The 54,770-nt window shown below is 71.6% G+C and carries 56 protein-coding genes (1 of these 56 running past the window's edge); 22 read left to right on the top strand and 34 right to left on the bottom strand.

Annotation, left to right across the window (positions count from 1 at the left end):
* Nucleotides 1-278: 278 nt before the first annotated feature.
* On the bottom strand, nt 279-872 hold the full coding sequence (locus Apa02nite_RS38705; RefSeq protein ID WP_203829476.1) for a TetR/AcrR family transcriptional regulator: 594 nt from the start codon (nt 870-872) through the stop codon (nt 279-281).
* Nucleotides 873-952: 80 nt separating this feature from the next.
* On the opposite strand from Apa02nite_RS38705, the gene Apa02nite_RS38710 reads away from it, so the two are divergent.
* Nucleotides 953-1,678 carry an SDR family oxidoreductase gene (locus Apa02nite_RS38710; protein ID WP_203829477.1) on the top strand — a complete coding sequence of 242 codons (726 nt, stop codon included), beginning with the start codon at nt 953-955 and terminating at the stop codon, nt 1,676-1,678.
* Nucleotides 1,679-1,686: 8 nt separating this feature from the next.
* Here Apa02nite_RS38710 and Apa02nite_RS38715 read toward each other — a convergent pair whose 3' ends face one another.
* Entirely contained in the window at nt 1,687-2,307 is a 621-nt protein-coding gene (locus Apa02nite_RS38715) for a hypothetical protein (protein WP_203829478.1), read from the bottom strand.
* Nucleotides 2,308-2,502: 195 nt separating this feature from the next.
* Nucleotides 2,503-2,898, bottom strand: a complete 396-nt coding sequence (locus tag Apa02nite_RS38720; protein ID WP_203829479.1) for a hypothetical protein — start codon at nt 2,896-2,898, stop codon at nt 2,503-2,505.
* Nucleotides 2,899-2,972: 74 nt separating this feature from the next.
* Here Apa02nite_RS38720 and Apa02nite_RS38725 point away from each other — a divergent pair, with 74 nt between their 5' ends.
* Nucleotides 2,973-3,713 carry a hypothetical protein gene (locus Apa02nite_RS38725; RefSeq protein ID WP_203829480.1) on the top strand — a complete coding sequence of 247 codons (741 nt, stop codon included), beginning with the start codon at nt 2,973-2,975 and terminating at the stop codon, nt 3,711-3,713.
* Here Apa02nite_RS38725 and Apa02nite_RS38730 read toward each other — a convergent pair.
* Nucleotides 3,615-4,397 (bottom strand): DUF2071 domain-containing protein, encoded by a 783-nt coding sequence (locus tag Apa02nite_RS38730; RefSeq protein WP_203829481.1) that lies wholly within the window; start codon nt 4,395-4,397, stop codon nt 3,615-3,617. The genes Apa02nite_RS38725 and Apa02nite_RS38730 overlap by 99 nt on opposite strands.
* Before the next feature lie 120 nt (nt 4,398-4,517).
* Between Apa02nite_RS38730 and Apa02nite_RS38735 the strand changes: the two genes are divergently transcribed.
* Together Apa02nite_RS38735 and Apa02nite_RS38740 are read left to right on the top strand one after the other, a co-directional pair.
* Nucleotides 4,518-4,844 carry a TraR/DksA family transcriptional regulator gene (locus tag Apa02nite_RS38735; protein WP_203829482.1) on the top strand — a complete coding sequence of 109 codons (327 nt, stop codon included), beginning with the start codon at nt 4,518-4,520 and terminating at the stop codon, nt 4,842-4,844.
* On the top strand, nt 4,841-5,521 hold the full coding sequence (locus tag Apa02nite_RS38740; RefSeq protein ID WP_203829483.1) for a hypothetical protein: 681 nt from the start codon (nt 4,841-4,843) through the stop codon (nt 5,519-5,521). The genes Apa02nite_RS38735 and Apa02nite_RS38740 overlap by 4 nt, the downstream gene beginning before the upstream one ends.
* Before the next feature lie 4 nt (nt 5,522-5,525).
* On the opposite strand, the gene Apa02nite_RS38745 is transcribed toward Apa02nite_RS38740, so the two are convergent.
* The gene (locus Apa02nite_RS38745; RefSeq protein WP_203829484.1) at nt 5,526-6,452 is read right to left on the bottom strand and encodes an NAD-dependent epimerase/dehydratase family protein; all 927 of its coding nucleotides are present in this window, start codon (nt 6,450-6,452) and stop codon (nt 5,526-5,528) included.
* A 118-nt stretch (nt 6,453-6,570) separates the two neighbouring features.
* Here Apa02nite_RS38745 and Apa02nite_RS38750 point away from each other — a divergent pair, with 118 nt between their 5' ends.
* Nucleotides 6,571-7,470 (top strand): LysR family transcriptional regulator, encoded by a 900-nt coding sequence (locus tag Apa02nite_RS38750; protein WP_203829485.1) that lies wholly within the window; start codon nt 6,571-6,573, stop codon nt 7,468-7,470.
* A 277-nt stretch (nt 7,471-7,747) separates the two neighbouring features.
* Complete coding sequence (locus tag Apa02nite_RS38755; protein ID WP_203829486.1) at nt 7,748-8,137, top strand: hypothetical protein; 390 nt, start codon at nt 7,748-7,750, stop codon at nt 8,135-8,137.
* Nucleotides 8,138-8,213: 76 nt separating this feature from the next.
* On the opposite strand, the gene Apa02nite_RS38760 is transcribed toward Apa02nite_RS38755, so the two are convergent.
* The 3 genes from Apa02nite_RS38760 to Apa02nite_RS38770 all read right to left on the bottom strand — a co-directional run bounded on the left by Apa02nite_RS38760 (nt 8,214) and on the right by Apa02nite_RS38770 (nt 14,240).
* A complete protein-coding gene (locus tag Apa02nite_RS38760; RefSeq protein ID WP_239164839.1) occupies nt 8,214-9,575 on the bottom strand; it encodes a calcium-binding protein in 1,362 nt (453 codons plus the stop codon).
* Between the two features lie 54 nt (nt 9,576-9,629).
* Entirely contained in the window at nt 9,630-11,264 is a 1,635-nt protein-coding gene (locus tag Apa02nite_RS38765; protein WP_203829487.1) for an ankyrin repeat domain-containing protein, read from the bottom strand.
* A gap of 174 nt (nt 11,265-11,438) precedes the next feature.
* Nucleotides 11,439-14,240 carry an AfsR/SARP family transcriptional regulator gene (locus Apa02nite_RS38770; protein ID WP_203829488.1) on the bottom strand — a complete coding sequence of 934 codons (2,802 nt, stop codon included), beginning with the start codon at nt 14,238-14,240 and terminating at the stop codon, nt 11,439-11,441.
* Nucleotides 14,241-14,363: 123 nt separating this feature from the next.
* Here Apa02nite_RS38770 and Apa02nite_RS38775 point away from each other — a divergent pair, with 123 nt between their 5' ends.
* Nucleotides 14,364-15,890: an AfsR/SARP family transcriptional regulator gene (locus tag Apa02nite_RS38775; RefSeq protein ID WP_203829489.1), complete on the top strand. Its 1,527-nt coding sequence runs from the start codon at nt 14,364-14,366 to the stop codon at nt 15,888-15,890.
* Here Apa02nite_RS38775 and Apa02nite_RS38780 read toward each other — a convergent pair whose 3' ends face one another.
* Nucleotides 15,891-16,376, bottom strand: a complete 486-nt coding sequence (locus Apa02nite_RS38780; protein WP_067691124.1) for a hypothetical protein — start codon at nt 16,374-16,376, stop codon at nt 15,891-15,893. It lies immediately after the preceding gene.
* A gap of 204 nt (nt 16,377-16,580) precedes the next feature.
* Here Apa02nite_RS38780 and Apa02nite_RS38785 point away from each other — a divergent pair, with 204 nt between their 5' ends.
* A complete protein-coding gene (locus tag Apa02nite_RS38785) occupies nt 16,581-17,387 on the top strand; it encodes an SAM-dependent methyltransferase (protein ID WP_203829490.1) in 807 nt (268 codons plus the stop codon).
* Nucleotides 17,388-17,393: 6 nt separating this feature from the next.
* Here Apa02nite_RS38785 and Apa02nite_RS38790 read toward each other — a convergent pair whose 3' ends face one another.
* Nucleotides 17,394-17,552 carry a hypothetical protein gene (locus Apa02nite_RS38790; RefSeq protein ID WP_203829491.1) on the bottom strand — a complete coding sequence of 53 codons (159 nt, stop codon included), beginning with the start codon at nt 17,550-17,552 and terminating at the stop codon, nt 17,394-17,396.
* Nucleotides 17,553-17,603: 51 nt separating this feature from the next.
* Between Apa02nite_RS38790 and Apa02nite_RS38795 the strand changes: the two genes are divergently transcribed.
* Complete coding sequence (locus tag Apa02nite_RS38795; protein ID WP_203829492.1) at nt 17,604-19,733, top strand: serine/threonine protein kinase; 2,130 nt, start codon at nt 17,604-17,606, stop codon at nt 19,731-19,733.
* A 131-nt stretch (nt 19,734-19,864) separates the two neighbouring features.
* A complete protein-coding gene (locus tag Apa02nite_RS38800; protein WP_203829493.1) occupies nt 19,865-20,293 on the top strand; it encodes a hypothetical protein in 429 nt (142 codons plus the stop codon).
* Between the two features lie 55 nt (nt 20,294-20,348).
* Here Apa02nite_RS38800 and Apa02nite_RS51445 read toward each other — a convergent pair whose 3' ends face one another.
* A complete protein-coding gene (locus Apa02nite_RS51445) occupies nt 20,349-21,416 on the bottom strand; it encodes a MurR/RpiR family transcriptional regulator (protein WP_239164840.1) in 1,068 nt (355 codons plus the stop codon).
* Between the two features lie 102 nt (nt 21,417-21,518).
* On the opposite strand from Apa02nite_RS51445, the gene Apa02nite_RS38815 reads away from it, so the two are divergent.
* Both Apa02nite_RS38815 and Apa02nite_RS38820 read left to right on the top strand, forming a co-directional pair.
* Nucleotides 21,519-22,535: an ornithine cyclodeaminase family protein gene (locus tag Apa02nite_RS38815; protein WP_203829494.1), complete on the top strand. Its 1,017-nt coding sequence runs from the start codon at nt 21,519-21,521 to the stop codon at nt 22,533-22,535.
* Nucleotides 22,536-22,582: 47 nt separating this feature from the next.
* The gene (locus Apa02nite_RS38820; RefSeq protein ID WP_239164841.1) at nt 22,583-23,986 is read left to right on the top strand and encodes an aromatic amino acid lyase; all 1,404 of its coding nucleotides are present in this window, start codon (nt 22,583-22,585) and stop codon (nt 23,984-23,986) included.
* 113 nt (nt 23,987-24,099) lie between these two features.
* Here Apa02nite_RS38820 and Apa02nite_RS38825 read toward each other — a convergent pair whose 3' ends face one another.
* A complete protein-coding gene (locus tag Apa02nite_RS38825; RefSeq protein ID WP_203829496.1) occupies nt 24,100-25,107 on the bottom strand; it encodes a LacI family DNA-binding transcriptional regulator in 1,008 nt (335 codons plus the stop codon).
* A 132-nt stretch (nt 25,108-25,239) separates the two neighbouring features.
* Between Apa02nite_RS38825 and Apa02nite_RS38830 the strand changes: the two genes are divergently transcribed.
* Both Apa02nite_RS38830 and Apa02nite_RS38835 read left to right on the top strand, forming a co-directional pair.
* Nucleotides 25,240-26,136, top strand: coding sequence for an amidohydrolase family protein (locus Apa02nite_RS38830; RefSeq protein WP_203829497.1), 897 nt, complete (start codon nt 25,240-25,242; stop codon nt 26,134-26,136).
* Nucleotides 26,133-26,645 (top strand): cysteine dioxygenase, encoded by a 513-nt coding sequence (locus Apa02nite_RS38835; RefSeq protein ID WP_203829498.1) that lies wholly within the window; start codon nt 26,133-26,135, stop codon nt 26,643-26,645. The genes Apa02nite_RS38830 and Apa02nite_RS38835 overlap by 4 nt, the downstream gene beginning before the upstream one ends.
* A gap of 191 nt (nt 26,646-26,836) precedes the next feature.
* Here the strand turns inward: Apa02nite_RS38835 and Apa02nite_RS38840 are convergent, their stop codons facing one another.
* A complete protein-coding gene (locus tag Apa02nite_RS38840) occupies nt 26,837-27,145 on the bottom strand; it encodes a hypothetical protein (RefSeq protein ID WP_203829499.1) in 309 nt (102 codons plus the stop codon).
* Nucleotides 27,146-27,188: 43 nt separating this feature from the next.
* Between Apa02nite_RS38840 and Apa02nite_RS38845 the strand changes: the two genes are divergently transcribed.
* Complete coding sequence (locus Apa02nite_RS38845; RefSeq protein ID WP_203829500.1) at nt 27,189-27,791, top strand: DUF998 domain-containing protein; 603 nt, start codon at nt 27,189-27,191, stop codon at nt 27,789-27,791.
* Here the strand turns inward: Apa02nite_RS38845 and Apa02nite_RS38850 are convergent.
* From Apa02nite_RS38850 to Apa02nite_RS38875, 6 genes are all read right to left on the bottom strand, one after another.
* Entirely contained in the window at nt 27,763-28,863 is a 1,101-nt protein-coding gene (locus Apa02nite_RS38850; RefSeq protein WP_203829501.1) for an ABC transporter ATP-binding protein, read from the bottom strand. The genes Apa02nite_RS38845 and Apa02nite_RS38850 overlap by 29 nt on opposite strands.
* The gene (locus Apa02nite_RS38855; RefSeq protein WP_203829502.1) at nt 28,860-29,843 is read right to left on the bottom strand and encodes an ABC transporter ATP-binding protein; all 984 of its coding nucleotides are present in this window, start codon (nt 29,841-29,843) and stop codon (nt 28,860-28,862) included. Before Apa02nite_RS38855 ends, Apa02nite_RS38850 begins: the two co-directional genes overlap by 4 nt.
* Before the next feature lie 6 nt (nt 29,844-29,849).
* Entirely contained in the window at nt 29,850-30,809 is a 960-nt protein-coding gene (locus Apa02nite_RS38860; RefSeq protein WP_198170814.1) for an ABC transporter permease, read from the bottom strand.
* Nucleotides 30,806-31,813, bottom strand: a complete 1,008-nt coding sequence (locus Apa02nite_RS38865; protein WP_203829503.1) for an ABC transporter permease — start codon at nt 31,811-31,813, stop codon at nt 30,806-30,808. Before Apa02nite_RS38865 ends, Apa02nite_RS38860 begins: the two co-directional genes overlap by 4 nt.
* A 68-nt stretch (nt 31,814-31,881) precedes the next feature.
* The gene (locus Apa02nite_RS38870; protein ID WP_203829504.1) at nt 31,882-33,558 is read right to left on the bottom strand and encodes an ABC transporter substrate-binding protein; all 1,677 of its coding nucleotides are present in this window, start codon (nt 33,556-33,558) and stop codon (nt 31,882-31,884) included.
* Nucleotides 33,559-33,735: 177 nt separating this feature from the next.
* Nucleotides 33,736-35,169 (bottom strand): aromatic amino acid lyase, encoded by a 1,434-nt coding sequence (locus Apa02nite_RS38875; protein ID WP_067691162.1) that lies wholly within the window; start codon nt 35,167-35,169, stop codon nt 33,736-33,738.
* Nucleotides 35,170-35,293: 124 nt separating this feature from the next.
* Here Apa02nite_RS38875 and Apa02nite_RS38880 point away from each other — a divergent pair, with 124 nt between their 5' ends.
* The 4 genes from Apa02nite_RS38880 to Apa02nite_RS38895 are packed head-to-tail and all read left to right on the top strand — an operon-like array spanning nt 35,294 to nt 38,622.
* On the top strand, nt 35,294-36,340 hold the full coding sequence (locus Apa02nite_RS38880) for an ABC transporter ATP-binding protein (RefSeq protein ID WP_203829505.1): 1,047 nt from the start codon (nt 35,294-35,296) through the stop codon (nt 36,338-36,340).
* Nucleotides 36,337-36,993 (top strand): ABC transporter permease, encoded by a 657-nt coding sequence (locus Apa02nite_RS38885; RefSeq protein ID WP_067691168.1) that lies wholly within the window; start codon nt 36,337-36,339, stop codon nt 36,991-36,993. The genes Apa02nite_RS38880 and Apa02nite_RS38885 overlap by 4 nt, the downstream gene beginning before the upstream one ends.
* Complete coding sequence (locus Apa02nite_RS38890; RefSeq protein WP_203829506.1) at nt 36,990-37,676, top strand: ABC transporter permease; 687 nt, start codon at nt 36,990-36,992, stop codon at nt 37,674-37,676. Before Apa02nite_RS38885 ends, Apa02nite_RS38890 begins: the two co-directional genes overlap by 4 nt.
* A gap of 19 nt (nt 37,677-37,695) precedes the next feature.
* Entirely contained in the window at nt 37,696-38,622 is a 927-nt protein-coding gene (locus tag Apa02nite_RS38895) for an ABC transporter substrate-binding protein (protein WP_067691172.1), read from the top strand.
* A gap of 72 nt (nt 38,623-38,694) precedes the next feature.
* Here Apa02nite_RS38895 and Apa02nite_RS38900 read toward each other — a convergent pair whose 3' ends face one another.
* From Apa02nite_RS38900 to Apa02nite_RS38920, 5 genes are all read right to left on the bottom strand, one after another.
* Nucleotides 38,695-39,045: a hypothetical protein gene (locus Apa02nite_RS38900; RefSeq protein ID WP_203829507.1), complete on the bottom strand. Its 351-nt coding sequence runs from the start codon at nt 39,043-39,045 to the stop codon at nt 38,695-38,697.
* A 118-nt stretch (nt 39,046-39,163) separates the two neighbouring features.
* Nucleotides 39,164-39,628 (bottom strand): MepB family protein, encoded by a 465-nt coding sequence (locus Apa02nite_RS38905; RefSeq protein WP_239164842.1) that lies wholly within the window; start codon nt 39,626-39,628, stop codon nt 39,164-39,166.
* Between the two features lie 32 nt (nt 39,629-39,660).
* Nucleotides 39,661-40,074, bottom strand: a complete 414-nt coding sequence (locus tag Apa02nite_RS38910) for a GNAT family N-acetyltransferase (protein ID WP_203829509.1) — start codon at nt 40,072-40,074, stop codon at nt 39,661-39,663.
* A 10-nt stretch (nt 40,075-40,084) separates the two neighbouring features.
* The gene (locus Apa02nite_RS38915) at nt 40,085-40,486 is read right to left on the bottom strand and encodes a hypothetical protein (RefSeq protein WP_203829510.1); all 402 of its coding nucleotides are present in this window, start codon (nt 40,484-40,486) and stop codon (nt 40,085-40,087) included.
* Between the two features lie 128 nt (nt 40,487-40,614).
* On the bottom strand, nt 40,615-41,361 hold the full coding sequence (locus Apa02nite_RS38920; RefSeq protein ID WP_203829511.1) for an SDR family NAD(P)-dependent oxidoreductase: 747 nt from the start codon (nt 41,359-41,361) through the stop codon (nt 40,615-40,617).
* Nucleotides 41,362-41,488: 127 nt separating this feature from the next.
* On the opposite strand from Apa02nite_RS38920, the gene Apa02nite_RS38925 reads away from it, so the two are divergent.
* Both Apa02nite_RS38925 and Apa02nite_RS38930 read left to right on the top strand, forming a co-directional pair.
* A complete protein-coding gene (locus Apa02nite_RS38925) occupies nt 41,489-42,109 on the top strand; it encodes a TetR/AcrR family transcriptional regulator (RefSeq protein ID WP_203829512.1) in 621 nt (206 codons plus the stop codon).
* A gap of 320 nt (nt 42,110-42,429) precedes the next feature.
* Entirely contained in the window at nt 42,430-43,425 is a 996-nt protein-coding gene (locus Apa02nite_RS38930) for a lipoprotein (RefSeq protein WP_203829513.1), read from the top strand.
* Nucleotides 43,426-43,440: 15 nt separating this feature from the next.
* On the opposite strand, the gene Apa02nite_RS38935 is transcribed toward Apa02nite_RS38930, so the two are convergent.
* From Apa02nite_RS38935 to Apa02nite_RS38975, 9 genes are all read right to left on the bottom strand, one after another.
* Complete coding sequence (locus tag Apa02nite_RS38935; protein ID WP_203829514.1) at nt 43,441-44,145, bottom strand: ABC transporter ATP-binding protein; 705 nt, start codon at nt 44,143-44,145, stop codon at nt 43,441-43,443.
* Entirely contained in the window at nt 44,138-44,872 is a 735-nt protein-coding gene (locus tag Apa02nite_RS38940; protein WP_239164843.1) for an ABC transporter ATP-binding protein, read from the bottom strand. The genes Apa02nite_RS38935 and Apa02nite_RS38940 overlap by 8 nt, the downstream gene beginning before the upstream one ends.
* Nucleotides 44,869-45,858 carry a branched-chain amino acid ABC transporter permease gene (locus Apa02nite_RS38945; protein WP_203829515.1) on the bottom strand — a complete coding sequence of 330 codons (990 nt, stop codon included), beginning with the start codon at nt 45,856-45,858 and terminating at the stop codon, nt 44,869-44,871. Before Apa02nite_RS38945 ends, Apa02nite_RS38940 begins: the two co-directional genes overlap by 4 nt.
* Nucleotides 45,855-46,730 carry a branched-chain amino acid ABC transporter permease gene (locus tag Apa02nite_RS38950; RefSeq protein WP_203829516.1) on the bottom strand — a complete coding sequence of 292 codons (876 nt, stop codon included), beginning with the start codon at nt 46,728-46,730 and terminating at the stop codon, nt 45,855-45,857. The genes Apa02nite_RS38945 and Apa02nite_RS38950 overlap by 4 nt, the downstream gene beginning before the upstream one ends.
* Nucleotides 46,731-46,737: 7 nt before the next feature.
* Entirely contained in the window at nt 46,738-48,006 is a 1,269-nt protein-coding gene (locus Apa02nite_RS38955) for an amino acid ABC transporter substrate-binding protein (protein WP_203829517.1), read from the bottom strand.
* A gap of 165 nt (nt 48,007-48,171) precedes the next feature.
* Nucleotides 48,172-49,392, bottom strand: a complete 1,221-nt coding sequence (locus tag Apa02nite_RS38960; protein WP_203829518.1) for a hypothetical protein — start codon at nt 49,390-49,392, stop codon at nt 48,172-48,174.
* A gap of 77 nt (nt 49,393-49,469) precedes the next feature.
* On the bottom strand, nt 49,470-51,965 hold the full coding sequence (locus tag Apa02nite_RS38965) for an ATP-binding protein (protein WP_203829519.1): 2,496 nt from the start codon (nt 51,963-51,965) through the stop codon (nt 49,470-49,472).
* 60 nt (nt 51,966-52,025) lie between these two features.
* Nucleotides 52,026-52,988, bottom strand: a complete 963-nt coding sequence (locus Apa02nite_RS52070) for a calcium-binding protein (protein ID WP_203829520.1) — start codon at nt 52,986-52,988, stop codon at nt 52,026-52,028.
* An 85-nt stretch (nt 52,989-53,073) separates the two neighbouring features.
* Nucleotides 53,074-53,592 carry a hypothetical protein gene (locus tag Apa02nite_RS38975; protein WP_203829521.1) on the bottom strand — a complete coding sequence of 173 codons (519 nt, stop codon included), beginning with the start codon at nt 53,590-53,592 and terminating at the stop codon, nt 53,074-53,076.
* A gap of 802 nt (nt 53,593-54,394) precedes the next feature.
* On the opposite strand from Apa02nite_RS38975, the gene Apa02nite_RS38980 reads away from it, so the two are divergent.
* On the top strand, nt 54,395-54,565 hold the full coding sequence (locus tag Apa02nite_RS38980; RefSeq protein ID WP_203829522.1) for a hypothetical protein: 171 nt from the start codon (nt 54,395-54,397) through the stop codon (nt 54,563-54,565).
* Nucleotides 54,566-54,569: 4 nt separating this feature from the next.
* Here Apa02nite_RS38980 and Apa02nite_RS38985 read toward each other — a convergent pair whose 3' ends face one another.
* Nucleotides 54,570-54,770, bottom strand: the end of a protein-coding gene (locus Apa02nite_RS38985) for an alpha/beta fold hydrolase (RefSeq protein WP_203829523.1). 675 nt of this gene lie beyond the right edge of the window; only the last 201 of its 876 coding nucleotides appear in the window; its start codon lies beyond the right edge, outside the window; it ends in the stop codon at nt 54,570-54,572.

Genomic DNA, 54,770 nt, shown 5'->3' on the forward strand with positions numbered 1-54,770 from the left:
CTAACTCCCCAGCAGGCGGCGCAAGATGACATGGCCGGGATCGAGCGGCCGCCGGAATGGTAGGCAGGCCCGCCGCGCGCCGCACAGGCACTTAACGCAAAACAAAGAAAAACTGCCCATTCGTACGCAGTTTCACAACACTATCCAGAAAGTGTTATCGGTGGTCCCGGCGCGCGTCGGCCGATGGCGCGGCCGGGCCGGAAAGCGGCGCGGACCTCGCGCGAGACCACCACGGGACGCGGCTTGTAGCCTACGGGCGTGCGCTCGTTATTCGTACCCTAAATGGTTTTTGTTGATCGGTCCGAAACGATGCCGGCCGTGCCCGTCGCGACCCGGCGGCGGGCGGCCGGTTCGTCGTCGTGGAAACGGTCGACGGCCCAGGAGAGCGCGAGAATCAACTCGTAGGCCTCATTGGCGGTGACCGTGTCGATCTGCGCCTTTTCCAGGAAGAGGCCGGTGCGGGTCAGCAGTGGGTCGCTCGTCGTTTTCATCGGGGAGTCATCGTCCGCGAATGCGGTGGCCAGGCAATAGGGCAGATCGTGCCAGATGCGCAATTGCCAGGTCAGCCGGAACAGCCATTCGGCGAGCGCGTCCCGGGGCGGAAGGGTGCGGGCCAGCTCGTCGGCACCGGCCAGCGCCTCGGTGATGCTGGTCTGCATGACGGCGGCGAGCAGGTCGTCGCGGGTGGGGAAGTTGCGGTAGAGGGTGGCGTTGCCCACGCCGGCCCGCAGCGCGATGGCGTCGAGCGAGGCGAGCACACCCTCGGTCTCGAACGTCTCCCGCGCCGCCAGCAGGATCGCGTCCCGGTTGCGCTGGGCGTCGGCGCGCAGTGGCCGGGTCGCCGGCCCGGCCGGCTTCCGGACAGCAGCCATGATCACTCCTCCTTGACTAACTGGGGACTGTCCCCACATAGTCAATCCGGGGATAGTCCCCACTTGTTGGAGGAGTCTAGATGACCACGTCTCTCGACGGCCGCACGGTGCTCGTGACCGGAGCGAACGGCGGCCTCGGCCAGTACTTCACCCGGGAGGCGATCGAGCGCGGCGCCGCCAAGGTCTACGCCGCGGCCCGTGCCCCGCAGCAGTGGGACGACCCGCGGATCCAGCCGCTGACCCTCGACCTCGACGACCCGGAGAGCATCGTCCGTGCTGCTCAGACCGCGCCGGACGTCGACCTGCTGATCAACAACGCGGCCGTCGCGCCGGCCGGTGACTCGATCTCCGGGCCCGAGGAGGAGCTACGCCGGATCTTCGAGACCAACTTCTTCGGTACGGTCCGGGTCGCGAAGGCGTTCACTCCCGTGCTCGCGGCCAACGGCGGCGGCACCCTGCTGAACATCCTGTCCTCGGCCGCGTGGATCAACGTGCCGACCGGCTACGCGGCGTCCAAGGCGGCCATGTGGTCGGCGACGAACGCGCTGCGCGTCGAACTGCGCGGCCAGGGCACCCAGGTCATCGGGCTGCTGGTCGGCATGATCGACACCCCGATGTCGGCGCGCTGGGACATCCCGAAGGTCAGCCCGCAGAGCGTGGTGGCCCAGGCGTACGACGCGGTGGTGGACGGCTCGATCGAAGTGCTGGCCGACGAGCCGACCCGGTATCTGAAGTCCCGGCTGAGCACCAAGGCCGAGGAGCTCTATCCGTGGCTGGACGAGCAGATCGCCTCGTTCGTGCCCTGAACTGCGGCTCACATCAGGGCGCTGCCGGCGCGCTGGATGCCGAAGTTGCGGGCTACCAGGTCGGTCACCAGCGACGACATGGTCTGGGTGTCGCCGCCGGTGGCGGTCCACAGCATGGCGGCGGCCGCGCCGTCGATGCGTACCGTCACGGTGGGCAGGATGCGCGCCTCGGCCACGATCGGGGGGCCGAGGTCGATGGTGACCGGCGCGGGCCGGGGCACGGTGGCCGGCGCGGCCTTGGCCTCGGGCGCGGGATCGTGGCAGATCAGGCAGCCGCCGGTGGTGCCGGTGAGGACGTACTTGGTCACGGCCACCCGGTTCACCGGTTTCCAGGAGCGCTGCCCGCACCAGGAACAGGCGACACCCGGCAGGTAGGCCTCGGCGGCGGCGTGCGCGTCGGCCGCCTCCCGCGGGTCCTCGGTGTGCTCGCCCGCGCGCTGCGGCGCGCCCGGGCTCCGGGCCAGCGCGAGCCACCGGGGCTGGGCGCCGCCGGGTGCGCACGCCCAGTAGCGCTGTGCCCGGGCGAAACCGTCGCCGTTGGCCCGGGGATGACGCCGTAGCGCCAGGTGGAGCAGCCCCCGCCCGTCGGGGCCGATCGTCAGCGTGAAGCGGTCTACCTGTTCGGTCACGGCTCGATCATCGGCATGGCCCCGGCGGCCACGAGAAAATGTTTCGGCCTGAACCCCGGCTGCTACCCGGCGCCGGGCGTGGGCTGGTGCTCAGGGGTGTCTCGCGGCCCGCGAGACACCCCTGAGCACCAGCCGGGGAAGTGCGGCGCGCTGCGGCCCGGACCGGCTGCGGCGTCGCGCGAGTCCGGCCGGCGGTTACTCCCCGACCAGGTGTGCGAGCAGCGCGAGGATCGCTCCGGTGACTCCCCAGACCAGGGTGACCTGGCCGAGCACGACCGCGGTGGTGCGGGCACCGGTGGGGACCGTGCCCGGTTGCTGAAGGACCCGGACCGCGGCGAACGGTGACACGGCCATCAGGAACGCGAGGGCCGCCGCAGGCACCGCATAGAGCATGTCCTGGTCGGCGCACGAGTCGCTGAAGCAGGCCAGCGAGATCACGGCGGCGAAGAGGAAGTAGATCACCGGCAGGGCCGCGACGACGATCGCCACCCAGAGCGCGATCTTCGCGTTCCGTGAGGCGGGGAGCCAGGCCGAGCGCCGCGGCGGGAAGGCCGCCGGGCCGGTGGGGGTGTTCGTCGATGCGGTGGACATGTGGATGATCATGTCAGGTCACCGCCGTCGATATCGGTGTCGGTTCCCCGGGCCGGTCGGGCATGATCCCGATCATGGTCACCTACCGGTTGCTGCGACAGACGAGCCGCTCCTGCCGATTCGCGAAGGTCACCGTCGAGGTCGCGCCGGCGAGCGAGACCGAGGTGGACGTGACCGCCACCGTCGACGAGGACCGGCGGCGGGAGGCCGTGCTGGGTGCCCGATGGGCCCTGCGCGACGCCGCCCCGGCGAAGGTGACCGTGACCGACGTGGTCACCACCGAGATCGACACCGGGACCGGGGACGTCTACGAGGCCACCGCCCGTGCGGTGTGGGAGGCGCTGAGCGCCGTGCCGTACGTCGGGTTCAGTGATCCGCTGATGGTGACCGCGTGGCTGGGCGACATGGTCGGCCAGCGTCTGCTCGACGTGACCGGGGCACGGTACCGGGGAGAGGGCCCGCCGCACGCCTGGCTGCACTTCGAGCACGCCGTCGCGGTCGGGCTGCACGGCCGTGGCGACACGTTGCTGCTGGCGAAGGAGTATCCGTACCCGGCGTACGACGAGACCCGGGCCGGACCGGCGTCACGGCCGGACGTGCTGGCCGGATTCGTCGGCGGGCGGCTCGTCGACGGCGCGATCATTCTCGGCCACGAGGGCGAGGCGGTCTGCGCCGGGCTGGTGCTGCGCTTCGACCGGGGTGACCTGGTGATCGGCTCACTCGGCGACGAGTGGGTGCTCGCCGTGGACACCGCGCCGGAGGCCCTCAGCCCGCACTGGACCACGCAGCCGTTCGTGCGCGGGCCCGGCGGGTAGCACGGCCATCGGGGGCAGCGGGTGCCAGCTGGCGGCGACGTCGCGCATCAGCAGCCCGCAGTCCGGGAGCGCGGAGCCGGGCGGGAACCGGACCGGGTCGTCGAAGAACGTGGAGCGCACCGAGGTCAGCTCGACCGGGGTGACCCGCCAGTCCGGGGTGCGCAGCTCCAGGCCGTCGAGCCGGTGCGGGTCCGGCGTGCTGGAGAAGCCGGCCGCTCCGCGCCGGAAGAACTCCGACGCCTGGTCCAGGTCGTCGAAGAGGCGACTGCCGGTCAGGGCTGCTGTCGTACGAACGTGGACCTCCGCGTCGCGGAAAGCGATCCGCAAGGCGTCGGGATTTTCCTGTACGTCGAAGCGGCTCAGCCGGTGATGCCCCGGGAAGACGCGGCCGCCGGCCCAGGCGTTGAGCCGGGAACCGGTGTCGCGGCGCGGGATGTAGACGCCGTGGGCGACCCCGCCGGGGGTGTCCCACTCGACGGCGATCCGGTGCGCGCCGTTCTCGCTGCGCAGGCCGACCGGCGCGGGCAGGCCGGGCGGGCGCACACCGGCCAGCCGGATCAGGCAGATGCCGGCCACCGCCCACCCGTTGACGACCTGCGGGCGCAACGGCGCGGGCAGCAGCCGCGCGGTGGTCTCCGGGTCGGTGCGGTAGTTCACGAGCAGGCGGCGCTCGATGACGCTCACCAACCGAGGGGCTCTCATCAGGGGTGCCTTCCCTTCCGGGCCGGGTTTGAGCGGTCGCTCAAGTCGGAGCCTACGCCGGTTTGAGCGACCGCTCAACCCGGTTCTCGCTAGGCTGCGGGGATGGTCCGGGATGAGCTGATGCGGTTGCGGGAGCGCGCGGAGGCCGAGGCGGTGACGCTGGCCCGGGATCTGGAGGCGCTGTTCGCGGCGTCGCGGGACTCGAACGCCGACGACGAGCACGATCCGGAGGGCGCGACGATCGGCTTCGAGCGGGCCCAGCTGACCGCGCTGCTGGCCGCCTCGCGGGAGCGGGTCGCCGAGGTGGACGACGCGCTGGGCCGGGTGGACGCGGGGACCTACGGCGTCTGCGAGCGATGCGGGCGGGCGATCGCGGGGGAGCGGCTTGCCGCGCGGCCGTTCGCCCGCCACTGTATGGCGTGCGCTTGATCTTTTTTGGACAGTGGACCCGGGTCGCGGCGGTGGTGCTCGGGGCGCTGCTGCTCGGGATCGTGGGCGCGACCGCGGGGTCGTGGGTGGCCGGGCGGGAGTTCGGGGCGCTGCCGGACGACGTCGAGGCGGTGCGCCTGGCGCAGGAGATCCTGCCGGGGACGGCGGTTGCCGAGGAGATCGACCGGCACGACTTCCTGTACGGCGCGCACCGCGGCGACGAGGAGTACGGGCCGGGGTATGTGCAGATCTCGTACCAAAAAGGGGTTGATTGCGACCTGGACCGGCTCGCCTGGCAGAACGCGGCGAAGCACGGCTGGGAGGAGGCCGGTGAGATAACCGGCCGGCAGTGCTCGAGCTGGAACTTCCGGCGCGGCGACCTGGTGATGGCCTATGCGCACCAGGGGTCCGGCACCGAGGTGACGTTCTACCGGTCCACGACGAGGTCCACGATCGGTGCGTTGATCGGTGCGCTGGGCGGGATCCTGGCCGGTGTCGCGGTGTTCCGGCCGCTGAGCCGTCGGCCGGTGGTCCTGCTCGCGGCTCTGATCCCGCCGGCGCTGGTTCTGGTCCCGGTGACGGGGCTCGTGGTGGTGGCCGCGGTGTCCGGCGTCGAGGGGCCGACACCCCAGTTGTGGAGTGTCTGGCCCGCTCTCGCGCGGCTTTTCTTCTCCTGAGACGCTACTGAGGGTCGTAGCCGCCGCCGGCGATGTCGTCCAGCAGCGACGGGCGGGACGGCTTCCAGCCGAGAACGGTGCGGGCCTTCTCGCCGGTGGCCTGCTGGTCGAGCAGCAGTGCCGCGCCGAAGCCGCCGAGCCGGTCGACAAGCGCGTCCGGGGCCTCCGGCACCACGCGGCCCTGCAGGCCGAGGCGGTGGCTGGCGGCCTCGCCGAGCTCGCGGACGGTCGGGTTGTCGCCGCTGACACCGAGGAAGACCTCGCCGGTCGCGCCGTGCGTGAGGGTCGCGAGATAGAGCTCGGCGAGGTCGTCGACGTGCACGCTGGTCCAGTGCTGGGTGCCCGGGCCGACCAGGCGCAGCGCGGCGGGCTCGCCGGCCTGCCCGGCGCCGGCCTGCTCTCCGCCGGCCTGCTCTCCGCCGGCCTGCTCGGCGCCGACGACATAGGTGATGATGCCCTTGCCGTGACCGTAGACGAGGCCGGGCTCGACCAGCAGCGAACGGATGCCCGGCGCGGACAGCACGCGGGTGTCCAGCGCCTCGCGCCAGGCGACCAGGTCCGGAGCGTTCCGGGGCGTCCGCTCGGTGATCTCCGCGCCGGAGCCGTGCACCCACACACCACCCGTGCGGACGAACGTGCCGCCGGGGCGGAGCCCGTCGAGGACGGCGTCGGCGAACGCGGTCTCGACGGTGGAACTGCTCTGGTCGCCGGGGGACGCGGTCGCGATGACCGCGTCGGTCCCGGCCGCGAGGCGACGGACGAGATCGCGGTCGTCGATGCTGCCGATCACCGGTACGGCGCCGAGACCGCGGACCCGCTCGGCCTTGGCGTCGTCGCGGACCAGGGCCGTCACGGTGTGACCGGCCGAGATCAGGGCGGGCAGCAGGGCCGAGCCGATGTAGCCGGTCGCGCCGGTCAGGAAGACGTTCATGAACGCTGTGCTCCTCGTAACGGGGACTTTGTGCACGTCAAGATCTACCCGTCCGTGGTGTTCGTGAGAAACGAATAGTCTCGATTCACCTGATCGCCCACGGCGATAAGCTGAGCCGATGGAACAGCGCCAGCTCGAATTCTTCGTCGCGGTGGCCGAGGAGCTGAACTTCACCCGGGCCGCCCGCCGGACGCACGCCGTGCAGTCGACCGTCTCGTCGAGCATCCGAGCCCTGGAACGTGACCTCGGCACACCGCTGTTCGCGCGGAGCACCACCCGGGTCGAGCTCACCGAGGCCGGCCGGGCGCTGCTGCCCGAGGCCCGGCGCTCCCTCGACTCGCTCGATCAGGCCCGCGCCGCGGTCGACGGGCTCCGCGCCGGGATCACCGGCAGCCTGCGGATCGGGACGCTGTCCGGGCTGACCGCTGTCGACATGCGCCGGCTGGTCCGCGACTTCCGGCAGCGGCACCCCGGCGTGCAGCTGAACATGCGGGTGGACGCCGCGGGGAGCGACGGGCTGCTGGCCGGGCTGCGGGCGCGGACACTCGACGTCGCGTTCGTGGGTGTGCAGTCGACGACGATTCCCGGCCTGCACCTGGACCCGATCGCGACGTTCCAGCCGCGGCTGATCGTGCCCGCCGACCACCCCCTGGCCGGCCGGTCCCGGGTGACGCGCGCCGAGCTGGCCGACGAGCCGTTCATCGATCTGCCGGTCGGGTTCTGCAACCGGGCCCGTACCGACGCCGACTTCCGCGACGCGGATCTGACCCGCACGGTGGCGGTCGAGGTGAGCGACGTGACGACGATTCCGAGCTATGTGGAGTCCGGGATCGGGGTGGCGCTGGTGCCGCCGCTGGCGACCGAGGCGGCGGCCGGCGTCGTACCGATCGAACTGGATCCTCCGGCCCGCCCGTGGACCTTGGCCGTGGCGCGGCTCAGCACCCCGGAACCGACGCGAGCGGTCAGCGCCTTGCTGGCCCTGATCGACGGCGTCGTGGTCCGGCACGGCTGCTACTGAGGTCGGCGCCGGCGAAATTCCTCGTCGGGTTCGCTGAGCACATTCGCCAGCGCTCTCGACGCCGGTGCCGGAAGGGCATCCAACGCTTCCTGCAGCAGTGCGCGGGGATGGCGACCGCAGCAATCGCACGGCAGGAACGTCCGGCCCCGTGATCGATGGTCTTCGACGGGGTCATAAAATGTGGCGGCCCGTATTGATTATCGTCGTCACGCCTGGCTCGACAGCGTAGCCCTCGGGGTTGCGGCCTCGGCACGGGACGTTTGCCGAGGGAGTGCCCTTGTCCGAGAGCTCGTGCCGTGTCTGCCATCGGGCGCCGGCCGCCGACGTCAGTTTCCATGGCCACGAAGGGCTGCTGGTGCTGATGCGCTTCAGTCGCACCGATGGGCCTTTCTGCCGGGAATGCGGCCTGGCGGCATTCCGCGACATCAGCGCGCACACGCTCATGCGGGGTTGGTGGGGTTTCGCGTCGCTGTTCATCACCGCCGGGGTGCTGGTGCTGAACGCGGTGCGCTGGGCGCGGATCCGGGTGCTGCCGGAATCGGAGCGGCCCGCCAACGATCGGACGCTGAAGCCCGGCAAACCGTTGCTGGACCGGCCGGCGGCCTACGGGCTGCTGGTGCCGGCATTGCTCGCCATCTACGTGTGGTTCAGTACCGTCCATTCCTGACCGCGCCGGTTCGGCCGAGCTGCTCCGGAGAAGGTGACAGTGCGCTGCCCTTCTCCGGAGCGCCCGGCCTGACCGTTCAGGACTCGCAGTTGACCGCGGTGTCGGGGTCGGAGTTGGGGACGCAGGTGTCGTGGTCGGCGCCGCCGTCGAGAGTGTCGATCTTGCCGTCCTTGGTGCCGTCGAGGTGGTCGTCGCCGGCGTCGCCGTAGAGGTGGTCGGTGCCGCCGCCGCCGATCAGCGTGTCGAGGCCGCCACCACCACGGATGATGTCGTCGCCCTCGGAGCCGTCGAGCCGGTTGGCGCCGTCGTTGCCGGTGAGCGTGTCGGCGGCCTGGCCACCGTGGATGTTCTCGATGTCGGTACCGATGGTGTCCTTCTCGCCGGCCTGGCCGTCGTCGGCGACGGCGCCGTCCAGGTCGACGGTGACCGGCACGAACCGCCAGTTGTAGTCGACGGTGTCGCTGCCGGCGCCACCGAGCAGCAGGTCGTCGCCGGTGCCGGACTCGAGCACGTCGTCGCCGGCGCCGCCTTCGAGGCGGTTGGTGCCGGTGTAGTCCTCCAGCACGTCGTTGCCGCCGTTGCCGATGATCACGTCGTTGCCGGCCAGCCCGGACAGCCGGTCGGGGCCGTTGGTGCCGTAGAGGTGGTCGTTGCCGAGGCCGCCGACGAGGTACTCGGCGTTGAGGATGGTGTCGCCCTCGCCCTTGCGGCCGTCGTCGCCCTTCACCCCGTCGGAGTCGGCGGTGAGCGCCTTCTTCCGGCTGGAGTAGGAAATCATGTCGGTCCCGGCGCCGCCGGAGAGCAGGTCCGCGTCCGGGCCGGACGTGTCGGCACCCTGCGCCAGGGTGTCGTCGCCGGCACCGCCGTACTCCCGGTCGTTGCCCTTGTCGCCCTGCAGGTTGTCCTTGCCGTCGCCGCCGGAGAGCGCGTCGTTGCCGTCCCCGCCGGCCAGGAAGTCGGTGCCGGCCAGGCCGTAGAGGTGGTCCGCGCCCGAACCGCCCAGCAGGAGGTCGTCGCCGGGACCGCCGATCAGCGTGTCCGCACCGGAACCGCCGGTGGCGAAGAGCGTCAGGCCGGTCCGGTTGGTGACCTTGTCGTTGCCGGAGCCGAGATACGTCACGACCTGGCCGATCTCGAGCGAGGTGGTGCAGCGGACCTTGGTCTTGTCGCCCTTGACCGCCTTGCAGCCCTTGCCGGGTTTCACCCTGACCCGGTCGTCGATCGTCACGGTACGCCCGGAGCGGGTGACCACCACGGCGTTCTTCTTGCCCGAGCCGGCCTTGAACACGACGCTGATCGGGTCGCCCCGCTCACCGCTGGTGTCCAGGTAGACCGTGCCGGTGGCGGCGGCCTGGGCGGGCGCGGCGAACACGCCGACCGCGGTGGTGGTGGAGAGCAGAGCCACGCCGACTCTGGTCAGCCAGATGGATCTGGACAATGTGGACCCCCGTCGTTCAGGCAATGTTCATCAATGTCGTCGGATCGTAGATCATCAGCGGCGCGCTGTGGTCCACGTGCGAAACGGGCGCCGCGCCTCGATCCTCCGTAAACCGTGATCGGTGGCGACGATCAGGCCGCCGGTGACCGGGCAGGCGGCCACCGAAAGGGCATCGCCGCCGACCGGCACCACCGCGAGCGTCGCGCCGTCGTTCGTCCTGAGCAGCACGACCACCCCGTCGAAGCCGAGCGCGATCATCGCGCCGTCCGCGGTGAAGCACGGCCGGGTGAACCAGCCCACCTGCGGCGTGGCCACCCCGGTGATCTCGGCGTCGACCGAGCGCTGCCAGATTACGAAGCCGTCGGTATCGGTCAGCAGCACGTCGCCGCGCCAGCCCGGCGGACGGCGCGGGTGGTCGATACCCGAGGTCTCCCAGATCGCCAGGTAGCGGCTGTCCGGGGCGAACACGGCCGCCGGGATGGTGTCGCGGGCCGCCCGTTCGATCTCGGTGACCGGCTCGAGGCCGCCGCCGGCGGTGACCCGGTCGATGCGGACGTGGGCGCCACCCTGGAACGAGCAGGTGGTGGCGAGGAACGCGCCGTCGGGAGAGAAGTCCACGCAGTCGGTCCGCTCACCGGCCTCGACGTCGGCGGTGACCGTCCGGGTGTCCAGGTCGAGCAGGACCACCCGTTCCGGGTCCAGGGCGGCGGCCAGCCACCGGCCGTCCGGGGAGAAGACCAGCGCGGAGACGTTCGCCAGCTCGCCGAGCAGTTCGGGGTCGGCGAGGTCGTCGCCGCGGAGCTCGACGGGGGCGTCGACCGGCGCGACCGCGATCAGAGGACGGAGCGGATGGACGGCGAGGTCGTGGATCGCGACGTGTTCGGTCGGCACGATCACCTCGGGCCGCGGCACCCCGTCGAGCCGCCAGCGGACCAGGGTTGCGTGCCCGGCCACGCTGACGGCGGCCCGGCCGGTCCGCACAGCGCTCTGCGCGCTACCGATAACGATCACCGGGTCGGTGGGCTCGAGCAGCGATCCGCCCGCGGCGGCCAGCCGGACCCGAACCTCCTCAGGACCGCGGCTTCGCGCGAGGTGGTGCGGGCTACTGCCGCTTTTGTCGCGTACGATCGGATTTGCGCCCTCGGCGAGCAACAGCGCGACCAGAGCGTCGTCGCCTCCCCAGACCGCATGGTGCAGCGGAGTCTCGCCGCGGCCGCTCCGGGCTTCGAGTTCCGCCCCGGCGTCCAGCAGCAGCCTGGCCTTGGCCGCACCGGCTTTGTGCAGGGGTGTGTCCCCTTGGAAATCCCGGGCGGTGAAGGACGCGCCAGCGCGCAGCAGCACGGTGACGACCTCGGGGTCCCGGGCCCGGTGCAGCGGCGTCTGCCCGAATGCGTTCAGTTGATCGAGGCTGGCGCCGGACAGTGCCCGGATCAGCAACTCGGCGATCTCTCCGGTCGCTGCCTCGTGCAACGGCGTGAACCCATTGGTCCGGCAGGCCAGCGCATCCGCTCTCGCGCCGAGCAGCATCCGGACCGCGCCGGCCGATCCGGCGCCGGCCGCCGCATGCAGAGGTGTCTCGCCCATCCACCCGCGGGCGCCCACCGCGGCCGCATCCTCGTCGAGCAACTGTCGCAGGGTGAGCAGGTCACCCTCCCGCGCCGCCTCGATCACCGCAACCTTCTGCACCACACCACCCACCTCGTCGAGCCCCGGATCCCGCCGTGATCGCCAATCCTGCCCCGGGAATGCAGGGAGGCCCGCCGCGCGGACCGCTGATCACCGCCCCCGTGGCGGTGATCATGGACCGGCGCCGGGCCGCCGTGGATGATGAGGATGACCTTAGGAAGGTCAGCTACAGCCGATCTACAAATCGGCGGTCAGCGCTTGTAGCTTCTCCCGGGCGCGCGCGGCGTCCGCGTGGCCGAGGGCTTCCAACAGTTCCAGAGCGCGCTCGGCAGCGGCGATCGCCTCGCCGGTTTGCTCGTGCGGGTCGAGGGCGTCGGCGAGGTGCAGCAGGGTGTCCGCCTCGAAGTAGTGGTCGCCGTGCTCGGCGAACAGTTCGACGGCCCGCCGGTAGCAGTCCGCGGCCTGTCTCCGGTCGTCCCGCCGCAGGTGGGCGTAGGCCAGGCTGTCCCAGGCGGCCGCGGCACTGCGGGTGTCGCCGAGCTCACGGGCCAGCTCGACCGCACGGGTGCAGTGGATCAGGGTCTGGTCGTAGTGGCCGAGCTGGGCGTGGTACCAGCCGACCGAGTTCAGCGCGTTGGCCTGGCCGTAGCGCTGGCCACCGGCCTGGAACGCCGCGTAGGCCGCCTCGGCGTGCGCGAGGGCCAGCTCGTACGAACCGGTCCGGGCGTGCAGCTGGCCCAGCGTCATGGCGGTGTGCCCCTGCGCGACGTGATCACCCAGTTCCCGGTTCATCTCCAGGGCGCGGGTGAGGTGGTCGCGGGCCTCGTCGTACCGGGCCTCGCGGCTGGCGGCCAGGCCGATGAGCCGGTGCGCGCGGGCCTGCCGGGCCAGGTCGTCGAGGCGCTCGGCGGCGGCCAGCGCGACCCGCTGGGTGGCGGCCATGTCGTGGTAGCGGCTGCGCAGGTCGAAGAACCGGGCCAGGGCCCAGGCGAACTCGGTCACCTGCCGGTCGAGTCCGGCGGCGGCCGCTGCCCGGAACACGCCGAGCAGCACCGCCTGCTCCTGGGCGAACCAGGCTTTCGCGGCGGTGGAGTCCGTGAGCGCTTCCGGTCGTACCCCGGAATCGGGTTCTCCGGGATCGGAGCGATCACCGTGCGGGACGAGCAGGTGCGCCGCGGCGCAGACGGTGTGCAGGTAGTGGTCGGTGGTGCGGACGACCGCTGCCTGCCGGTCCGGCTCGGCGTCGTCGCGCCCGGCCATCTCGACGGCATACGCCCGCACCAGGTCGTGCATCGTGTACCGGCCGGGTTCGGTCTCGGTGACGAACGCGGCCCGGCACAGCTCCTGCAGGTCGCGGCCGGCCTCGGCGAGGGTGCCGCCGGCCAGGCTGGCGGCGGCCGGCACCGTGATGTCCGGCCCGGGGTGGATCCCGAGCAGCCGGATCAGCCGTTGCGCGCCGGCGTCGAGGATCCGGTACGACGACGAGAAGACCGCGCGCACGTCGCTGGCCGCGTCGCCGACGGTCAGCGCGTCCAACTCGCTGTCGCGCAGCTCGGCGGCCAGGTCGGCCAGGGCCAGTCGGGGGTCCGCGGCGGCCCGGGCGCCGGCGACCGACAGCGCGAGGGGCAGCCCCGCGCACCGCTTGACGATCTCGTCGGCGGCTTCCGGTTCGGCCGCCACCCGGTCGGCGCCGACCCGGCCGGCCAGCATCTCGCGCGCCTCGGCCGGGCTGAGCACGTCGAGGGCGAGCACGTCCGCGCCGTCGATCGCGACGAGCCCGGTCAGCTGGTTGCGGCTGGTGATCACGGCGAGGCTGCCCGGGGTGGCGGGCAGCAGCGGGCGCACCTGTTCCGCGTCGTGGGCGTTGTCGAGCAGGATCAGCATCCGCTTGCCGGTCAGCAGACTGCGGTAGAGGCCGGCCTGCGCGTCCAGCCGGAACGGGATGCGCTGCGGCGCGACACCCAGCCCGTCGAGCAGCACCCGCAGCGCGTCGCTGGGTGTCACCGGCGGGGCGACCGGGTCGAAGCCGCGCAGGTTGACGTAGAGCTGACCGTCCGGGAACCGGGTGCGGACCCGGTGTGCCCAGTGCACCGCCAGGGTGGTCTTGCCGACCCCGGGCAGTCCGGCGATCGCCGAGATGACCACCGGGGCGGCCCGGCCGGGGAGCAGGGCGTCCAGGTGGCGCAGGCTCTGCGCGCGGCCGGTGAAGTGCGGGTGGTCGGCCGGCAGCTGTGCCGGGGTCATCGCCGGCGCGGCCACCGGGACGGCGGTCAGGCTCAGCGACGGGTCCGCGGTGAGGATCGCCTTGTGCAGGCGCTGCAACTCCTCGCCCGGTTCCAGGCCGAGCTGGCCGGCCATCGTCTGCCGCAGGTCCCGGTAGGTGGCGAGGGCATCACCGCGGCGCCCGCACCGGTGCAGGGCCAGCATCAGCCGTCCGCGCAGCCCCTCGTCGTGCGGGTGCTCGCCGGCCAGCGCGACGAGTTCGTCGACGACCGCCGCGTGTCGCCCCAGCCGCAGGTCGGCCTCGATCCGATCGGTACGGGCCGCCAGCCGCCGCTGCCGGAGCCGATCGCGCTGCTCGTCCAGCGCCGGCGCCGTGACGTCCTCGAACGGCTGGCCCCGGAACAGTGCCAGCGCCTCGCCCAGCAGTCCGGCGGCCTGCTCGGCGTCACCGGCGGACAGGGCTTCGCGGCCGCGGTCGGCGAGCTCGGTGAAGCGCTGCAGGTCGAGTTCGCCGGCGTCCACTCGCAGCAGATAGCCGGGTGGCCGGTGCAGCAGGCGGTCGTCGCCGGCGTGCGCGTCCGACAGGGCCCGGCGCAGCTGGGAGACCCGTACGTGCAGGGCGGACTGGGCGGTGCGGGGTTGCCGGTCGTCCCACAGCACCTCGGCGAGCCGTTTCGCGCTCACCACCCGGTTGGCGTGCAGCAGCAGCATGGCCAGCAGCGCGGTGCGTTGCTGGCCGCCCAGCGGGACCGGCTCACCGTCGACGGTCACCCCGACCGTGCCGAGCACGTGAAATGCGGTTGTCAGACCACTCACTCCCCAAGCCTTGTCAAGATCACATCAACCAGCTCTGAGCTGCGGAGACGTCACCGAGGTAAGCCTGCGGTAAGCGTCCGGCCAGACCCTTTCCCCAGCGAGTTGATCGTAGGGAGGATAGTCGTGACGTTGGTCCTGCGGGTGCTCGGTCCACTGGAGATCCAGAACGGGACGCGGGCGATGCGGCTGGGCGGCACCAAGCCGCGTGTGCTGCTGGCCTACCTGCTGGTGCACGCGAACCGTACGGTGCCGATCGGCGAGTTGGTCGAGGAGCTGTGGGGCGCCACCCCGCCGGCGTCGGCGGTGGCCAATGTCCGTACCTATGTCGGCGGTCTGCGTCGCACCCTGCGGTTCTGGCCGTCCTCGGTGGACGTGGTGGCCCGGCCCGGCGCCTACCGGCTCGCGCTGACCGGTGACGGTCACCGGCTGGACCTGGACGAGTTCCGGCACGAGGTGCGGCTCGGCCGCGCCAAGATGAACAACGGTTCGCCCCTCGCGGCGGCCGACCACTTCGACCGGGCGCTGGCGATGTGGCGCGGTCCGGCGCTGGAGGACCTGCGCGCCGGCGCGGTGCTCAACACGTTCGCCTCGCACCTGGAGGAGGACCGGGCGCAGGTCGCCGCGGAACTCGTCGAATGCCGGCTGATGCTGGGCCAGCCGGCCGAGGTGATCCCGGGGCTGCGCGGGAGCATCCGGGCCGAGCCGTTGCGCGAGCAGGCGTACGCGCAGCTGATGCGCGCCCTGTACCTCAACGGCGACGCGTCGGCGGCGCTCGAGGTGTTCCGGGCCGCCCGCGCGGCGCTGACCGCCGACCTCGGCATCGAACCCGGCCCGCAACTGACCGACCTGCACCGCGCGATCCTGACCGGGCGGCCCGCCGGCCCCACCCCGTGGCTGCGGGGCGCGCCGTGCCTGCTGCCGCCGGCCGCCGCCGGCTTCGTGGGCCGGCAGGCCGAGCTGGCCCAGGGGATCCGGGTGCTCACCGCCGACCTTCAGGGCGCGCTGCCGCTGCTGGCCGTCTCCGGGCCCGCGGGCACCGGCAAGACCGCTGTGGCGACGACGCTGGCCCATCGGGTACGCGGTGACTACCCGGGCGGTCAGCTCTACGCGGACCTGCACGACGAGTGCGGGGCGCCGGTGGATCCCTCCGTCGTGATCCGTCGTTTCCTCGGCGCGCTCGGGGTGCCGGCGACGTGCGTACCCGAGGATCCGGCCGAGCGGACCGGGATGCTCCGCAGCGAGTTGGCCGGCCGCCGGGTCCTGGTGCTGCTGGACAACGCGGCCGGCGAGGCCCAGATCCGCGCCCTGCTGCCGAGCACCGCCGACTGCGCCGCGATCGTCACCAGCCGCCGGTGGTTGCCGGGCCTGGACGGCGCGCACCGGATCGAGCTGGGCGGCCTCACCGAGCCCGAGGCGATCACCATGTTCACCACCGTGCGCGGCCGGCCGGCGGCCGAGGAGGAGACCGCCGCAGTGCGCGAGGTCGTCCGCCGGAGCGGCCTGCTGCCCGCCTCGGTACGGGCAGCGGCCACCCTGGCCGCCGGCCGTCCGTTGACCGAGCTGCTCGACTCTGCGCCGCCGGGTGCCGGCTCCGTCGTACCCACGGATCTTGATCTTGAATTTCTCGCGGTGTGCCGCGGTCGTGAGTGATCAGCGAACCGCCCCGGAGCGGACCGTCGAGGTCCTGGAGACCTGGGCCCGGCCGCGTCGTGCGAAGCCCTGCGACGCCGGACCGGTGCCCGGGAGGCGGCCCGCGGTCTCGCCGCCGGTCGAGCCCGGATTGGTGCGGTTCACCGTGCGGCGCAGGCCCGGATGACGGGTCTCCCACGCCTCGCGGACCCGGACAGGCAGGTGCAGATCGCGCCAGACCCGGCGCAGCATCGCCGGGTTGATCAGATCCTCGACCTCGCCGCAACCGGCCGCCTCGCAGAGCACCTGCTCGTAGGCGTGACGCAGCTGGGCGGGGTCCTGCAGGTCGTAGCGGCGGCGGCTGGCGTGCCCGCAGCTCATGTGGTGGGGCACCTCGAGGACGCCGAGGCTGTGGCCGTGCAGGTCGTCGATCCGGTCGGGGACGGCTGGGGCTCGGTGTGCGGCGCTGCGATTCCGGCGGCCGTCACGGGTGGCGACGTAGGACATGCCCTCAGGTTAGGGCGACCGGGACCACCGGTTCCGGTTGTCGCGGCCATCGGTGACGGGGGTCTGCCGGAGTGCCTGGTGGGGGACAGGATGCGCCTGGTGGCGACGGCCCGGATTCAGCAAGATCGACGGACTGGTCCAGAGTGGACCAGATCGGACGACGGCGTATCCTCGTCGGAAACCGCCGCGACGGGAGACACCACGATGACCGAGAGTGACGCTGCCGCCAAACTGGACACCAGCGTGCCGCACTCGGCGCGGGTGTGGAACTACTGGCTGGGCGGCAAGGACAACTTCCCGGTGGACCGGGCGGTCGGCGACGACTTCGCGAAGCTCTACCCGGACATCACCGTGGTGGCGCGGCACTCGCGGGCGTTCCTGCGGCGAGCCGTCACGTTCCTGGTGACCGAGGCCGGCATCCGGCAGTTCCTGGACGTCGGCACCGGCATGCCGACCGCGGAGAACACCCACCAGGTGGCGCAGGCCGCGGCCCCGGACGCGAAGATCGTCTACGTCGACAACGACCCGTTGGTCCTGGCGCACGCCCGGGCGCTGCTGACCAGTACGCCGGAGGGGCGCACCGACTACCTCGACGCCGACCTGCACGCGCCGGAGCGGATCCTCACGGCGGCCGGCGCGACGCTCGACCTGAGTCGGCCGGTCGGCCTGATCCTGATGAACATCCTCGGTCACGTGCCCGACGCCGACCAGGCGATCCTGATCGTCCGGGAGCTGCTGGCCGGCCTGCCCTCGGGCAGCTACCTGATCACCGCCGACGGCACCAACGTGCTCGACGGGCCGGCGTTCGAGGAGGCGATCGCGGTGTGGAACGCGAACGCGCCGCTCAGCTACCACCTGCGGCACCCCGACGAGATCGCCCGTTTCCTCGACGGCCTCGAGATCCTCGAGCCCGGCCTGGTCCCGTGCTCACGCTGGCGGCCGTCGCCGGACGCGGCCGGCGAGGACCTGCGCGAGGTCGACGAGTTCGGCGCGGTCGCCCGCAAGCCCTGACCCGGCTCATCCGTCGACGACGTCGACGAACCCCATCTCGAACGGGAACAGCCGCACCTGATGCCGGCGCCCGCCGTGCTGTTCCGCGTCGGCCAGCCAGTCGAGCACAGCGGTCGCGAGCTGCCGCGGCAGGCCGGCGAGGGCGGCGTCGTCACGGGTGTTCATGCCGCGCGTACTGTATGCCCGGTCCTGTTCATGATCGTAGATGGGTAGCCGATGAAGACCCCGCTGCGCCCCGGCGATCCGACCTCCCTGGGCGGCTACGAGCTGCTGGCCCGGCTCGGTGAGGGCGGCATGGGCTCGGTGTTCCTCGGCCGGCGCGCCGACGGGCCACTGGTCGCCATCAAGGTCATCAAGTCGGAGTACGCCCACGAGGAAGAGTTCCGCGGGCGGTTCCGCAGCGAGGTCAAGCGCGCCCGGCAGGTGCCGCCGTTCTGCACCGCCGCGGTGCTCGACGCCGACCCGGAGCACCGCACGCCGTACCTGGTCGTCGAGTACGTCGACGGGCCGAGCCTGGACGAGGTGGTGCAGAGCGGTGGCCCGCTGCTGGACAGCCGGCTGCACAGCGTCGCGGTCGGGGTGGCCACCGCGCTCACCGCCATCCACGGCGCGGGCGTTATCCACCGGGATCTCAAGCCGCGCAACGTGCTGCTCGCCCTGGGCTCGCCGAAGGTGATCGACTTCGGTATCGCCCGAGCGCTCGAGGTGACCAGCCAGCACACCCGGCCCGACCAGATGGTGGGAACGGTGTCCTACATGGCACCGGAGCGCTTCGACGGCGATCACCGCGACATCACGCCGGCCGCGGACGTGTTCGCGTGGGGCGCGGTCATCGCGTACGCCGGAACCGGCCGCACCCCGTTCCGCGCGGACTCGCCGGTCGCGACCGCGGCCCGCATCCTGACCCAGCCGCCGGACCTGACCGGGCTGACCGGCCCGCTCGCCGACCTGGTCGCGCTCACCCTCGCCAAGAACCCCGAGGACCGGCCGACCGCGCACGAACTGCTCAACCTGCTGCTGGCCCAGCACACCGGCGAGCACTCGTTCGGCCGGTCGCCGACGCTCGACCCGGGGCTGCGCGAGGCCGCCGAGGCCGCTCAGCTCTCCGGCCGTCACGCCTCCGGCAGCAGCAAGCGTCTGGGCGCGGTCATCCCGCCGGCTCCGGGCCGACGAAGCAGATTTCGTACGGTCATAGCAGTCACCGCCGCGGCCACCGTGCTGGCGGCAGCGGCCGGCGTCTACGGCCGTAGCCGGGAGGACGCCGCCGCGGACCCGTCACCGGGACCGGACACCGCCGTCGCGCTCGTCACGCAGCCCGCCATGCCGGTGCCGGACGCCGTCCGCGGCCCGTGGGTGGCCGACGTGCTCGACCGCCCCGGCCAGTGGAAGAACTACGACGACCCGTCCGGCTACGGCACCTGCAGGTTCGACAAGGGCCTGGTCATGGCGACGACCAGCTTCGCGCTGGAGTGCCCGGGCACCACCGAGTCGTTCGCCGGCGACCAGTCGATCAGCGCCGACGTCACCCTGGACTCGGCGCTGTCCTGCGTGACCGTCTCGTTCCGGGCGGTGGCCGACAGCGCGTACTGGCTGGACCTCTGCCCGACGACCGTGCGGATCCGGCACCAGGGCGTGAACAACACCGAGACGCTGAGCGAGACCCCGTCCACCCTGTTCGCCCCGAAACAGCGCCGTACCGTCGGGCTGATCCTGCTCGGCACGCAGGCGATCGTGGCCGTCGACGGCGCGCGGATCCTCGACGCCACGATGGCCGATCCGAGCCTGCTGGCCGGCAAGGTCGGTTTCGGCCTCACTCCGGTCACCCGGAGCGACTCCGACGACGTGGCGATCGGGGCGCTCGTCGCCCGTACCGAGATAAGGCCGATCGAATCCACGACCGCCACGACCGCCACGACCGCCGCGCCCGCCGCGGCGTCGCCGACGTTCACCGACGTGCGGAAGGGCAGCACGACGTCGATCGTGAAGGTGCGCGGGTACTACCCGAAGTACCACTCGGTGGTGGTCGAGCCGGTCCTGTTCATGAGCGGCGACGAATACTGCAAGACGTTCGCGCTGAGGCCGTCGGCCGACGCCCCGTGCGAGCGGGAGTGGGTGACCGAGGACAGCCGGATGGTGGTCACCCTGCCGGTCGCGGCCGCCCCGAAGCTCACCTCGGTCCTCGACGACACGGAACGCTGCGCCGGCGACCCGGTGACCGTCGGCACGTGCGCCATCAGCAGCAAGAATTTCACCGCACGTGTGGTCCAGGGGGAGGGTTTCTTCATGGTACGCGTGACCACTCAGAACGGCGTCGTCACCGCGATGGCCGAGGTCTATGTCTCCTGATGCGCCGTCCTGTTTATCCGGCCGCCATTCGGGAGTCAAGAAATGTTCAGCAACCCGACATTGATCTTGGCTTTACATCGAGAGCCGTCTAACTTTACGCGAGATTCACCCAGTCAGTTACGGGGAGTAGCGTGAAAAAGATCAGGACAGTTCTCGCGACGTTGTTTGTCACCGCCGTCGCCGTGATAGCGGTTCCGTCGCCGGCTGCGGCAGCGCCCAGTTCGGAGTTGGACTACGCGGAAGCCTCCGGGGCGCCGTCGGACACCTCGCACTGTGTCACCCAGTACTGGGCGAAGACCTGCTATGTCGCCGCCGGTGACAAGTGGTACATCCTCGACCGGATGGATGACGGCGGGCGCCCCTTCATCCGGTGGGAGAACTACAAGGACGGAGCGCTCTACCGCACCGGTATCTGCAGCAACCGCCTTGGCTTCAACCATTGGGCTGTCTGCAACAAGGACTACTATGAGTCGTCCATTCTCTGGGTGCGTCAGAACGTCTGGAAGATCAGCACCAATAATGAGATGTACGACTGGTCGGACTGGTTCAAGGTTCAGTAGGTTCTCGGGGACGCCGCCGCCGGGGCCAAACCGCTCGTCGCCCGGTGGCAGCGGGTCAGGTGTCGTGGGACCAGCGGGGGACCAGGGACTCGTGGGCTTCCAGGCGGTGCTGGGTTCGCTGCGGGTCGGTTTTGGTGATGGCGTCCAAGAGGCTGATCGCCAGGGTGACCACGGCGGCGTGTGAGTCGAAGACCAGGCCGGTGCCGACCGGGGCGACCAGCAGCACGTCAGCGTCGTCGGCGAACGGGACCAACGCGGTGTCGGCGATCACCACGGTGGCCAGGCCGAGGCTGCGGGCCAGCCGGACGGCGGCGACCGTGCCGGCCGGGTAGCGCGGCATGGCGAAGACCAGCAGCGCGGTCGCGCCCTGCTGGCTCAGTTGCAGCACGGCGTCGTCGACCTCGCCGGCGTCGGTGCAGACGCTGACCGCGGGCAGGACCCGACGGGCGAAATATCCGAAATATTGGGCCAGGGCGGCCGAGGCGCGCAGGCCGACCACGCCGAGCGGGGTGGTGCCGGCGAGCAGGTGCACGGCCCGGCTCATCAGGTCACCGGAGACCACCCGATGAAGGCGCGCGAGGTTCGCGCGTTCCTGCTCGATCGCGGCGCCGCCGAGGTCCGTGCGCTGCCCGAGGCCGTGCTGCCCGACACCGTGCTGGCTGACACCGTGCCCGTCGCCGCCGCGCTGGTCGGGGCCCTGCTGGTCGCTGCCGGGGCGCTCGGGGCCGCGGCGGTCGCCGCTGGGGCGGTCGAAGCCCCGCTGGGCGCCGCTGGGGCGGTCGAGGCCCTGCTGGTCGCCGCCGCGCTGCTCGAGGCCGTGCTGGTCGCCGACGCCGAGCTGGCCGGTGCCGGTGCCGGGGCCGCGCTGCTCCGGGATGCGGGCCAGGACGGCGTCGCGGAGGGCGGCTCGGAACTCCGGGAAACCGGCGAAACCCAGCGCCGTCGCGAGCCGGGTGACGGTCGGCTGGCTGACCCCGGTGCGCTCGGCGATCTCGATGGTCGACAGGAACGCGACGTCCGGGAACATGCCCAGCATCCGCCGGACGATCTGTCGTTGCGCGGGCGAGAGCCGGTGCGCCTGCGCCAGATTCAGCAGCCAATCCACGGCCCCGTCGTGTTCCATCGATGCCCTTCGTCGCGCTGCTCTCCGTGAATACTCTAAAACACACGGGAGATATGGTGCATTCGACGATTCAGGCAGGCCGGGCGAAGGTGTGATGGGCTGATGACCGAACGGGCGATCTGGCTGCGGTTCCTTTCCGGCTTCGACATCGACGAGCTGAACATCGGCACGGACGAGGTGATCGCCGCGGTCGAGGGGGTCGTCGACGCGCACGGGCGGGGCCGGACGGTTTTCGAGCCGCGGACCCACCTGGTGCCGGACAACGGCGGCGCCGGGCACTTCAACATCCTTCGCGGGCACGTCTCCACGCTGGGTGACCACGGCCTCAGCGGGGTGAAGGTGGTCGGCGACTTCGTCCCGAACTACCTGCAGGGCCTGCCGAGCGAGCTGGCCATGATGACCCTGTTCGACCCGGCCACCGGCGTCCCGCTGGCGATCATGGATGCCACCCTGATCACCGAGGTGCGTACCGGGGCGATGACCGCGGTCGGCGCCAAGCACCTGGCCCGCCCGGACTCGAAGATCCTCGGGCACGTCGGCGCCCGGGGCACCGCGTTCGCGAACGTCACCATGCTCGACCGGCTCTTCCCTCTGGAGGAGATCCGGGTGACCAGCCGCCGGCCGGAGTCGCGGGAGGCGTTCGCCGACCGGTTGCGCACGGTCACCGACACCCCGGTCCGCGCCGTCGCCACCGCGGACGAGGCGTATGCGGACGCCGACATCCTGGTCGAGGCGTCCCGGTTGGAGCAGCCGACCCCGCTGCTGCGCACCGCGGCGGTCAAACCCGGAGCGTTCGTGGTCCCCTACGGCACGGTCAGCGCCGTCGAACTGGACCTGCTCGACGTGATGGACAAGGTGGTCGTCGACGACTGGCGCGAGTCGCGGTCCGGCCGGTTCGGCGCCCTGCGCGCGCACGTCGACACCGGCCGGCTGACCGAGCAGTCGCTCCACGCCCAGATCGGCGAGATCGTCAGTGGCGCCAAGCCCGGCCGCGAGCGCCCCGACGAGCGGATCCTGTTCTGGCACCGCGGACTGTCGATCCTCGACGTGGCCCTGGCCCACCTCATCCTGACCAGGGCCGAGGCGGCCGACACCGGAACCATGCTCCGGTACCGATGACCGGCGTGCTGCGGGTGCGTTCGGCGGCGGACTTCGATCGTACGAAAATGGGCCTTGTCGCCCGAACCGCGACCAGCGTCGTGCTGGAACCCGCGCTGCTCGCGCACGTCGCCGCCAACCGGGCGTCGGTGTTGACGGCGCTCGATGGCGACCAGGCGGTCTACGGGGTCAACACCGGGATGGGCGCGCTCGCCGGGATCCGCCTCGACGCGGAGTCCCGCGCGCGGCACCAGGACACCCTGATGGCCGGCCGGGCGGTCGGGTCGGCGCCGTGGCTGCGGCGTGACCAGGCCCGCGCGGTGCTCGCGGTGCGGCTGCGGACCCTGCTGCACCCGGCCGCGGGCGTCTCGCCGGAGCTGTGCGTGCGGCTCGCCGACCTGCTGAACGCCGACGTGGTGCCGGCCATCCCGGCGCGGGGCGGTGGCGCGGCCGGCGAGATCATCCCGCTGGCGCACGCCGGTGCTGTGCTGATCGGAACCGGTCAGGTGCTCGACGCCGCCGGGAGCGCGGTCGATGCCGGGCCGGTGCTGGCCGCGGCCGGGCTGCGTCCGGGGTCGTTCGGGGCGAAGGAGGGTGTCGCGTTCCTGGAGGGCGTGCCCGGCCTGACCGGGCTCGCGCTGCTCGCCACGGACGAGGTCCGGGTGCTGGTCGGCCAGGTGGTCGCGGTGGCCGGTGCGGCCCAGGCGGTGGTCGGGGCGAGCGCTGATCCGTTGCGGCCGCAGTTGGCTTTCGGTGACGACGATTTGGGTACGGTCAACGCCGCCCTCCTGGCCGCGCGCGGCGACGGACCGGCCCGCGCGCTGCAGGCACCGGTGTCGTTCCGGGTGACCGGGCCGGCCCTGGCCGTGGTGGTGCGGGCCGCCGCGGCGCTGGAGGCGGCCGTCGAGCGGGCGCTGACCGGCGTGACCGACTCGCCCGCGCACCTGGACGGCCGGTTCTACGGCACCGCGGGCTTCGCCGGCACCGACCTGACCGCGGCCTGCGCAGCGCTGACCACCGCGCTCACCCACCTGGCCGAGATCGGCGCGGCCCGGCTGCACCGGCTGCTCGACCCGGCGGTCACCGGCCTGCCGAAACAGCTCTCCGACGCGCCCGGGGTGCACGCCGGGATGGTGGCGGTGCACAAGCGGGCGGCCGGGGTGGCGCACCGGATGCGGCGGTTCGCGATGCCGGCGCTGATCGGGGCGATGGAGACGTCCGGGGGTCAGGAGGACGTGCAGAGCTTCGGGTTCGAGGCCGCGGAGTGCCTGGGTGAGGCGGTGGACGGGCTGCGGGACGTGCTGGCCTGTGAGCTGCTGGCGGTGCACCAGGCGGGGCTGTTGTCCGGTGCGGTCGCCCCGATCCTGCCGGTCGGTGTGCTGCCCGGTGGCACTGCGGACCGGCCGTTCGGGCGGGATCTGGACACGCTCGTGGAGCTGCTGCGAGCGGGGTGGGCGGGTTCGGTCAGCTAGCGATCTTGACGGTCGGGGCGGCTGATCGTCGTACCGCAAGGTTTGGCTGGTTTTGATCGGTCTGGACCAACCGCGGTCGGTGAGTGAGCGGGCTGGTTTCGCTTCGCGGTGCGTCAGCGGGCTTCGGTGCGCGGGCTGGTCGAGCTGCGGACGATCAGTTCCGGGCGGAACATCGGGGCGTCGGCCGGCTTGTCGAGCTGGGCGACCGCGGCCTCGACGATGGCGTCCTCGTCCCAGGCCATCGTGGTCAGGCCCGGGTCAACGAGTGCGGCCAGCTGATGATCGTCGTAGCCGACCACCGACAGATCGGCCGGGATGCGCAGGCCGGCCTCGCGGGCGGCCCGGTAGACCGCGAACGCGAGCGAATCGGTCAGGCAGAAGACCGCGGTCGGGCGGTCGGAGCCGGCCAGCATCGCGGCCACCACGGTGACGGCGTCGGTGGTGGCGGCCGGCGCGGCGACCACGGACAGCTCGATGCCCAGGCCGGCGGCGACCTCACCGGCGAGGACCTCGGCCGGGCGGCCCGGCGTGGTGGGCAGCGACGGAGCGAGCAGCCCGATCCGCTGGTGACCCAAAGCGGTCAGGTGGGCCAGCGCGGTGTGCACGCCATAGGCGTTGTCGAACAGCACGCTGCCGGAGCCGGGCCGGGCGATCAGGGCATCGCCGATCGAGACGACCGCGACGTCCGGGCCGAGTAGCCGCCAGTAGTCGGCGGCCGGGTCGACCGGGGAGACCAGCGCGCCGTCCACCCGCTGCGCGGCGAACTGCTCGACGATCAGGCGTTCCTGCTCCGGGTCGGCGTCGGCGTCGGCGATCGTCGCGTAGCGCCCGCGGTGCCGCAGCGCGCGGGTCAGCATCACCGAGAGGTCCTGCTGCCACAGGTCGCGCAGCGAGCCGCTGACCCCGACCGAGCCGGTCCGTCCGCTGGCCAGCGCCCGGGCGATCGGGTCGACCGTGTAGCCCAGCTCGGTGGCGAGGGCCCGCACCCGGTCGATGGTGGCGGGGGAGCCGCGGACGCCGCGCAGCGCATATGAGGTGGCGGCGAGCGAGAGGCCGGCGGCGGTCGCGAGGTCCTGCAGGGTGCGCCGGGACTGCCCTCGTGGCGTCGGGCCTCGTTGCATCGACCGAGGGTAACACCGCGTGGAGATACCGGTCGCTGAGATCACCTTGCGCTACGGCGTGTGAAGCGCTTCACTTAGCGGTGGAGTGAAGCGCTTCACTTCCGCTGGACGGGAACGGATCGGAGGTCACCGGTGCTCATCGACTGCCATCAGCACCTGTGGCCCGCGCGCCTGATCGAGGCGCTGCGCCGCCGGGACGCGTACCCGTACCTGCGGGACTGGACGCTGCACCTGCCCGGCGAGGCGCCGTACCAGGTCGACCCGGCCGCGCACGACGTCGGGCTGCGCCGGGACCGTGAGCTCGCCGAGGGCCGGGAGCAGGTGCTGCTCTCGCTCTCCAGCCCGCTCGGCATCGAGCACCTGCCCGGCGACGACGCGGCCGAGCTCGTCGCGATCTGGCACGAGAGCGCGCTGGAGCTGCCCGAGCCGTACCGGATCTGGGCCGCCGCGCCGGTCGCCGACCCGGACCCGGTGGCGCTGGCCAAGGTGCTCGGCGAGGACCGGGTCGCCGGGCTGCAACTGCCCGCGACCGCGCTGGCCGAGCCGGCCGGCATCACCCGGATGGGGCCGCTGCTCGCCGAGGCGGAGAACGCGAACAAGCCGGTGCTGGTGCACCCCGGGCCGGCGCCGGCCTGCGCCCCGGACCTGCCGTCGTGGTGGCCGGCGCTGGTGCCGTATGTGGCCCAGCAGCACCGGGCATGGCTGGCCTGGCACATCGCCGGGCGGGAGCAGCACCCGCGGCTGCGGATCGCCTTCGTCGCGCTCGCCGGGCTCGCGCCGCTGCACCACGAACGGCTGGCCGCGCGCGGGGGCGCGTTGGGGCCGCTGGATCCGTGTGTGTACTACGAGACCTCGTCGTACGGCACCCGGGCGATCGACGCGCTGGTCCGGGTGGTCGGCGTCGACCCGATCGTGCACGGGTCGGACCGCCCGTACGCCGAACCGACCGACCCGGGCCTGGGCGCGGCCTTCACCCACGCGATGTTCACGGCGAACCCCCGCCACCTGTTGACAGGAGATATGCGATGACGACGGTCGCCGGCCCCGGCGTGCTTCCCGCCCTTCCCGGCCGTGCCCTGACCCCCAAGGAACTGCAACTCTGGGTCGCCGAGCTGGCCGCCCGCCCGGAGCTGTGGGAGGACCTGGTCCGCCACGACACCGGCAAGCGGCACTACGTGTCGCTCTACCGCGACGGCGACATCGACGTCTGGGTGCTGTGCTGGAACCTCGAGGACGACACCGGCTGGCACGACCACGACGTGTCCTCGGGCGCGGTCGCGGTCGTCCGGGGCGCGGTCAGCGAGGCGACCCCGCGCATCGGCGGCGATCCGTCGGGGCGGGTGGTCGCGGCCGGCCGGACGTTCGCCTTCGGCCCGGACCACATCCACCGGATGGGCGGCGCGGTGGACGGCTCGGTGTCGCTGCACGCGTATTCACCGCCGCTGTGGCGAATGGGCCAGTATTCGATCAGCGGCGACGGCGTCCTGCGCCGCAATTCGGTCAGCTATGCCGACGAACTGCGCCCGATCGACGGCTGACCATCGCCGCCGGACCGTCGTCGGTCACTGTCTCCCCGTTTCTGGTACGCGAGAGCGCCCCGTTGGATGCTGGCGGGGCGGTGGCAGGACGCGGTCGGGTTCTGCGGACTCCTGTCGCCCACCTGGGGGCGGCGGGCGTCCGCGAACGGGCATCGCGTACCGGTACCGCCCCTGCGGCGGCCCGTCCTGGGTCACTGGATCTCCGCTGTGGGTGAGGCGACCGCGGTGAGGCTTGACTGCCATAGGCGCTGGGCCCGTGTCGGATAGGTGGAGCGGGTGGTTGCTGTGAACGGGGAGCGGCTGGCGACATGGGCGCCGGGGAGCAGGGCCTCGGGGGCGGTGGCCAGCCAGACGAGATGGGGCCTCCGGTGTGGCGGCGGCCCGCAGGCGGTCCAGCAGCAGGTGGGTGAGCAGGAAACCAGGCCGGCGGTGTTCGCCAGCACGTGGATGTGCTCGTGCTCGGCCGCGATGGCGGTGCCGGCCACCACTGTTCGCGGCATGGCTTGATTGGATCATCAGGGCAGCAGCGATCATGATGGCGGGATGGTGCGGAACCGGTTCGCCGTGGGGGCCGGGCTCGCGGTCGCCGGGGGCGCCGGGGTGATGTTGGTGGCGCTCGTTGCCGGGCCGGGGTCGTGGTGGCGGGGATACGTGAGCGAGGCCGGGGCGGCCGGCCAGCCGTACGCTATGGGTTATCGCTTTGGTTTGATCTTGCTGGCGTATGGTGTGGCGCTGCTGAGCCGGGCGGTGCCGCGGATCGGGGTGTTGCTGCTGGTCGCGGCGCTGCTCGCCGGAACGTCCGGTGTCGTGTCATGTAGCGAGGGGTGCCCGCTGCCGCCCTACGAGACGACGACACCCGCCGATGTCGTGCACACCGCGGTCAGCATCCTGGGCATGGCCGTGTTGGCCGCCGCGATGGCGGTGACCTGGTGGACGAGCGCGCGACAGGTGATCCGGCGGCTCGCGGCGGCCGCTCTGACGCTGACCGTGCCGCTGGGCGCGGCCCTGGGCCTGATGATGCTGTTCGCCGGGCGGGGCGCCACGAGCGCCGTGCTGGAACGGGTGCTGCTCGTGGTCGCGGTGAGTTGGCTGGTCGGCACCGCCGTGGTCAGCGGCGTCAGGGCAGGTCGTTCCGCGTCTGGATGAGGCCCGAGCCCACGTCGGGCGCAGAGCCCTGTGCCGGGCGGACGAGTTCGGTGTGCACCTCGTGCATCCGCAGCTCGCCGCTGTGGATCTGTTCGGCGAAGTGGCAGGCGACCCGCTGCCCGGAGTCGTCGAACACCCGCAGCTCCGGCCGGTCCTCGGCGCAGCGGGGCTGTGACCAGGGGCAACGGGTGCGGAACCGGCACCCGCTCGGTGGGTTGACCGGGGACGGCAGGTCGCCGGCCAGCAGGATCCGCTCCCGCCGGTCCTCGGTCCACGGGTCGGGGATCGGCACCGCCGAGAGCAGCGCCCGGGTGTACGGGTGCAGCGGTCGCTGGTACAGCCGGTCGCCGTCCGCCTCCTCGACCAGCGCGCCCAGGTACATCACGCCGATCGTGTCCGAGATGTGCCGCACCACCGCCAGGTCGTGGGCGATCACCAGGTAGGTCAGGCCGAGGGACTCCTGCAGGTCGCCGAGCAGGTTGACCACCTGCGCCTGGATCGACACGTCCAGCGCGGACACCGGCTCGTCGGCCACGATCAGTTCCGGTCCGAGGATCAGGGCCCGGGCGATGCCGATGCGCTGGCGCTGGCCGCCGGAGAACTCGTGGGGGTACTTGTTCAGTGTCGACGCGGGCAGGCCGACCGAGTCGAGGGTCGAGCGCAGCCGCTGTCGTACCGCTGCCTTGTCTCTATGCATGTCGTGCGCCTTGAGACCCTCGACGAGCAGGGACTCCACCGACTGCCGGGGATCGAGGCTGGACATCGGGTCCTGGAACACCATCTGGATGCGCCGCCGGAACAGCCGCATCTGCTCGCCCTGGAGCGCGCGCACGTCGGTGCCGTCCACGATGATCCGGCCGTGGGTCGGCTCGACCAGCCGCAGCAGCCCGCGGCCGAGCGTCGACTTGCCGCACCCGGACTCGCCGACCAGGCCGTAGGTCTCGCCCCGCGCGATCTTCAGTGACACGCCGTCGACGGCGAGGACATGAGCGATCGTACGGTCGAAGAGCAGTCCGCTCTTGATCGGGAAGTGAACCTTGAGGTCGTCGATCTCGACGAGCACGTCGCTCATGCCGGCACCTCCTGCGGTACGGGGTTCGTGCACCGCAGCGCGCCGTCGCGGCGGGTGGGTTCCAGGGGCACCGTCGCGCCGACGCAGTCGTCGATCACCCGATCGCAGCGCGGCGCGAACGCACAGCCCTCCGGCCAGGGGATGTTGTCGCTGACCGAGCCGCGGATCTGGTGCAGGCGCCCGCCGCGATCGACATCCAGCCGGGGTACGGACTGCAGCAGCCCGTGGGTGTACGGATGCCGCGGATCCGCGAACAGGTCGTGCCGGCCGGCCCGCTCGACGACCTTGCCGGCGTACAGGACGTTCACCGTGTCGCAGAGCCCGGCCACCACACCGAGGTCATGGGTGATCATCACGAGGGCCGTGCCGGACTGGTCGACCAGTTCCTTGAGCAGGGCGAGGATCTGCGCCTGGATGGTCACGTCCAGCGCCGTGGTCGGCTCGTCGGCGATCAGCAGCCGCGGTTTGCAGGCCAGCGCGATCGCGATCAGCGCCCGCTGCCGCATGCCGCCGGAGAGCTGGTGCGGGAACTCCTTGAGCCGCCGCGCCGGATCCGGGATGCCGACCGCGTCGAGCAGCCCACCGGCCTGGCGCAGCGCCGCCTGCCGGGTCTTGCCCTGGTGGCGTTCCAGCACCTCGGCCACCTGCAGGCCGAGCGGGATCACCGGGTTGAGCGAGGACAGCGGATCCTGGAAGATCATGCCGATGTCCCGGCCGCGCCGGTCCCGCAGGTCCTGCGGGCGCAGTTTCAGCAGGTCGGTGTCCTCGAACCGGACCTCGCCGGTGACCTGGTTGCCGCGCCGCGGCAGCAACCCCATGATCGCCAGGCTGGTCACCGACTTGCCGCAGCCGGACTCGCCGACCAGCCCGACGGTCTGGCCGGGTTCCACCGTGAAGCCGACGCCGTCCACCGCGGTGAAGGGCTCCGCGCCCCTGCGCCGGAAGACCACCGACAGATCACGAACGTCGAGCAGGGCCATGACAGATCACCGCCGGTTCTTCGGGTCGAGTGCCGCCCGCATGCTCTCGCCGAGCAGCGTGAAGCCGAGAGCCACCAGGACGATCGCGATCGCCGGGTAGTAGGCCAGCTCCGGGCGGACCTCGAGGTATCGGACGCCGTCCACACCCAGCATCAGACCCCACTCGGCCCGGTTGATGTCCGGGTCGCCGAGGCCCAGGAACGACAGCGCGGCCGCGTCCAGGATCGCCACCGCGAAGGTCAGGGTGGCCTGCACGATGACCGCGGTGAGCGAGTTCGGCAGCATGTGCCGGGTCACGATGTCGTGCCGCTTCACGCCGAGCGCGCGGGCCGCGAGCACGTGATCGCTCTCCCGTTGCGCCAGCATCGACCCGCGGAGCAGCCGGGCGAAGATCGGCACGTTCACCACCGCGACGGCGACGATCACCGTCCACTGCGTCGACTGCCGGGCCAGGGCGACCAGCGTGATCGCCAGCAGCAGGCTGGGCAGCGCCAGCATCACGTCGGTGATCCGCATGATCACGACGTCCACCCAGCCGCCGACCGCGCCGGCGACCGCGCCGAGCAGCACCCCGAACAGCAGGCCGATCAGCGTGGCCAGGACACCGACGAACAGGGTCTGCCGGGCGCCGTAGATCATCCGGGAGGCGAAGTCGCGTCCCAGCGGGTCGCTGCCGAGCGGGTGTCCCGCGCTGGCGCCCGGCACCGAGTCGACGGTCAGGTCCCTGGTCAGCTCCGGGAACCGCTGCACCGGATCGTGCGGCGCCACCAGCGGCGCGAAGATCGCGATGATCAGGAACAGCAGGATGATGGCCGCGCCGACGATCGCGGCCGGGTCGCGCCGCAGCCGCCGCCCGGCGTCGCGGATCAGGCTGACCCCGGCTGCCGTGGACGTCCGCGCGGTCAGCTCGTCGATGCGGCGGCGCTTGTGGTCGCTGAGCGTCGTGATCCCTCCGGTTCGGCTCATGGCACACGCACCCTCGGGTCGATGACCGCGTACGAGAGGTCGACCAGCAGGTTGACCACGATGAAGACGACCGCGGCGAGCAGGATCAGCGCCTGCAGCACCGGATAGTCACGGCTGCCGCTGATCGAGTCGGTGATCACCGTGCCCAGGCCGCCCCAGTTGTAGACCTTCTCGGTCAGCACCGCCCCGGCCAGCAGCGCCCCGGTCTGCAGCCCGATGGTGGTGACCACGGGCAGCAGCGCGTTGCGCAGCACGTGCCGCCGGCGGATGGTGGCGTCGCGCAGGCCCTTGGCGTCCGCGGTCCGGATGTAGTCCTCGTCCAGGACGTCCAGCACACTCGCCCGGGTGATCCGGACGATGATCGCCAGCGGGATCGTCGCCAGCGTGAGCGCGGGCAGCACCAGGTGCCAGAGCGCGTCGGCGGAGGCGTCCAACTCCCGGGTCAGCAGCCCGTCCAGCACGAAGAAGCCGGTCACGTCGGTGTTGTCGGCGCCGGTGCTGATCCGGCCGGACGGCGGGAAGACGTGGATGTCCTGGGTCAGCCAGTCCTTGAGCAGGTAACCGAGGAAGAAGATCGGGATCGAGATGCCGATCAGGGTGACGACGATCGTCGCGTTGTCGAGCAGCCGGCCGCGGTACCGGGCCGCGAGGTAGCCCAGCGGGATGCCCAGCCCGACCGCGACGATGATCGCCGCGATGGCCAGTTCGACGGTCGCCGGGAAGGCACGGCCGATCACCGCGGTCACCGGCTCTCCGGTACGGATGGAGTTGCCGAAGTCGCCGGTCACCACGTTCTCGACGAAGCGGCCGTACTGGACCCAGATCGGTTTGTCGTAGCCGAGCGCCCGGGTCAGCGTCTCGCGGGTCTGCGGGGTCGCGCGTTCGCCCAGCAACGCGTCGACGGGTCCGCCGGGAAGACTGCGCAGCCAGAAGAAGACCAGGGTCATCAGGGCGATCAGGGTGACGCTCAACTGGGTCAGGCGGCGTAGGACGATTCTCACCATGGAACGGCGACTCCTGTCAGAATCGCGCCGCCGTGGCCCGGTGGCCGGACCACGGCGGCACCCGGCGCTTACTTGGTGATCGAGACCGTGTTGAACGTCTCGGCGGTGAGCGGGCTCGGCACCAGACCCTGGACGTTCTTCGTGGTGACCAGGGCCGGCGGGGCGTGCCAGATCGGCACGGCGGGCAGCCACTTGGTGGCCATGTCCCGGTTGACCTGCTCCCACGCGGTCTTCTTGGCCGCCTGGTCGACGGTCGCGTCGGCCTTGGCGATGGCGGAGAACATCTCGGTCATCGACTGGTCGCCGAACTCGGGCTTGGCCCGGCCGAAGAACGTGCCGACGAAGTTGCCCGGGTCGTTGTAGTCGCCGGTCCAGCCGAGGATGTGCAGGTCCTGCTTGCCGAACTGCTGCACGTCGTCCTTGAAGCCGCCGTTCCACGGCCGCGGAACACCGTTGACCTTGATACCGGCCGCCTGCAGATCGTTGGCCAGCACCGTGAAGATCTCCTGCGGGTTCGGCATGTACGGCCGGGAGACCTCGGTCGGGTAGTAGAAGTTCAGCGTGAGACCGGTCGCGCCGGCGTCGGCCAGCAGCTGCTTGGCCTTGTCGACGCTGTACTCGTACTTCTGCACGTCCGGCGCGTACCCGAGCACGGTGCTGGGCAGGAACTGGTCGGCCACCGCGGCGCCGCCCGGGCCCTTGGTCTGCACCAGCTGGGCGCGGTTCAGCGCGTACGCGATCGCCTGCCGGACCCGCAGGTCCTTGAGCTTCGGGTTGTTCTTCTGGTTGATGCCCAGGTAGAGGATGTTGAAGGCGGGCCGTTCGAGCACCTGGTAGCCCTCGGCGGCGAGGGCCTTGCGGTCGGCCGGCGCCGGGAAGTCGATCGCCTGGACCGTGCCGGCGCGCAGCTCCTGCTTCCGGGTGTTCTCGTCCTTGATCACCTTGATGATCATCTTGTCGACCTTGGCCTTGTCACCCCAGTAGTTCGGGTTCTTGTTCAGGGTGAGCTCGCCGGTCGCCTTGTTCCAGCCGCCGAACGTGAACGCGCCGGTGCCGGTCGGGTGCTCGTTCGCGAACGCGCTGTAGGAGAACGAGTCGCCGCTCTGCGTCACGGTGTCGGCGCCGTACTGTTTCATCGCGGCCGGGCTCGCGATGGAGAACGCGGTGAGCGCGAACGCGCCCGGGAACGCGCCCTTGTACTTCTTCATCGTCACGACCGCGGTGCCGGCGTCGGGCGCCTTGCAGTTGTCGTAGACGGCGTCCGGGCTGCCGGCGAACCCGCCGAAGACGTCGGCGTAGTAGATCATCTGGGACTGGGCGGCCTCGCCCTTCATGGCGGACCAGCGGTCGAAGTTCGCGCACACGGCCGCGGCGTCGAACGCGGTGCCGTCGTGGAACGTGACACCCTGGCGCAGCTTGAACGTCCAGATCTTGCCGGTCGGGTCGTTGGACCAGCTCTCGGCGAGGCCACCGACCAATTCGGCGGTGCCGGGCTTGTGGGTGATCAGCGTGTCGTACATCTGCCGGATCGGCCGGAACGACTCACCGTCATCGTTGAAGATCGGGTCGAAGTTCTTCGGGTCGCCGGCGCCCGCGAGGATGAAGGTGCCGCCGCCGGCGCCCTTGTCGGCGCCGTTGTCCCGGTCGCTCTCCGCGCAGCCGGCCGCGCCGATCGTCATGACCGCCAGAACGCCGGCGGCGATGAGGGCCCGGAGCCGGTCCGGCTGCCTTCCTGGTGCGCGCATCGTGTTCACTCCGTCCTATTAGTACGGACAAACGCGATGACCGCTGGTCACCGCTGGCGCGACCCTAACCATTCACGATGATCAACGTCTCGGGTTGGTATCGGATTGTGTCCTTTCAATTTTTCGGGGCAGGGAGTCTCCCGTGGCAGACCATGATTCCGCTGTCGCGGAGCTCCGTCAGAGAAGCGCGGCGATGGCGGGCAGCACCGCGACCGCGTTCTCCAGGTCGGTGCCGAGCGGGCGGTCGTCGAACCCCGGCACCAGGTTCTTGGCGGCCATGTCGAACGCGTCCCGGGCGATGCCGTCCGGCAGGCGGCCCGGCGCCATCCGCAGCGCCCGGACCGCCGCGACCAGCTCGGCGGCGAGCAGGGTCGGCGCGAGCTCGGTCATCCGGCGCAGGGAACGCGCGCCCTGGGTGGCGAAGCTGGCGTGCTCCTCCAGGCCGAGCGAGATGGTCAGGGTGCCGGCCGCGATCGGCTGCATGCCGACGCGGATCTCGGTGAGGACGTCCTGGACCACGTACTCGCCGATCATCAGGCCGGAACTGCCGGCCGGGCCGTCGGCGAGGAACGCCCGCAGACCGGTCATGTCGGGACGCATCAGCAGGCCGACCCGGGCCGAGGAGAGCGACAGCACCGGAAGGAACGCGCTGCGCACGGCGTCGAGACCGGCGGCTAGGGTCGCGGTGTGGAACTGTCCGTGATGCAGGACGCCGTCGTCGGTGACCAGCGGGTTCTCCACCGCGGCGTTGAGTTCGGCGGTGAGCACGTCGTGCAGGGACCGGGCCGCGTGGATCGCCGGAGCGGTGACCTGCGGCACCACCCGCAGGCCGAACGGGTCCTGGATGCGTAGCGGCGGGGCGCACCCGGCCACCAGCGTGTTGAGCAGGGTGGCCACCTCGACCTGGCCGGGGTGGGCGCGAGCCTGGTGGACGGCCGGGTGGTAGGCCTCGGGATTGCCGCGCAGGGCCAGGAACGAGAGCGCGGCCACCACCACGGAGGCCCGGATCAGCTCCTCCACCTGGGCCAGGGCGAGGATCGCGGTCGCGACGGTGAGCGCGCTCGAGCTGATCATCGGCAGCGCGTCGGTGCCGTCGATCGGGATGACCGGGCCGTTGCCGGAGCGCCAGGGGCGTTCGCCGGCCAGGGTCAGGCCCAGCTCGGCGAGGGCGGAGAGGTCGGCGGTGCCGATCGCGCCCCACGGGTGCAGGCTCGGGACGGCGCCGTCGCGCAGCGCGGTGGCCAGGGCCTCGGCGACGCGCCGGGACACCCCGGAGCCGCCGGCCAGGATCTGATTGAGGCGTACGGCCATGGCGGCCCGCGCGGTGACGTCGTCCTCCTCGGGCCCGACCGCCGCGCAGTGGCTGCGCAGCATCCGCAGGCCGTGCTCGGCGGCGTCGTCGGACTTCTCGTGCCGGTTCGCGCCGACACCGGTGTTGGCGCCGTAGACCGCGCCGCGCTCCCGGGCGGCGTGCAGGCGGGCGTGCCGGGCCTCGACCAGCTGCAGCGCGGCCGGGCCGACCTCGGCCACGGCCCGCCCGGAGGCGATCGCGAGCAGACCGGAGATGGTCAAGGTCCGCCCGTCGAGGGGAACGCCGGTGGCCGCCTGCATGTACCCTCCTGCGGGCGTATTAAGGAGACGTAACGGCTCTTACCAGGCCGTTGACTTGTTATTCACTACACCACAAGTATGAATACCAGTATTCACGAGAACGTCTGCCACCGCCAGGAGCGCCATGATCACATTTGAGGACGTCGTCAAGGTCTACCCCGGTGGGAGCACCGCGGTGGACCACCTCTCGATGGAGTTGCCCACCGGGAAGATGACGGTTCTCGTCGGTCCGTCCGGCTGTGGCAAGACCACCTCGCTCCGCATGATCAACCGGATGGTCATCCCGACGTCGGGCCGCATCCTGATCGACGGCAAGGACGTCTCGGGCCAGGACGAGGCGGTGCTGCGCCGCGGCATCGGCTACGTCATCCAGCACGCCGGGCTCTTCCCGCACCGGACCGTGCTGGACAACGTGGCCACGGTGCCGCTGCTGCTCGGCAAGACCCGCCGCGAGGCCCGGTCGGCGGCGATGGAGCTGCTGGAGCGGGTCGGGCTGTCCGCCGAGTTCGCCAAGCGTTACCCGGCCCAGCTCTCCGGCGGGCAGCAGCAGCGGGTGGGCGTCGCCCGGGCGCTCGCGGCCGACCCGCCGGTGATGCTGATGGACGAGCCGTTCAGCGCGGTCGACCCGGTGGTGCGCGAGGGCCTGCACCGCGAGTTCCTCCGGCTGCAGCAGGACCTGGGCAAGACGATCGCGATGGTCACCCACGACATCGACGAGGCGATCAAGCTCGGTGACATGGTCGCGGTCTTCCGGCAGGGCGGGCACCTGGCCCAGTTCGGCACACCGCAGGAGCTGCTGGAGCAGCCGGTCGACGACTTCGTGGCCGAGTTCGTGGGCCGCGACCGCGGTCTGCGCAGCCTCTCCTTCGACACCGCGGCCGACCTGCCGGTCCAGCCGGTGGGTTCGTTCGACGGGGCGGAGCTGGTGCTCGACGACGCCGGCCGTCCGCTGGGCTGGCGGCGCGACGGCGGCACGATCGAGCCGACCGCCGGGGTGTTCACCACCGGCGACTCGCTGCGGATGGTCACCGACCTGGCGATCACCTCGCCGGTCGGTGTCGCGGTGCGCGTCGGGGCGGACGGCAAGGCGGAGGGTCTGGTCCGCCACCACGACCTGGTCGACTTCCTGGCCGCCCGGCGAGACCGGCGGGCGGCGGAGCGCAGCGCATGATCCAATACCTGACCAACAACCACGAGGTCGTGCTCGCCGCGCTGCAGCAGCACATCTACCTCGCGCTGCTGCCGATCCTGATCGGCCTGGTGGTGGCCCTGCCGATCGGCTACCTCGGGGTGCGTTTCCCCTGGTTCTATCACCCGCTGGTGAACGTCTGCGGCGTGCTCTACTCGATCCCGTCGCTGGCCCTGTTCGTCTTCCTGCCGGTCCTGCTCGGCACCAAGATCCTGGCGCCGGTCAACATCGTGGTGGCGCTGACGATCTACACGGTGGCGCTGCTGGCCCGGACGGTCGCCGACGGCCTGCGCTCGGTCGACCCGGTGATCACCCAGTCGGCCACCGCGATGGGCTACCGCCGCCTGCGCCGGCTGTTCGACGTCGAGCTGCCGGTCGCGCTGCCGGTGATCCTGGCCGGCCTGCGGGTCGCCACCGTCTCCAACATCAGCCTGGTCAGCGTCGGCGCCCTGATCGGCGTCGGCGGGCTCGGGCAGCTGTTCACCCGCGGCTTCCAGCTGTTCTACCTGGAACCGATCATCATCGGCATCATCCTGTCGGTGCTGCTCGCCGGCCTGGCCGACCTGATCATCGTGCTCGTCCAGCGGGCACTCACCCCGTGGACCCGGCACCAGCACGGTGGAGGCGCCGCGTGAACCTCTCCTACCTCTTCGACGCCGCGCACTGGGACCTCAGCGCCCCCGGCGGCATCCCGCAGCTGATCCTCGCCCACCTCGGGTACGTCGCCCTGGCCCTGCTGATCGGCACGATCATCGCGCTGCCGGTCGGGCTGTTCATCGGGCACACCGGGCGCGGCTCGTTCATCGCGATCAACTCGGGCAACGCCGGCCGGTCGCTGCCCACCCTGGGCCTGCTGATGCTGATGGTCACCCTGCTCGGGCTCGGGCTCACCCCGGTGCTGATCGCGCTGACCGTGCTGGTCATCCCGCCGATCCTGACCTCGGCGTACGCCGGGATGCGCACCCTCGACCGCGGTGTGATCGACGCCGCCAAGGGGATGGGAATGCGCCCCTGGCAGGTGCTGTTCAAGGTCGAAGTGCCGATGGCCCTGCCAGTCCTGATGAGCGGGTTCCGCAGCGCGGCCCTGCAGGTGGTCGCGACCGCGACAGTGGCGGCCGCCGTGGGCCTCAGCGGCCTGGGCCGCCTGCTGATCGACGGCCTGGCAGTCAACGACTATTCCCGTGTCCTGGCCGGCGCCATCGTCGTCGCCGTCCTCGCCGTCCTGCTCGACCTGTTCCTCGCGCTCGTACAGCGCTGGATCGTCTCACCCGGCCTGACCGGACGGGACCAGACCCGTTCGCGCCGCGCCACCACCTGAAACCATCGGAAGGTCGAACATGTCCCGCATACGTACCATCGGCGCCGCGATCGCCGGCATCAGCCTCGCCCTCTCCGTCGCCGCGTGCGGCGCTGACAGCGACCCGCTCGCCGAGGACACCACCAAGCCCACGGCTGGCACCGTCACGGTCGGCTCGGCCAACTTCGCCGAGAGCGAGCTGCTCGCCGAGATCTACTCGCAGACCCTGGAAGCCAAGGGCGTCACGGTCAAGCGTCAGTTCAACATCGGCGCCCGTGAGCTGTACCTGAAGGCGCTGCAGGACGGCTCGATCGACCTGCTGCCGGAGTACAACGGTGCGCTGCTGGCGTCGCTCTCCACCGGCGGGGTGCCCGAGGGCGTCAGCAGCCCGACCGACGTGCTCGCCGCACTGAAGAAGGTCCTGCCCGCCGGCACCGAGGTGCTGGAGCAGTCGGCCGCCGAGGACAAGGACACCCTGACCGTCACCTCGGCGACGGCCACCAAGTACAAGCTGGCCAGCATCGAGGACCTCAAGGCCGTCGCGCCGACGCTGAAGGTCGGCGCCGGTCCCGAGTTCCAGGAGCGCCACCAGGGCCTCAAGGGCCTCGAGTCGGTCTACGGCGTGAAGTTCAAGGAGTTCAAGGCGCTCGACGCCGGTGGCCCGCTCACCATGAAGGCCCTGGTCGACGGCGACATCGACGTCGGCAACATCTTCTCCACCGACTCCGGTATCGCGACCAACAAGCTGGTCGTCCTGCAGGACCCGAAGAACCTCTACACCTCGCAGAACGTCATCCCGCTGATCCGCACCGCGGCGAACAACACCACGGTGTCGGGCGCGCTGAACGCCCTCTCGGCCAAGCTGACCACCGAGAACCTGACCACCTACCTGGCCAAGGTCCAGGTGGACAAGCAGGACAGCGCCACGGTGGCGAAGGCCTTCCTCACCGAGGCCGGCCTGCTCTGATAGCTGTCTGACCGTTTCATCCCGCCGGCCGGCGGTGGCTCCTCAGCCACCGCCGGCCGGTTTTTCGGTTTTTCAACCCGCGATCGTACGGTCGACCCGGCCGACCGTGACCTCGACGGTTTCCGCGGCGATGAGGCAGGGGAGTGGCCCCGACCAGCCGATCTCCGCCTCGAGGTCGAAGGCCACGATCACCGGTGGGTCCTCGCCGAGGTAGCGGCGCACCAGATCGCGCTCGGCCGGGGTCGGCTCGCGGAACACCGGCTCGGTGAACTGCGTCGGACACTGCAGGTAGGCGACGTCGGTGAAGACGACCTCGAGCCGGTGGCTGTAGGTCAGGTCGTGGTCGGCGGCCAGACACAGCCGCGAGCTGTCATACGACTGGATGTCCCAGTCCCACCACGGCCCGTCGGGCAACTCGAGCATCCGGTGATCATTCCCTTGGCGGGGCAGGACCGCCAGCCGCTCCGGGCCGGCGTTGTCGTCGATGTCACCGTTGCGCTGGGCAAGGACGATTTTTGGTACGAAAGGAGCGCGGCGCTGGTCAGGCGCCGTACAGTGCCCGGGCCCGGGTGACGTCCAGGTTGCGGCCGTCGTCGACGGGCAAGTAGTGGGCCAGCTGCCAGGACTGGATGCTGGTGGCCTGGCGGTTCGCCGGGGTGGACCAAGGGGGATAGACGCGGAAGCCGCGTTTGCCGCCTGCGCCGTCGCGGGACATGATGCCGCGGGCTACCAGGGTTGCCGTTGGGAAGACGAAGTGGCCGAAGTGCTCCGCGTCGCGGCTGCTGATCACGACCAGGTCGACAGCGTCGGTGGTGTCCAGCGGGCGGATCGGGCCGGTCGTGGACCGTGCCCACAGGGTGACGAACTGTCCGACCTTCGTGGGCGTCGTCTTGGCTGTGCGGAAGCGGACGGCCCGGTTGTTCAGCAGGAACGAGTGCGCGCAGTACTCGGCGCTCTCTGGCTCCGGTGTCAGATCGGAGCAGGCGACGCCGATCTGGTCGTACACAAGGGATTTGGCTTTGTGAAAATCGGATGCCGTCACGGTTCCCACAGCAGGATCTGGCGGTGGTGGCGGAAACCGGTGCGCAGGTAGAAGTCGACGGCGCGGCGGCCGGAGTGAACGGTGACGTGCAGCAGGTGGCGGGCCTCGGCCTTGGCCAGGATCGCGGCCATCAGCGCGGCGCCGACGCCTTGCTTGCGGTGTTCCTCGCGGACCATCACCGACTGGATGTCGCCGTATTGCCGGTGCAGCGAGCCGTTGCCGGGCACCCGGTCCGCGACGAACAGCCACGCCGCGCCGACCACGCGGCCGTCGATCTCGGCGACGAACGGCAGGTGGGTCTGCGCGTGGGCGGTGACCCAGGCGGTGAACGCCGGGAGCTGATCGGGTGCGATGTCCCGCAGCTCCGCGAGCGCCGCCACGTCAGCCGCACCTGCCATCCGCACGATCATTGGGCGGATTCTAGCTGAGGCCGATGTGCGACCTCGTGGAATCATCCGCGATGACGTACTGCGAAAGGCACGTTCCGTCGCCGGAAGCGACCTCCCAGACGTGCCCCCGGTAGGTGGTGTAATTGGCGGTGCCGTTCGCCGGGATGAATTGGCCCGATTCCCGGCCCCCGCTCGTGTTGTGCCAATACAGCATGGCCGGTTTGCGGCTGCGGTTGGCGACGCTCAGCAGGATCTCGGTCTGGTCGACCTGCTGCGAGGCCAGGGCTCCGCACAGTTTCCGGTGCACGCCGACCAGAAGGTAGGGGACCGGATCGCGGGGCGGTTCGGTGGCGGCCGAGGCCGGGCAGACACCGAACGCCGTGCCGGCGATCACGCCTACGGCCGCGGTCGCCGCTCGGGCCAGCATGTTCATGGACTCGTCCCTCTCGTCACGCCGAAAAGCCGAGTCCATCACCCCCTCCCCGGCGGGATTTCGATGTTCGCGTAGAGCAGAGTTGCCGGCTGGGCCGGGCGGGGCGGCCCAGCCGGGGGTGGGGAGGGTCAGGCGCCGAAAATGCGGTCGTCCGGGGCGGCCTTGCGGGCTGCCAGCACCTGGCGCGCGAACTCGCCGACCGGGATGCGCAGCGGCAGCTCCGCCAGGTCGACCGCGTCCGCGATCACCGCGGCCGCCTCCTCGGTCGGGATCATGCCGGGGAAGCTGGTCTTGGCGTGCAGGTCCGCGTACGCGTCCTCGGGGCCGCGGATCTCCCGCGGCGCGTCGAGGGCGCCGCTGGCGACCGGGCCGGGCTGCAGCAGGGCGACCGAGATGCCGTGCGTGGCGGTCTCCTGCGCCAGTGATTCGGCGATCGCCTCGAGGGCGAACTTCGACGCCGAGTACGCGCTGTCCAGCGGGAACGAGATCCGCCCGTTGATGCTGGAGACGTAGAGGATGCGGCCGCTGCCCCGGCGGCGCATCTGCGGCAGCACCGCCCGGGTCGCCCGGAGCGCGCCGACCGTGTTCACGTCGAGCAGGTGCAGCAGCTCGTCGGCCGGGGTCTCCTCGACTGCCGACCGGAAGTACTGCGCCGAGTTCGAGATCAGCACGTCGACTTGTCCGGCCGCGGCCACGGCCGCGTCGACCGAGTCCTGGTCGCTGACATCGAGCGCGAGGCGGGTGTCAACGTCAAGATCTTCGATCGTACGAAGGGTGCGTGCGGTCGCGGTCACCCGGTGGCCACGCTTGGTCAGCTCGATCGCGGTGGCCCGGCCGATGCCGCTGGACGTGCCGGTGATGAGTACCGATGCCATGGTTCTGCTTCTTCCTCGATGGGTTCTGTACCGCCGTGTCAAAAACGTAGCACGGTTCTGTACTGAGTCGTCAAGAACTCGGAATGTGTTCTGTACTACCTCGCCAAAAACGCGGTAAGCTGGGCGCATGGCTCGACCTCGCACCTTTGATGAACAGACCGTCCTCGATGCCGCCGTGCGTCAGTTCCGGGCCGGGGGCTACGCCGGCACCAGCCTCGACGACATCTCGGCCGCCACCGGTCTGGGCCGCGGGAGCCTGTATGCGTCCTTCGGCGACAAGCACACGGTCTTCATCAAGGCGCTCACCGAGTACGTCCGACAGGCCCTGGTCGACACCCGGGCCATGCTGGACGGCCCGGACGACAGTGCGATCGACCGCCTGCACACCTGGATCGTCAGCGGCGCCGGCTTCGTGCTCGACGACGACGAGCACTTCGGCTGCATGGCCGGCAAGTTCGCGGTCGAGGTCGCCGAGACCGATCAGGAGGCCAAGGCGCTGATCCTCGGCGTCTTCTCCCAGCAGCAGCAGATCCTGCTCGACTGCGTCACCGCCGCCCAGCGCCACGGCGACCTGGCAGCGGATGCGAACGGTTGCGCCCTGGCCTGCATGATCCTGGCTCTGAACCGAGGCATGGACGTGATGGCCAAGGGTGGCGTGGCGCGAGCGGCGCTGGACGCGGCGGCGGAGCAGGCGTTCCGCGGCCTGCCGCTGACCGCCGCCTACCGGGACCGCCCGGCCCGGGCCTAGGGGCGCCGGTCGGCGGGTGGTGCCGAGACGCCGGCCTGCCGGATGAAGAGTTCCGGCGCGGGAGGGGCGCCGCCGGGGTTTTCCGTGACCACCCACGGACGTCGCCCCGGAGGGCTTCGCGTTCTGGACGCGCCAGCGGCCAGCGAAGCCCGCAGGGGTCCCGGCGGGAGCGGCGATCTGTACCCCGGCGGACGCACGACATCAAGATCTTGAATGTGATCTTGGGCGGAGATCCGCAGAACGGTCGTGCGCGAGGGTGGGGATCGGCACGTCGATATCGGGCTGCGCGGATGTGGGGGGATCACGTACGGTCGTCGATCATGATCAAGTCTCCTCAACGCACTCTTCGGGTGTTTGCGCTCGGCGCGACCCTTCTCTTTGCCGGTGCCTGCGAAACGTCGGAGGACGACGCCGGTGCGGCCGGTACGCCCCGCGGGGCTGCGGCCAGTGCCGCTGACAACACCGCGGAGATCTGCAAGTCCGGTGGTGAAGCGGCCCGGACCGTCGTGGTCAACCTGTTCAAGCAGCTGGCCGACGTGATGAAGAGCGGCAGCGACGCCGCGGACGTCGACCTGAACAAGATCTACGCGACCACGTTCGGCTCGCTGCGGGACACCCTGACCGCCGAGAGCGGCAAGGCGACCGACCCGAAGCTCGCCGCGGTGCTGACCGAGATCGCCACCGAGGCCAACAAGATCGCGACGGCCGGTGAGCCGGAGACGGTCGGGACGGACGGGCTCGAGGCGTCGCTCACGAAGCTCGAGACGTTCTGCCCGAGCACCACGCCGTCGGCCTCCGCCGCGGCCGGCGCGACCGGCACTCCCGGCGCGACCGGTGTCGTCGGCGCCAAGGGCAGCCCCTGCGTCCTGCCGGTGAGCTTCACCATCCCGGCTAAGTGGACGATGAAGTCCATCGACCTGGAGGACGACAGCCCGCTGGCCGAGCTGGGCCGCAAGGGCTCGCTCAAGATGGCCTGCGAGGTCGACTCCCGGCCGGCCGGGCCGATCGGGTTCCTGCGGGTGTGGGCCGGACCGAAGTCCGTTCAGGACCCCCGCGCGGCGCTCAAGGCGTTCCAGACCGGCGAGACGACCCGCAAGGTCACCTACGCGCCGGTCGAGTTCGACGGGCAGCCCGGGGTGGAGTTGAAGTACCAGACGTACTCCAAGCTCCTCGAGGAGTGGAGTGACCGGCAGGCGTTCGCGGTGCCGACCCCGAAGGGCGCGGTGGTCGTGGAGCTCGGCGGCCTGGAGCGCGACGACCCGGCCGTGCTGGCCGGATACGCCCAGGCCAAGAGCTCCGTGAAGGTCAACGCCTGATCCGGCGGGGGCCTCTCACAAGCCGAGATACGCGGCGCGGACGGCCGGATCGGACAGCAACTGGTCGCTGGTGCCGCTCAGCGACACCCGGCCGGTCTCGATGACGTAGCCGCGATCCGCCACCCGCAGGGCCCGGGCCAGGTTCTGCTCGACCAGCAGGATGGTGAGCCCGTCCGCGTGCAGGCGGCGGATCGCGGCGAACATCTGGCCGACCACGAGCGGGGCCAGGCCCAGGCTCGGTTCGTCCATCATCAGCAGCCGGGGGCGGCTCATCAACGCCCGGCCGATCGCGACCATCTGCTGCTCGCCGCCGGACATGCTGCCGGCGAGCTGACCGGCCCGGTCCTTCAGCGTGGGGAACAGCTCGTGGACGTGGGCGAGCGACTCGCCGCGGCGGGCCCGGGCCGCCCGGTCATAGGCACCCAGTTCGAGGTTCTCCCGGACGGTGAGCTGGGGCCAGAGCTCGCGGCCCTCCGGGACCAGGGCGATGCCCAGGCCGGGCCGGCGGTGCGCCGGGACCTTGCGCAGCGACTCGCCATCGAAGAGCAGCTCGCCACGGGCGACCGGGCGGATCCCGGCGACGGCCCGCAGGATCGTGGTCTTGCCGGCGCCGTTCGCGCCGACCAGGGTGACCAGCTCACCCGCGTCGACGGTGCAGCTGACCTGGTAGAGGGCCTGGGCGTCGCCGTAGAAGACGTCGATGTCGCGGATCTCAAGCATCGGTGTCCCCGGTGCCGAGGTACGCCTCGATGACCAGCGGGTCGTTCGCCACCTCGGCGGGCAGCCCGTCGGCGATCTTGCGGCCGTGGTCGAGGACGACGACCCGGTCGGAGAGGCTCATCAGGGCGTGCATCACGTGCTCGATCATGATGATCGCGGTGCCGCGGTCGCGGATCTGCCGGATCAGCGCGACGAACCGGCCGGCCTCGACCGGGTTGAGCCCGGCCACGACCTCGTCGAGCAGCAGCACGCGCGGCCCGGTCGCCAGCGCCCGGGCGACCTCGAGGCGTTTGCGGCCGGCCAGGGTCAGCTCCCCGGGCAGCCGGTCCGCGCGGTCGGCCAGCCCGATGAACTCCAGGATCTCCGAGGCCGCCGCCCGCGGGTCGCGCCGGGTGCCGCCGGGCCGGCCGTAGTGGTGCCCGACCAGGACGTTCTCCAGCACGGTGAGCCGGGCGAACGGCCGGACGATCTGGTGGGTGCGGCAGACGCCGAGGTGGACCGAGCGGTGGGCGCGCTTGCCGCTCACCGGTTTTCCGTCGAGCAGCACCCGGCCGCCGGTGGGCCGGATCGACCCGGCCGCGACCGAGAACAGGGTGGTCTTGCCGGCGCCGTTCGGGCCGATCAGGCCGAGGATCTCGCCCTCGTCGAGGTGGAAGTCGACCTCGTCGACGGCGCGCAGGCCACCGAAGTGCCGGCTGACGGACTCGCCGACCAGCAGGGCGCTCACGTCGGGCGCCGATCGGCAGTGAGCGGCGCGCCCGATGACGCCGCGGTGGCCGGCCGGCGCAGCAGCAACCGGTGGACCCGCTGGACCAGGCCGGTCAGCCCGAGCGGTTCGAACAGGATGATCAGGATCAGCAGGGCGCCGTACAGGCCGAGGTAGAGCTCGGAGTACGTGGCCAGCAGGAACTCCTGGATGATCACGAAGACGACGGCGCCCCAGACCGGGCCCAGCACGGTGCCGATGCCGCCGATCACGGCCATCAGGATCAGCCCGATCGACCGGTCGAAGCTGAACATGTCCTGCGGGTCGATGAACGCCTGGTACGAGGCGTAGAAGCCGCCGCAGATCCCGACCATCGTGCCGGACAGGAACAGCACGAGGTCCTGGTACAACGTCGGGTTCACGCCGACGTCGCCGGCCGCGTCGACGTCCTCCTTGATCGCGGCCAGCCCCAGCCCGATCCGTGACCGCCGCAGCCCGTACGAGATCAGCACCGCGGCACCGAGCAGGTACAGGCCGTACCAATAAAGCTGGTATTTGGTGGGGTTGCCGGCCAGCGGCAGGGACAGTCCGGACGACCCGCCGGTGAAATCGGACCAGTACGTGGCGACCAGCCGGGTGGCCTCGCCGACGCCGATGGTCGCGATGGAGAAGTATGGCCCGCGCAGCCGCAGCGTCGGATGGCCCCAGAGCAGCCCGAAGACCCCGGCGACCAGCCCGCCGGCCAGCCAGGCGACGACAAACGGCAGCCCGGACGACAGCATCAGCCGCGCGGCCACGAAACCGCCGACTCCGAACATGGCCGCGTGCCCGAAACTGATCTGGCCGACATAACCGCCGAGCCAGTTCCAGGCCAGTGCCGCCGCCATGAACATGAAGGTCAGCCCGACGACGTCGTGGGTGTAGTCGCCGAGCGGCAGCACCAGCGGCGCGATCCACAGCAGCACCATGGCGGCCGCGAACACCAGCAGGAACCGCCACCGGCTCACCGCAACACTCGCTGGCCGAACAACCCGCCCGGCCGCAGCACCAGCACCACGACCAGCAGCACGAAGCCGACCGCGGTGGTGAGATACGGCGGCACCGCGTAGACCGCGAACACCTCGGCGAACGCGAGCACCAGCGCGCCCAGCGCGATGCCCAGGATGCTGCCCAGCCCACCCAGCACGATGATCACGAAGCTCTTCAGCAGCTCGCCCGCGCCGAACGACGGGTTGATCGCGAACAGGGTCGACGCCAGCACGCCGGCCAGCCCGGCGAGCGCGGTGCCGAGTCCGAAAGTGAGCAGGTAGACCCGTTCCACGTTGATGCCGGCCAGGGTGCAGCTGTCCGGATTCTGCGCCACCGCGCGGATCGCCTTGCCCAGGTAGGTGCGGGTGAGCAGCAGGTGCAGCGCGATCAGGGCGATCACCGCCACGCCGAAGACGGCGAACCGGGTGGCCGAGAAGCTCCCGCCCAGGATCCGCACCGACGAGGTCGCGTAAGCGGTGTGGATGACCTGCTCGTTACCGGTGAACAGCAGGTACACGACGTTGCGGATGACCAGCCAGACGCCGAACAGCAGCAGCAGCGACTGCACCGCGCCGGCCGGGCCGCGCGGCAGGAACCGGACCAGGCCCAGGTAGATGCCCATCCCGAGGATGAAGAACAGCACCAGTACGACCGGAATGGCGGCGAACGGGTCGACGGCGAAGCGGTCGAACAGCTGCCACGTCACGTACGCCGAGGCCATGATGATGCCGCCGTGCGCCAGGTTGACGATGCGCAGCACCCCGTAGATCAGCCCGAGGCCGTACGCCATGGCCGCGTAGAACCCGGCGAGCAGCACCGCCGAGACGGCGAGGACGACCACCTCTCCCATGCGCGGATCAGCCCTTGCAGGCCGGGTTCGGCGCGACGCCGGTGCCGGTCGCCACGTCCGCCGGGTAGATGATCGGCGACGAGCCGTCCGGCAGGTTCTGCTGCACCACGAACGGGTAGTCGGCCTGACCGCCCTTGTCCGCGGGATAGCTGAGCGTGCCGCCGGGCAGGATCGAGTCCATGCGCAGCGCGGAGAGCTTCGCGCGGACCTGCTCCTTGTCGACCGTGCCGGCCTGGGCGATCGCGGTGAACAGCGACCGGGCCGCCTCGTAGCCCAGCGCCTGGTACCACTCCGGGTCGGTGCCGTACTTGGCGGTGAACTTGTCGACGAACTCCTTGTTGAGCCCGGCGTTGCCCAGCTGCTTGTTCCACCACACCGCGGACAGGATGTAGTTCACCCCGTCGGCGCCGAGCGCGCTGCGGGCGTCCGACTCGGTGCCCCGGGCGCCGTAGGTGAGCACCTTGGAGCACATGTCCGAGCTGAGGTACTGCCGCTGCATGGTGATGAAGTCGGGCAGGTGCGCGTCGACCATCAGCAGGTCGGCGTGGGCGGCGCGGACCCGGCTGAGGATCGCCGAGAAGTCCTTGCCGTCCAGCGCGAACGACTCGTCCGTGACGACCTGGTAGCCGCCGCTGTGCGCGGCGGTGAAGTCCTGCACGCCCTTGCGGAAGTCCTTGCCGTGCGAGGTGTTCTCCCAGACGATCGCGACCCGGGCCGGTTTGGGCAGCTTGCCGGCCGCCTGCTGCTGATCGATCCAGGACATCTCGGTGCTCGCCAGGTTCGCCACCGGTGCCAGGGTGCCGAACACCCAGGTGAAGCCCTTGGCGTAGATCGAGGTCGCGGCGCCACCGCCGTTCACGTACGGGATCTTGTTCTGCTCGGCGACGGTGCTCTGCGCCTCGACGACGGCCGTCGAGTACGTACCCAAGAAGAAGTTGACTTTGTCCTGCGTGATCAGGCGTTGCGCGAGGTTGACCGCTTTGGCCTGGTCGGTGGTGTCGTCCAGCAGGTTCAGCCGGACCGGCACCTTCGTGCCGCCCAGGTCGATGCCGCCGTCGGCGTTCTCCAGCTCGACGGCGAGCTCGTAGCCCTGCTTGAACCGGCCGCCGGTCTTCGACTCGGTGCCGGTCAGCGGCAGCGTCGAGCCGATCACGATGGTGTCGGGGATCGTGGTGGCGCCGGAGTCGCGGTTGTCGTCGCGGTCGGGCACGCAGCCGGCCAGGACCAGGACGGCCACGCCGAGCAGGACGGTCGAGTGTCGCGGGGATCGGGTCACGGCAGATCCTTTCCGGACGCGACGGCGTCCGAGGACGCGGCGACGTCGCGGTGACCCCGTCGGCGAGACTACCCTTTCAATCTATGACTATCGATGTCAAGGTGCCGGTCCGGCCCCGGAGCGCCGGACACCGGGCGGTGTCCGGCGCCGTGCCGGTGGTGCCGGTCAGTGATGGTGCACCGCGAACGTGTGGTAGCCGCCGCCGTCGGGCAGGGTGAAGCCGTCCGCCCAGACCTCGGTCGCCGAGCCGGGCACCGCGCTGACGCCGCGCAGCACCGGTGGCCCGTCAGCGCCCACCGGGGTGGTCTCGGCCGTCCACGCCGTGCCGTTGAAGTGCAGGATCGACGCGCTGCCGGCCGGTCCGGCGGCCCAGACACTGCTCGCCGCGCTCGCCGTCACGGCGGCCAGCGAGCCGTTCCCGGTGTCCGGCAGGGTGGCGACCGACCACGCGCTGCCGTTGAAGTGCATCGCGATCGGCTTGTCGGGCTGGAACGAGCCACTGACGGTGTCGACGGTGTTGCCGACCGCCCAGACGTCGGACGCCGAGATCGCCGTGACGCCGTTGAGGGTCTGCCGGACCCCGTTGAGCGGGCTCGGCGTGGCCGGGTTCGGGCTCGGTACGACCGTCCACGCCGTACCGTTGAAGTGCAGGGTGAACGTGTAACTGTTGCTCGCCGTGCCCTTGGCGGACTGGAAGAAGCCGACCGCCCAGATGTCGGTCGCGGACCGGGCCGAGACCGCGGACAGGGTGCTGCCGGTGAACGTGGTGCCGGCCGGCGCCACCGGGTCCGGCGCCGGGACGATCGTCCAGGCCGATCCGGTCCAGTGCTCGATCAGCGCGCGATTGGCCTCACTGCGGCCGACCGCCCAGGCGTCACCGCCGCCCAGGTTCTCGACCCCGAACAGGATCGATTTCGCGCCGCCGGTCGTGGCCGGGGTCGGCACGACGGTCCAGCCGCTGCCGTCCCAGTGCGCCGCCAGTGGGTCGGTGTGGGCGAAACCGGTCCGGTTGGTCGAGCCGACCGCCCAGACGTCGTTCGCGCCGGCCGCCGAGACGGCGTTCAGCTTCTCGTCGAATCGCACCACGTTCGGTGTGGGCGTCCGGGACCAGGCCGAGCCGTTCCAGTGTTCGGCGAGCATGACCTGGCCGTCGTCGTCGTTCGGGCCGAGGAAGTTGCCGACCGCCCAGGCGTCGGTACCGGTCCGGGCGTCCACGGCGTTGAGAACGTTGGAGAACGCCGCCTTCAGCGGGGACGGGTCCACCGTCGGCGTGATCACCCAGGCGGGCGCGGCCGAGGCGGTACCGGCGAGGAGAACGGCGACGCCGGCGGCGGGCAGCAGCACCGCCGCCCGGCGGGTCAGTGAATTGACGGTATGCATCTGCATGGATCTCCCTGCAGTGCTGGAGCTCCACCAGCCTGGCCGCAGGCTCTGGCGCGGCGCTGAAACCGGCCTGGAACCGTTCAACCCGGCACTGCGGCGAGCAGGCGCTGCCGGGCCAGATCCGCCGCCGGGGTGGCGCCGAGGGCGGTGAACACGCCCAGCGCCTCGCGCAGCGACGCCTCGTCGCCCACGTCGAGCAGCGCCAGCGCGGCGTCGTACTCGCACCCCAGGTCGGCCAGCAGCCGGGCGGCCTTGGCCGGGTCACCGCCCGCCAGCAGGCTGTACGGTTCGGCGAGCGGCCCCCGCGGCGGGCGCGCCGACCCGGTGCGCCGCAGCCACGCCGCGACCTCACCGAGCAGCCAGGGGTCGCCGCCGGTGACGGCGTCGTCGGCCGACTCGGCGGCGCGGACGGCCTCCGCCCACCGGCCCTCGAGCCAGTACGCCTCGGCCCGGGCCAGCAGGGCGGGAACGAGGTGCTGCGGCTCGTTCGTCGCGGACGCCATCGTGGCCGCCTCGCCGAGCATCCGCCAGCGGTCCGGCTCACCCCGCCGGGCCGCGATCACACCCGTGCGGATCAGGCCGTAGAGCCGGTGGGCCGGGGACGGGCCGGCGCCGGCGAGCAGCGCGCGGGTGGCGATGACGGTGTCGATCCACCGGCCCCGGCGCACCATGACGGTGGCCTGCTCGCCACGCAACCCGATGGCGTCCGCGGTGAGGCCGACGAACCGCGACGCGCGTTCCAGCTGGGCCGCCGCCTCCCGATGACTGCCCAGGGCGTGGGCGTGCCGGGCGGCCGCCGGGGCGTACGCGAGCACCGCCGCCGCGTCGCCGGCCGCCTCGGCGTGGAACGCCAGCCGCGCGTCGTCGTCACACCCGCCGTCCCGCAGGGCGGCGAGGATGCGCCCGTGCACGGCCGCCGCGTGATGCGGCGGCACCGAGGCGGCCACCGCCTGCCGGGCGATCTCGTGCCGGAACCGGAGCCAGCCCCCGTCGGTGCGCAGCAGCCCGGAGACCAGCAGGTCGTCGGTGAGCCGGGACGAGGCTCCGGCGACCGCCACGAGCAGGCGCGGGTCCACCCGTGTCCCGATCAGCGCCGCGACGTCCAGCACCTCGCGGGCGGCCGGTTCGAGGCGGCCGGCCCGGGCCAGCACCGCGTCGAGCACGCAGGCCGGGAGCGAGGTGCTGCCCGCGCGCAGCACCTCGGTCACGTAGAACGGGTTGCCGCCGGTCAACCGGTGCAGTTCGGCCGGGTCGACGCCACTGCCCGCGGCCATGGTCCGCACGGCGGCCGGCGACAGCGGATCCAGCGTGACCCGCCGGGTCGTCCGGTGCGAGGCGAGATCACCGAGCGCGACCCGGAGCCGGTCGCCGCTCCCGATCCCGTCGTCGCGGTACGTGACGACCAGCAGCACCGCGGCGTCGCGCAGTCGCCGGGCCAGGTAGCGGAGCAGGTCCAGGGTGGCCTCGTCGGCCCAGTGCACGTCCTCCACCACCACGACGTCCAGGCCGGGTGAGGCGGTGAGCTGTTTCAACAGGGAACGGAACAGGTGGTCACGGTCGGCGTCGGCGTCGAGCAGCTCGCCGCCGAGCTGGCCGGCCAGGTCGTGCAGCGGGCCGAGCGGGCGTGGCGTGAACAGCCCGTCGCAGGCGCTCCACAGCCAGCGCGCATCGGGCAGCTCGTGGCGCAGCCGTTCGACCAGGGCGGCTTTGCCCACGCCGGCCTCGCCCGCGATCAGCGCGACCCGGCCCTCACCGTGCCGGGCCTCGGCGGCCAGCGCGGTCAGCGTCGCCAGCGGCGCCTCGCGTTCCAGCAGCGGACCGGCCGGTTCCGCCGTCTCCACCGGCCGGTCCAGGGACGGATCCTGACGCAGGATCGCCGTCTCGAGCTCGCGCAGCGCCGGCGAGGGGTCAACGGCCAGCTCGTCCAGCAGCGCCTGGCGGATCCGGCGGTACGCGGCCAGCGCGTCGGCCTGCCGGCCGCTGCGGTAGAGCGCCAGGATCAGCAGGGCGCAGGCCTCCTCGTCGAGCGGGTGCGCGGCCACCAGCTCCTCCAGCGGCGGCACCGCCGCGGCGCTGCGGTCCTGCGCCAGCTGCGTCTCGGCCAGCATCCGCAGCGCCTGGCGGCGCAGGTGCTCCAGCCGGGCGGTCTGCCCCTGCAGCCAGGGACCGGGGGCCACGTCGGCCAGCGGCCGTCCACGCCAGAGCGACAGGGCCTCGTGCAGCAGCCCCGCCCGCGTCTCGCCCGGCGCCTGCCCGGCCTCGCCGATCAGACGCTCGACGTCGGCCACGTCGGTGCCGACCCGGGCCGGGTCCAGCAGGTATCCCGGTGACTGGGGCACGATCGTGTGCCGGCCGCCGAGCAGCCGGCGCAGATGGGAGATGTGGCTCTGCAGCGTGTTGAGCGGCGTGGCCGGCGGGGTGTCGCCCCACAGCGCGTCGGCGAGCCGGTCGGTGCTGACGATCTCGCCGCGGTGCAGCGCGAGCATCGCCAGCACCGCCTTGCGGCGCGAGCCACTGACCGGGCGGGTCTGCCCGCCCACCACGATGTCCACCGGTCCGAGAACCCGCACCCGCACGGCCCCACTGTAGGTGGGACCGTGCGACCGAACAGTCGGATCTTGTACGGCACTATCCGGTCACGGCGTCAGCACGGCGGTGCGCTCACAACCCACGAACGTGTCCGGCGTGCCCGGCACCAGCCGGGTGTCGGAGGTGCACTGGTCGGCGCCGGCGCCGCCGTCGAGGGTGCCGCCGCCGTCCGCGGTGAGCTGGTCGTCGCCGCCGAGACCCTGGACCTGGTCGTGGCCACCGGAGCCGTCGATGACGTTCGCGCCGGCGTTGCCGATCAGCACGTCGTCGGCGTGGGTGCCGTTCAGGTTCTCCACGTCCGAGGCGATGGTGTCCCGGGCACCGGCCGCGCCGTCCTCGGAGCTGCCGTCGTCGCCGGTCGCGCCGTCCAGGTCGGCCCGGATCCCGAGCCGGTTGCCCACCTCGTCGTAGGTGGCGGTGTCGGACCCGGCGCCGCCCTGCAGCGTGTCGCCACCGAACCCGCCGTTGAGCGTGTCGGCGCCCGAGCCGCCGGTCAGCCGGTCGGTGCCGTCGCCGCCGCGCAGCAGCGACGCGATGGCCGTGGCGTTGGTGATCGTGTCGTCGCCGTCCAGGCCGCGCACCGAGATGCTGAAGACGTTCCCGGCCGCTTGGCAGCGGGCCTGGTGCACGGTCACCAGCGTGCAGCCGGCACCGGCGGTGAGAGTGGACATCGGATTGTCGACGGTCAGGAACCCGCCGCTGACGCTGACGGTCACCTGGTCCTTGATGCCGGGCAGCGTGTCGTACTTGAGGACTCCCGCGGACCGCACCACACCGGGCTGGCAGTCGCCGTAGCAGCCCGGCACCGCCGCGGTCGCCGGCTGTGCCGCGGTCGCGGGTTGTGCCGCGGTCGCGGGTTGTGCCGCGGTCGCGGGTTGTGCCGCGGTCGCGGGTTGTGCCGCGGTCGCGGGCTGGGCCAGCGCGAGCGGGCCGGCGCCGGCCAGCGCGAGGCCGGCGACCGCCGCGAACAGCCGGCCCGGTACCCGCAGATGTCGATCGTGACTGAACATGTGCTCCCCCAGGGACGCTCTCGGAAACGTTCCCGGAACGGTCGCAGCCGGCGCTGAAGGGGCGCTGACCCGCCGTTGAAACGCCCTACCCCGGGCGGCTGGTGAGGTAGCCGAGCACGAGCGCTGTCCACCACGCCAGCTGGGAGAGCACCGTGACGGCCGCGGACCGGGCCAGCAGGGCACGCGGTGGCTCGGGGTGGCGGCTCAACTCGTGCAGCAGGCGGCCCGCGTACACGCCGTTCAGGCCGACGACCAGCACGGCCACGGACTTCAGATCGGCGGGCAGGCCGAGGAAGAGCCCGGAGACCAGCAGCCCGGCGAACCCCGCCCAGATCGGGACGTGCGCGCCCTGCGCGGTGCGCAGCACGTCGGCGAACGTCCGCCGCCCGGCCAGCCAGAGCAGCCCGAACCAGTCGACGAGCAGCACCGCGCCGAAGCCGGTGACCATCGAACCGAGGTGCACGAACAGCGCGACGTCGTGCACCGCCCCGGCGGTCCGGGCACGCGGGGCGGCGGCCAGCACCACCAGCCAGCACGCCACGACGACGGCGCCCTGCAGCGCGGGGGAGGCGGGACGGCGGTGCCGGCCGGATACAACGGTCACGCATGGGAGACGGCCGCTCCGCGTCCGGACAACACAAACTGACCGACGTTCGGCGCGCGGTGGTCCCGGCTGACGACCGACATTGTGCGGTACGTATACGGAGCGCCCGTCCGCAGGCTACGAGCCGAGTCCCGTGGTGGTCTCACGCGACACCGCCCCGACTCCAGACCGCAGCGCGCCTCCCGCCCCGCGGCGGCTGGCTCCCAGGGGTGCGTCGAACCCCGGGAGGCACCCCTGAAAGCCAGCCGGTGACCCGGAGGCGTGCCGCGGCCGGCTTGCGCCTTTTCCGGCTTGCGCCTCGTCCCGGCTCGCGCCTTTCCGGCTCGCGCCTTTCCGGCTCGCGCCTCGCCACGGCTTCCGCCTTCGAGCGCTCGGCAGGGGCGGTGGGGGTGCGCAAAGGCTGATCGCGTGCGCTGACCGCCCGCCGGTGGGCGGCACGCGCACGCACAACCGGATCGCGTACCGCTACCGCCCGCGAACCCCACCGACCGCGTGCCGCTACCGCCCCGCCAGTCCGGATCGCGTGCTCCCACCGCCCCTCCGGCCCGGATCGCGTGCCGCTACCGCCCCATCAGCCCAGAGCACGTGCTCCCACCGCCCCTCCGATGCAGAGCGAGTACCCCCGCCGCCCTGTCCATCGCCGGACGAACACGCCACCCCTCGGTGGCCGGCTACGGCACTCAAGCTGTGGGCCCTTGCGCAGGTTCACGGCTGCCCGCGCTCTCGAGAAAGCCGCCAGCACCAGCCGCCGCTAAGAGGTGCACTGTGGCCCGGGGTGGCGGTGACATAGACTGCTGTCACGATGCCCACACGGAGTGCGATTCGGCGAGTTCTGATCGCCGCCGGTCTGGCGACCGCCGCGGTGCTGTCGCTGGCCGGGTGCCCGTCGTCCGGCAGCTCGGAACCGGTCTGCGACCAGTCCGTCGTCAGCAGCCCGGGCGAGCCCGACAACTGCCCCGACACCGGCCGTTAGCGACTCACCGCCGGATCAGGTCGGCGATCTCCTCGGGCAGGCCGGGGGAGTAGTAGGTGTGCCCCATACCGGGCACGACGTGCAGCCGGGCGCCCGGGATGGTGGCCGCCAGCGCCTGCCCGTGACCGAGCGGGAAGACCGGATCCTGGTCGCCGTGCACGACCGTGGTCGGTGCGGTGATCGAGGAGAGCGGGGCGAGCCGGTC

It is taken from the genome of Actinoplanes palleronii, from assembly GCF_016862315.1.
GTDB classification, from domain to species: Bacteria; Actinomycetota; Actinomycetes; order Mycobacteriales; family Micromonosporaceae; genus Actinoplanes; species Actinoplanes palleronii.

What these genes read in the sequence shown, in the direction of transcription:
- Apa02nite_RS38840 (WP_203829499.1), bottom strand. Translation starts at nt 27,145, where the DNA reads ATGCCGCGAACAGTGGTGGCCGGCACCGCCATCGCGGCCGAGCACGAG.
- Apa02nite_RS38920 (WP_203829511.1), bottom strand. Translation starts at nt 41,361, where the DNA reads ATGGCATCGGTACTCATCACCGGCACGTCCAGCGGCATCGGCCGGGCC.
- Apa02nite_RS38960 (WP_203829518.1), bottom strand. Translation starts at nt 49,392, where the DNA reads ATGCAGATGCATACCGTCAATTCACTGACCCGCCGGGCGGCGGTGCTG.
- Apa02nite_RS38875 (WP_067691162.1), bottom strand. Translation starts at nt 35,169, where the DNA reads ATGCAGGCGGCCACCGGCGTTCCCCTCGACGGGCGGACCTTGACCATC.
- Apa02nite_RS38735 (WP_203829482.1), top strand. Translation starts at nt 4,518, where the DNA reads ATGGTCCGGGATGAGCTGATGCGGTTGCGGGAGCGCGCGGAGGCCGAG.
- Apa02nite_RS38860 (WP_198170814.1), bottom strand. Translation starts at nt 30,809, where the DNA reads ATGAGCCGAACCGGAGGGATCACGACGCTCAGCGACCACAAGCGCCGC.
- Apa02nite_RS38815 (WP_203829494.1), top strand. Translation starts at nt 21,519, where the DNA reads ATGACCGAACGGGCGATCTGGCTGCGGTTCCTTTCCGGCTTCGACATC.
- Apa02nite_RS38925 (WP_203829512.1), top strand. Translation starts at nt 41,489, where the DNA reads ATGGCTCGACCTCGCACCTTTGATGAACAGACCGTCCTCGATGCCGCC.
- Apa02nite_RS38885 (WP_067691168.1), top strand. Translation starts at nt 36,337, where the DNA reads ATGATCCAATACCTGACCAACAACCACGAGGTCGTGCTCGCCGCGCTG.
- Apa02nite_RS38750 (WP_203829485.1), top strand. Translation starts at nt 6,571, where the DNA reads ATGGAACAGCGCCAGCTCGAATTCTTCGTCGCGGTGGCCGAGGAGCTG.
- Apa02nite_RS38850 (WP_203829501.1), bottom strand. Translation starts at nt 28,863, where the DNA reads ATGAGCGACGTGCTCGTCGAGATCGACGACCTCAAGGTTCACTTCCCG.
- Apa02nite_RS38710 (WP_203829477.1), top strand. Translation starts at nt 953, where the DNA reads ATGACCACGTCTCTCGACGGCCGCACGGTGCTCGTGACCGGAGCGAAC.
- Apa02nite_RS38720 (WP_203829479.1), bottom strand. Translation starts at nt 2,898, where the DNA reads ATGTCCACCGCATCGACGAACACCCCCACCGGCCCGGCGGCCTTCCCG.
- Apa02nite_RS38820 (WP_239164841.1), top strand. Translation starts at nt 22,583, where the DNA reads ATGGGCCTTGTCGCCCGAACCGCGACCAGCGTCGTGCTGGAACCCGCG.
- Apa02nite_RS38915 (WP_203829510.1), bottom strand. Translation starts at nt 40,486, where the DNA reads ATGAACATGCTGGCCCGAGCGGCGACCGCGGCCGTAGGCGTGATCGCC.
- Apa02nite_RS38705 (WP_203829476.1), bottom strand. Translation starts at nt 872, where the DNA reads ATGGCTGCTGTCCGGAAGCCGGCCGGGCCGGCGACCCGGCCACTGCGC.
- Apa02nite_RS38725 (WP_203829480.1), top strand. Translation starts at nt 2,973, where the DNA reads ATGGTCACCTACCGGTTGCTGCGACAGACGAGCCGCTCCTGCCGATTC.
- Apa02nite_RS38900 (WP_203829507.1), bottom strand. Translation starts at nt 39,045, where the DNA reads ATGCTCGAGTTGCCCGACGGGCCGTGGTGGGACTGGGACATCCAGTCG.
- Apa02nite_RS38950 (WP_203829516.1), bottom strand. Translation starts at nt 46,730, where the DNA reads ATGGGAGAGGTGGTCGTCCTCGCCGTCTCGGCGGTGCTGCTCGCCGGG.
- Apa02nite_RS38780 (WP_067691124.1), bottom strand. Translation starts at nt 16,376, where the DNA reads ATGTCCTACGTCGCCACCCGTGACGGCCGCCGGAATCGCAGCGCCGCA.
- Apa02nite_RS38910 (WP_203829509.1), bottom strand. Translation starts at nt 40,074, where the DNA reads ATGATCGTGCGGATGGCAGGTGCGGCTGACGTGGCGGCGCTCGCGGAG.
- Apa02nite_RS38935 (WP_203829514.1), bottom strand. Translation starts at nt 44,145, where the DNA reads ATGCTTGAGATCCGCGACATCGACGTCTTCTACGGCGACGCCCAGGCC.
- Apa02nite_RS38785 (WP_203829490.1), top strand. Translation starts at nt 16,581, where the DNA reads ATGACCGAGAGTGACGCTGCCGCCAAACTGGACACCAGCGTGCCGCAC.
- Apa02nite_RS38880 (WP_203829505.1), top strand. Translation starts at nt 35,294, where the DNA reads ATGATCACATTTGAGGACGTCGTCAAGGTCTACCCCGGTGGGAGCACC.
- Apa02nite_RS38795 (WP_203829492.1), top strand. Translation starts at nt 17,604, where the DNA reads ATGAAGACCCCGCTGCGCCCCGGCGATCCGACCTCCCTGGGCGGCTAC.
- Apa02nite_RS38790 (WP_203829491.1), bottom strand. Translation starts at nt 17,552, where the DNA reads ATGAACACCCGTGACGACGCCGCCCTCGCCGGCCTGCCGCGGCAGCTC.
- Apa02nite_RS38845 (WP_203829500.1), top strand. Translation starts at nt 27,189, where the DNA reads ATGGTGCGGAACCGGTTCGCCGTGGGGGCCGGGCTCGCGGTCGCCGGG.
- Apa02nite_RS38895 (WP_067691172.1), top strand. Translation starts at nt 37,696, where the DNA reads ATGTCCCGCATACGTACCATCGGCGCCGCGATCGCCGGCATCAGCCTC.
- Apa02nite_RS38870 (WP_203829504.1), bottom strand. Translation starts at nt 33,558, where the DNA reads ATGCGCGCACCAGGAAGGCAGCCGGACCGGCTCCGGGCCCTCATCGCC.
- Apa02nite_RS38855 (WP_203829502.1), bottom strand. Translation starts at nt 29,843, where the DNA reads ATGGCCCTGCTCGACGTTCGTGATCTGTCGGTGGTCTTCCGGCGCAGG.
- Apa02nite_RS38825 (WP_203829496.1), bottom strand. Translation starts at nt 25,107, where the DNA reads ATGCAACGAGGCCCGACGCCACGAGGGCAGTCCCGGCGCACCCTGCAG.
- Apa02nite_RS38930 (WP_203829513.1), top strand. Translation starts at nt 42,430, where the DNA reads ATGATCAAGTCTCCTCAACGCACTCTTCGGGTGTTTGCGCTCGGCGCG.
- Apa02nite_RS52070 (WP_203829520.1), bottom strand. Translation starts at nt 52,988, where the DNA reads ATGTTCAGTCACGATCGACATCTGCGGGTACCGGGCCGGCTGTTCGCG.
- Apa02nite_RS38865 (WP_203829503.1), bottom strand. Translation starts at nt 31,813, where the DNA reads ATGGTGAGAATCGTCCTACGCCGCCTGACCCAGTTGAGCGTCACCCTG.
- Apa02nite_RS51445 (WP_239164840.1), bottom strand. Translation starts at nt 21,416, where the DNA reads ATGGAACACGACGGGGCCGTGGATTGGCTGCTGAATCTGGCGCAGGCG.
- Apa02nite_RS38835 (WP_203829498.1), top strand. Translation starts at nt 26,133, where the DNA reads ATGACGACGGTCGCCGGCCCCGGCGTGCTTCCCGCCCTTCCCGGCCGT.
- Apa02nite_RS38745 (WP_203829484.1), bottom strand. Translation starts at nt 6,452, where the DNA reads ATGAACGTCTTCCTGACCGGCGCGACCGGCTACATCGGCTCGGCCCTG.
- Apa02nite_RS38980 (WP_203829522.1), top strand. Translation starts at nt 54,395, where the DNA reads ATGCCCACACGGAGTGCGATTCGGCGAGTTCTGATCGCCGCCGGTCTG.